At 53.7% G+C, this 57,671-nt stretch carries 41 protein-coding genes and 1 pseudogene (1 of these 42 running past the window's edge); 15 read left to right on the top strand and 27 right to left on the bottom strand.

Going from position 1 to position 57,671, the window contains the following annotated elements:
• Positions 1 to 3,022: the 5' portion of an outer membrane beta-barrel protein gene (locus EII14_RS04880; RefSeq protein ID WP_124931440.1), read on the bottom strand. The gene continues 179 nt to the left of window position 1, outside the view; only the first 3,022 of its 3,201 coding nucleotides appear in the window; it begins with the start codon at positions 3,020 to 3,022; its stop codon lies off the left edge, out of view.
• Positions 3,023 to 3,324: 302 nt separating this feature from the next.
• On the opposite strand from EII14_RS04880, the gene EII14_RS04875 reads away from it, so the two are divergent.
• The 6 genes from EII14_RS04875 (at position 3,325) to EII14_RS09315 (ending at position 9,412) form a co-directional block, all read left to right on the top strand.
• Positions 3,325 to 4,152, top strand: a complete 828-nt coding sequence (locus EII14_RS04875) for an AAA family ATPase (RefSeq protein WP_124931439.1) — start codon at positions 3,325 to 3,327, stop codon at positions 4,150 to 4,152.
• Positions 4,153 to 4,253: 101 nt separating this feature from the next.
• Positions 4,254 to 5,249: a DUF4435 domain-containing protein gene (locus tag EII14_RS04870; protein WP_124931438.1), complete on the top strand. Its 996-nt coding sequence runs from the start codon at positions 4,254 to 4,256 to the stop codon at positions 5,247 to 5,249.
• A 57-nt stretch (positions 5,250 to 5,306) separates the two neighbouring features.
• Entirely contained in the window at positions 5,307 to 6,770 is a 1,464-nt protein-coding gene (locus EII14_RS04865) for a sodium:solute symporter (protein ID WP_124931437.1), read from the top strand.
• Positions 6,771 to 6,902: 132 nt separating this feature from the next.
• Complete coding sequence (locus tag EII14_RS04860) at positions 6,903 to 7,805, top strand: diaminopimelate dehydrogenase (RefSeq protein WP_124931436.1); 903 nt, start codon at positions 6,903 to 6,905, stop codon at positions 7,803 to 7,805.
• Between the two features lie 303 nt (positions 7,806 to 8,108).
• Entirely contained in the window at positions 8,109 to 9,092 is a 984-nt protein-coding gene (locus tag EII14_RS04855; protein ID WP_124931435.1) for a type I phosphomannose isomerase catalytic subunit, read from the top strand.
• Positions 9,093 to 9,241: 149 nt separating this feature from the next.
• Positions 9,242 to 9,412 carry a hypothetical protein gene (locus tag EII14_RS09315; protein ID WP_158608328.1) on the top strand — a complete coding sequence of 57 codons (171 nt, stop codon included), beginning with the start codon at positions 9,242 to 9,244 and terminating at the stop codon, positions 9,410 to 9,412.
• Between the two features lie 174 nt (positions 9,413 to 9,586).
• Here EII14_RS09315 and EII14_RS04850 read toward each other — a convergent pair whose 3' ends face one another.
• From EII14_RS04850 to porQ, 14 genes are all read right to left on the bottom strand, one after another.
• Positions 9,587 to 10,834: a DUF1015 domain-containing protein gene (locus tag EII14_RS04850; RefSeq protein ID WP_124931434.1), complete on the bottom strand. Its 1,248-nt coding sequence runs from the start codon at positions 10,832 to 10,834 to the stop codon at positions 9,587 to 9,589.
• Between the two features lie 90 nt (positions 10,835 to 10,924).
• Entirely contained in the window at positions 10,925 to 11,845 is a 921-nt protein-coding gene (locus tag EII14_RS04845) for an NAD(P)-dependent oxidoreductase (protein ID WP_124931433.1), read from the bottom strand.
• Positions 11,846 to 11,862: 17 nt separating this feature from the next.
• Entirely contained in the window at positions 11,863 to 12,057 is a 195-nt protein-coding gene (locus EII14_RS04840; RefSeq protein ID WP_124931432.1) for a hypothetical protein, read from the bottom strand.
• A complete protein-coding gene (gene serC / locus EII14_RS04835; protein ID WP_124931431.1) occupies positions 12,038 to 13,111 on the bottom strand; it encodes a 3-phosphoserine/phosphohydroxythreonine transaminase in 1,074 nt (357 codons plus the stop codon). The genes EII14_RS04840 and serC overlap by 20 nt, the downstream gene beginning before the upstream one ends.
• A gap of 196 nt (positions 13,112 to 13,307) precedes the next feature.
• Positions 13,308 to 16,697: a preprotein translocase subunit SecA gene (secA, locus tag EII14_RS04830; RefSeq protein ID WP_124931430.1), complete on the bottom strand. Its 3,390-nt coding sequence runs from the start codon at positions 16,695 to 16,697 to the stop codon at positions 13,308 to 13,310.
• Between the two features lie 86 nt (positions 16,698 to 16,783).
• A complete protein-coding gene (locus EII14_RS04825; protein ID WP_199733876.1) occupies positions 16,784 to 18,385 on the bottom strand; it encodes an alkaline phosphatase family protein in 1,602 nt (533 codons plus the stop codon).
• Positions 18,386 to 18,454: 69 nt separating this feature from the next.
• On the bottom strand, positions 18,455 to 19,798 hold the full coding sequence (locus EII14_RS04820; RefSeq protein WP_124931429.1) for a DUF4105 domain-containing protein: 1,344 nt from the start codon (positions 19,796 to 19,798) through the stop codon (positions 18,455 to 18,457).
• A gap of 576 nt (positions 19,799 to 20,374) precedes the next feature.
• Positions 20,375 to 21,706 (bottom strand): serine dehydratase subunit alpha family protein, encoded by a 1,332-nt coding sequence (locus tag EII14_RS04815; RefSeq protein ID WP_124931428.1) that lies wholly within the window; start codon positions 21,704 to 21,706, stop codon positions 20,375 to 20,377.
• On the bottom strand, positions 21,696 to 22,070 hold the full coding sequence (locus EII14_RS04810; RefSeq protein WP_124931427.1) for an AraC family transcriptional regulator: 375 nt from the start codon (positions 22,068 to 22,070) through the stop codon (positions 21,696 to 21,698). The genes EII14_RS04815 and EII14_RS04810 overlap by 11 nt, the downstream gene beginning before the upstream one ends.
• A 3-nt stretch (positions 22,071 to 22,073) precedes the next feature.
• Positions 22,074 to 22,850, bottom strand: a complete 777-nt coding sequence (locus EII14_RS04805; protein WP_124931442.1) for a TatD family hydrolase — start codon at positions 22,848 to 22,850, stop codon at positions 22,074 to 22,076.
• 5 nt (positions 22,851 to 22,855) lie between these two features.
• Positions 22,856 to 23,803, bottom strand: coding sequence for a polyprenyl synthetase family protein (locus EII14_RS04800; RefSeq protein WP_124931426.1), 948 nt, complete (start codon positions 23,801 to 23,803; stop codon positions 22,856 to 22,858).
• Positions 23,804 to 23,838: 35 nt separating this feature from the next.
• A complete protein-coding gene (gene mnmA / locus EII14_RS04795; RefSeq protein ID WP_124931425.1) occupies positions 23,839 to 24,951 on the bottom strand; it encodes a tRNA 2-thiouridine(34) synthase MnmA in 1,113 nt (370 codons plus the stop codon).
• 104 nt (positions 24,952 to 25,055) lie between these two features.
• A complete protein-coding gene (locus EII14_RS04790; protein WP_124931424.1) occupies positions 25,056 to 25,928 on the bottom strand; it encodes a 4-hydroxy-3-methylbut-2-enyl diphosphate reductase in 873 nt (290 codons plus the stop codon).
• Between the two features lie 54 nt (positions 25,929 to 25,982).
• The gene (gene porQ, locus EII14_RS04785) at positions 25,983 to 26,960 is read right to left on the bottom strand and encodes a type IX secretion system protein PorQ (RefSeq protein ID WP_124931423.1); all 978 of its coding nucleotides are present in this window, start codon (positions 26,958 to 26,960) and stop codon (positions 25,983 to 25,985) included.
• A gap of 186 nt (positions 26,961 to 27,146) precedes the next feature.
• Here porQ and EII14_RS04780 point away from each other — a divergent pair, with 186 nt between their 5' ends.
• The gene (locus tag EII14_RS04780; RefSeq protein WP_124931422.1) at positions 27,147 to 27,944 is read left to right on the top strand and encodes an energy transducer TonB; all 798 of its coding nucleotides are present in this window, start codon (positions 27,147 to 27,149) and stop codon (positions 27,942 to 27,944) included.
• Here EII14_RS04780 and EII14_RS09310 read toward each other — a convergent pair.
• From EII14_RS09310 to EII14_RS04745, 8 genes are all read right to left on the bottom strand, one after another.
• Positions 27,932 to 28,096, bottom strand: coding sequence for a hypothetical protein (locus tag EII14_RS09310; protein WP_158608327.1), 165 nt, complete (start codon positions 28,094 to 28,096; stop codon positions 27,932 to 27,934). The two genes, EII14_RS04780 and EII14_RS09310, sit on opposite strands and share 13 nt — an antisense overlap.
• 236 nt (positions 28,097 to 28,332) lie before the next feature.
• Entirely contained in the window at positions 28,333 to 28,668 is a 336-nt protein-coding gene (locus EII14_RS04775) for a DUF2149 domain-containing protein (protein WP_124931421.1), read from the bottom strand.
• The gene (locus EII14_RS04770; RefSeq protein ID WP_124931420.1) at positions 28,665 to 29,264 is read right to left on the bottom strand and encodes a MotA/TolQ/ExbB proton channel family protein; all 600 of its coding nucleotides are present in this window, start codon (positions 29,262 to 29,264) and stop codon (positions 28,665 to 28,667) included. The genes EII14_RS04775 and EII14_RS04770 overlap by 4 nt, the downstream gene beginning before the upstream one ends.
• A gap of 24 nt (positions 29,265 to 29,288) precedes the next feature.
• Entirely contained in the window at positions 29,289 to 29,984 is a 696-nt protein-coding gene (locus tag EII14_RS04765) for a hypothetical protein (RefSeq protein ID WP_124931419.1), read from the bottom strand.
• Positions 29,985 to 29,987: 3 nt separating this feature from the next.
• Entirely contained in the window at positions 29,988 to 34,370 is a 4,383-nt protein-coding gene (locus EII14_RS04760; protein ID WP_124931418.1) for a cobaltochelatase subunit CobN, read from the bottom strand.
• A gap of 51 nt (positions 34,371 to 34,421) precedes the next feature.
• Positions 34,422 to 36,713 carry a TonB-dependent receptor gene (locus tag EII14_RS04755; protein ID WP_124931417.1) on the bottom strand — a complete coding sequence of 764 codons (2,292 nt, stop codon included), beginning with the start codon at positions 36,711 to 36,713 and terminating at the stop codon, positions 34,422 to 34,424.
• 127 nt (positions 36,714 to 36,840) lie between these two features.
• The gene (locus EII14_RS04750) at positions 36,841 to 37,506 is read right to left on the bottom strand and encodes an HmuY family protein (RefSeq protein ID WP_158608326.1); all 666 of its coding nucleotides are present in this window, start codon (positions 37,504 to 37,506) and stop codon (positions 36,841 to 36,843) included.
• Between the two features lie 1,122 nt (positions 37,507 to 38,628).
• Entirely contained in the window at positions 38,629 to 40,887 is a 2,259-nt protein-coding gene (locus EII14_RS04745; protein ID WP_124931415.1) for a beta-N-acetylglucosaminidase domain-containing protein, read from the bottom strand.
• Positions 40,888 to 41,008: 121 nt separating this feature from the next.
• Here EII14_RS04745 and EII14_RS04740 point away from each other — a divergent pair, with 121 nt between their 5' ends.
• Positions 41,009 to 44,770, top strand: a complete 3,762-nt coding sequence (locus tag EII14_RS04740) for a glycoside hydrolase family 2 TIM barrel-domain containing protein (RefSeq protein WP_233569372.1) — start codon at positions 41,009 to 41,011, stop codon at positions 44,768 to 44,770.
• A gap of 95 nt (positions 44,771 to 44,865) precedes the next feature.
• Positions 44,866 to 46,089, top strand: coding sequence for a peptidase T (pepT, locus tag EII14_RS04735; RefSeq protein WP_124931414.1), 1,224 nt, complete (start codon positions 44,866 to 44,868; stop codon positions 46,087 to 46,089).
• A 91-nt stretch (positions 46,090 to 46,180) separates the two neighbouring features.
• Here the strand turns inward: pepT and EII14_RS09305 are convergent, their stop codons facing one another.
• Genes EII14_RS09305 through EII14_RS04725 form a run of 3 tightly spaced genes read right to left on the bottom strand, consistent with a single transcriptional unit; the run spans position 46,181 to position 48,980 of the window.
• Entirely contained in the window at positions 46,181 to 46,345 is a 165-nt protein-coding gene (locus tag EII14_RS09305; RefSeq protein ID WP_158608325.1) for a hypothetical protein, read from the bottom strand.
• Positions 46,342 to 47,595: an NAD(P)/FAD-dependent oxidoreductase gene (locus EII14_RS04730; protein ID WP_124931413.1), complete on the bottom strand. Its 1,254-nt coding sequence runs from the start codon at positions 47,593 to 47,595 to the stop codon at positions 46,342 to 46,344. Before EII14_RS04730 ends, EII14_RS09305 begins: the two co-directional genes overlap by 4 nt.
• Positions 47,596 to 47,630: 35 nt before the next feature.
• Entirely contained in the window at positions 47,631 to 48,980 is a 1,350-nt protein-coding gene (locus EII14_RS04725) for a DUF389 domain-containing protein (RefSeq protein WP_124931412.1), read from the bottom strand.
• A gap of 1,221 nt (positions 48,981 to 50,201) precedes the next feature.
• On the opposite strand from EII14_RS04725, the gene EII14_RS04720 reads away from it, so the two are divergent.
• From EII14_RS04720 to EII14_RS04690, 6 genes are all read left to right on the top strand, one after another.
• Complete coding sequence (locus EII14_RS04720) at positions 50,202 to 51,395, top strand: site-specific integrase (RefSeq protein ID WP_233569371.1); 1,194 nt, start codon at positions 50,202 to 50,204, stop codon at positions 51,393 to 51,395.
• 344 nt (positions 51,396 to 51,739) lie between these two features.
• On the top strand, positions 51,740 to 51,952 hold the full coding sequence (locus EII14_RS04710; protein WP_199733875.1) for a helix-turn-helix transcriptional regulator: 213 nt from the start codon (positions 51,740 to 51,742) through the stop codon (positions 51,950 to 51,952).
• Positions 51,953 to 51,990: 38 nt separating this feature from the next.
• The gene (locus EII14_RS04705) at positions 51,991 to 53,250 is read left to right on the top strand and encodes a dsDNA nuclease domain-containing protein (protein WP_124931410.1); all 1,260 of its coding nucleotides are present in this window, start codon (positions 51,991 to 51,993) and stop codon (positions 53,248 to 53,250) included.
• A 2-nt stretch (positions 53,251 to 53,252) separates the two neighbouring features.
• Positions 53,253 to 53,681, top strand: a complete 429-nt coding sequence (locus EII14_RS04700) for a three component ABC system middle component (protein ID WP_124931409.1) — start codon at positions 53,253 to 53,255, stop codon at positions 53,679 to 53,681.
• The gene (locus EII14_RS04695; protein ID WP_124931408.1) at positions 53,678 to 55,543 is read left to right on the top strand and encodes a DUF3732 domain-containing protein; all 1,866 of its coding nucleotides are present in this window, start codon (positions 53,678 to 53,680) and stop codon (positions 55,541 to 55,543) included. Before EII14_RS04700 ends, EII14_RS04695 begins: the two co-directional genes overlap by 4 nt.
• On the top strand, positions 55,543 to 56,571 hold the full coding sequence (locus EII14_RS04690; protein WP_124931407.1) for a nucleoid-associated protein: 1,029 nt from the start codon (positions 55,543 to 55,545) through the stop codon (positions 56,569 to 56,571). The genes EII14_RS04695 and EII14_RS04690 overlap by 1 nt, the downstream gene beginning before the upstream one ends.
• A 739-nt stretch (positions 56,572 to 57,310) precedes the next feature.
• Here the strand turns inward: EII14_RS04690 and EII14_RS04680 are convergent.
• Positions 57,311 to 57,586: pseudogene (locus EII14_RS04680) on the bottom strand (DUF3408 domain-containing protein); the annotation flags it as partial.
• Positions 57,587 to 57,671 lie beyond the last annotated feature (85 nt).

The following is a 57,671-nucleotide window of genomic DNA, read 5'->3' as shown; positions in this document are numbered from 1 at the left end:
CATAGGCATGGATGCCGTTGTGCCAAGCGTCGGTGCGCATGGTGGCGTCGATGTTGCGCGAGATGTTGCTTTGTTGGCGCAGCAGGTCGTAGAATCGCAGACTCATCGTGAGCGATCGGTCGGCCAAAAAAGATTTGGAGAGTTGTGCGTTCCAGAGCAGTTCGTCGGTGTTCATGGCCGAGGAGGCGAAACCGCGGCGCGAGTTCATGCGCAAATCGGTGGAAAGGCTCAGGCCGTTGTCGAGATTGATGTTGGCCGCTGCGCCGTAGGAGAAGCTCCATGTGTCGAGATTGTTGAGCGGTTGCAGCGATGAGCGGGCGTGTTGATAGTTTACCGCTCCGTTGAGCGAAACGTCCCACAGCGGTTGCCGATAAGACAGATCGATACGTTCGGAGAGGGTGGTGGCTCGGCTGATGTTGCGCTCGGCGGCGATGTTGGCAAAGAGCCGATTGATTTCCGTCAAATCGGGCGTCTGTCCTGAGGCTATGGGGGTGGCGGCGGTCGAAACGTAGGCCACGGAACGATGATGGGAGGCGTTGGACGAAGTGGAGAGATTGAAGATTTTTTCGCGGTCGAGAGGTGTGTTGAAAGTCAGTCCGGCCGAGGCATTGTGTTGTCCGGAGATGTTTTCGGGTCGGGTGAAGCGGCGTCCGGTGGCGGTGTCGTAAACGAGGAGCGTGGTGATGGCGTTTCGAGTTTGGTTGAAGGTGAGGTGTGCCATGATGCCGCGTTGCGTTTCGGGGTCGTAGTCGTTGTAGTTGGCGCGCAAAGCATCGTTCCAAGAGGGTTTCAAACCGGGATTGCCCACCGAAATGTTGAGTGGGTCGGAGCTGTCCACGATGTTGAGCAGGTTGGTCATCGACGGTTCGCTCGACGAACCGCGGTAGTTGAGGACGAATCGGCGCGTCTTCGAGAAATTGTAGCGCAGTCTGACTTGTGGCGAGAGGTTGGACACGGTGCGCACGGTGTCGATCGCTCCGACGAGCGGCCGTTCGTATTGAAGGCGTGTGCGTTCGGGCTGAAAGTTCAAACCGACATTGAGGTTGAGCTTTTGGTTGTTGAAGCGCAGACGGATTTGTGCGTTGTGGGTGTGGTAGTGATAGGTGGCGTATTGCGAGTTTTGGTCGTCGCGCAAAGCGGCTTGCAGGTCGTCGGCATTGAGCAGGGAGAGCAGTTGAGCCGGATCCATCCAAGAGATGAGGCTTCCGGCTCCGGGGCGATACAGGTGGCCGATGCCGGCATACTGGGGGTGGTCGGCCAAGAAGTCGGCAAGGGTGTTGTAGCCGCGCAGACTGTGGAGATTGTAGAGCGAGAGGTTGGAGTCGTTGAAGCGGTGTTCGTAGTTGTAGCGAAACTCGGCAAGGAGTTTTCCGGCAATCGGCTCGACGTAGCTTCCTCCCACGCGGTAATTCCACGTGGTGGCATCGTTTAGTGTGAATTGGTGTGTGCTGTTGGTTTTCAGCACGGAGAGGCCGGGGGCTGAGGGAGGGAGCGTGGTGTTACGAGTGTGGATGTCGGCTTCCGAGTAGGCAAACGATTCGTTTTCACTATATCCTCCCTGTGCCTGTAACGAAATGTTGCGTCCGCCTTTGCTGCCATGTCGGCGTGTGATTTCGAGGCGTCCGTTGATGTTGTGCGAAGAGCTTTGTCTGAGGCGGTGGCGTCGGTTCAGATTGACCAAGAAATCGTCTTCCGTCTCAATGTGTCCGTTGATGGGAGCGTGTCGAAATGCACGGTCGAGAATTTCATCCGTTTCGTCGAGCCCATATCGCTCGAAGGGGTTTTGGTCGAAAGTGGCCGTTCGAGAGAGTGTGCTCGTGTTGGAGCGTTTCCAGTTGAAGCCCGGGCGGAACGACAGGCTCGTCAGCGTGTCGGGATTCCATTTCAAGCGCAGGCGCGTGTCAATGGATCGGTTGAGCGTACCGCTCCATCGGTGGGAGTTGGCGAAGCTTCGCTTTCGCGCCGACGAGGTGAGAAATGTTTCGCTCGTCGAGATGGTTTCGGTGTCGTTGTCGGAGCGGTGAAAAAGAAAGTGTCCGCCCACTTCAAAAAAGTTGCGAGTGTTTTTCTTTCGGCCGTTGTCCCACGAGAAGTCCGTGCCGACCATGGTGGAAGCGGTGATGCCGTTGCCGCTGCCGCCGAAACGCATGCCGCGCGGTGCCCCGAAACTGTTGTCGCCCACGTTGTTGTGAGAGGCCAGGAAGCTGATGCGGCTGTTGTCGGTGAAGTGCGACCCGAAGGCCTTGCCCGAATACACCCCCGTTTGGCGATAATCCCGGCCTCCGCCGAGATCGATGTTCGACACGAAGCTCTGATTGAGTTCGCGCTTGGTGGCGATGTCGATCACGAAGGATTCCTCGCCGTCGTCAATGCCCGTTTGCTCGGCATAATCGCTCTTTTTGTCGTAGGTCTTCACCTTTGAAACAAGGCGTGTGGGCAGATTTTTCATCACCACTTTCGTGTCGCCTTTGAAGAAGTCTTTGCCGTTTACGAGAAACTCTTTGACCGTCTTCCCGTTCACCTTGATCGTTCCGTCCTCACTCACTTCCGCGCCGGGCAGTTGTTTGACCAATGCCTCCAAGGTGCTGCCTTCGGGCGTGCGGAAGGCGGCCGCATTGAACACGGTGGTGTCTTCTCGTTGTTCGACACGTGCAACGGTGGCCGTGACCACGGCCGTGCCGAGGGCAATGTCGTTGCCCGAGAGTCTGATCTCTCCCACGCGCGTCGTGTCGGTGTCGGCAGAAAGGCGGAGTACTTTTTCAACCGGTTCGAAGCCCACGTAGTTGATCTTCAACAAGTGGCGGCCGCCTTGTTTGCCCGTCAGAAAAAAACGGCCGAGGCTGTCGGTCGAAGTGCCGTCTGCAAGCGTACTGTCGGGCAGGAGCAGCAGACGAACGGTGGCCATTTCGATGGGACGCCCGTTTTGGGCATCGGCAACCGATCCGGCAATCGTGAGGCTTTGGGCGTCCAACCCCAAAGCGGCAAGAAAAAAAGAGAGTAAGAAGAAGAGTTTGATGTTCATGGGTCTATGCTGTGTGGAGAGGGTGGGAGAGCAAACTGTCTCCTGCGGAAAGTCGCGAGGGCAAAGATACGCATTTGTCGGAGCATACGGCTTTTTGAAATCCAAAGAAAGCGTAAAACGCAGTTTTCGGGTGCTTCGCTCTCGCTGCCGTCCGTCGTGCGGAGAGGCACTCTCCCCAAAGGGCAGGCGGCCGTCGGAGGCATTCGGACGTTAAAAACGATGCTTTTCGGCTTTTTCGCGACAAAAAAGAGCCGTTCTCCTCTTTTTTATTTAACTTTGTGGCAAACAAAACTCTTTGCGCCATGCCTAAGTATGCCGACTACATTTCTAAAATCGAGATCAAAAGCCTTTGGAGCGGTCACAAGCACATCGTGTGGCACTTGCAGCCGGGCGTGAACGTGTTGAGCGGAAAAAACGGTGCCGGCAAGAGCACCATACTCGACCGCATGGTGCAGCACATCAGCGGACTGGCACCGACCGGAGCCATTCGCGCCGGTGCGCGCTTGGGAGTGGAGGTCGATTTCTCGCCCTCCGATGCCGACTGCATCCGCTACGACATCATTCGCTCTTTCGACAGCCGCACCATCGTCGCCGAGCGGCTCGGTTCCTTGGGAGATGCAGCCGTCGCCACCGAGCTTGATTGGCAGCTCTACCAACTCCAACGACGCTATCTCGACTATCAAGTCAATGTGGGCAACCGCATGATAGCCTTGCTTACCAACGGAGATCCTGCCGTCAGGGAGCGTGCTGCCGAAGCCTCCGAAGCCAAAAATCTCTTTTGGGACTTGGTGGACGATCTCTTCTCGGAAACCGGAAAGCACATTGATCGCGAGAGCAACGAATTGCGCTTCTATCAATATGACGAGCCGCTCTCGCCCTACGTCCTCTCGTCGGGCGAAAAGCAGATGCTCATCATTCTGCTCACCGCTCTGACCCAAGACCATCTGCCCTACGTCTTGTTTATGGACGAACCGGAGGTGAGTTTGCATTTCGATTGGCAAAAACGGCTCATCTCCATGGTGCGCCGCCTGAACCCCAATGCCCAAATCATTCTCACCACCCACTCGCCGGCCGTCATCATGGACGGATGGGAAGATGCCGTGACGGAGGTTTCCGAAATCACGATCTGAGACACCGCCCCTCCGCCTCGTGAAAAAACTGCCCGCCGTCGCGCATCGCTCGGCATATTTCATGCAACGTCCTTGCACTTCCATACAAAGCCCCTTGACTTATGCAAAAACTCTCCACACGTCTGAATTCGGCCTACATCTCTGCCGCCAACCGGTTGCAGGGGCGTCGCGCACGGCGCAAGATCGTGGTCTATGTGGAGAGCTACGACGACATTTTTTTTTGGAACGATTTGCTTTCAGAAGTCGAAACCGACGAGGTGGGCTTTGAGGTCATTCTCCCTTCGCGCGACTCCCTCGGCCGGGGCAAAAAGATAGCCCTCTCCAATCGGCTCGGCCCCGACATGATCGCCTGTGTCGATGCCGATTACGACTATCTCATGCAAGGTGCGACGCCCACGAGCCACACCGTCTGCACTTCCCCCTACGTTTTGCACACGGGGGTGTATTCCATCGAAAACTTGCAATGCTACGCCCCCACGCTTCAACAAGTCTGCGTCATGGCCGTGCTCAACGACAAACAACTTTTCGACTTCGAGAGCTTTTTGGCACAATTTTCCGAAATTGTTTTTCCGCTGCTCGTGTGGAATGTGTGGGCTTATAAATATGGTGTGTTTTCGCAGTTCTCCCTTTCCGATTTTGCACACCTTGTCGAATTGCGGCGCATCAACTTCGCGCACCCCGAGATCACGCTCGATCAGCTCCGCCATCGGGTCAATAAAAAAATCAACTGGCTGCAACACCATTTCCCCCAAGGGCGCGCCACCTACAAGCCGCTGCGCGACGACATTCTTTCGCTCGGCGTGACGCCCTCAACGGCCTATCTTTACATGCGCGGTCATGATCTGTTCGACCTTGTGGTCAGTCCGCTCCTCTCCACCGTTTGCGATGCCTTGCGGCGCGACCGCGAGCGCGAAATCTCTCGTCTTGCCCGCCACGGTGTGCAGAAGCAAAACGAGCTGGCGGCCTATCAAAACTCCATCGCCCCCTACGACGAAATGATACGCAAACACACGGCCTACCACCGCGCTCCGCAGTTTAAGGCCATTGTCGAGCGTGCGCGCGCCCTTGTTGCGCCGGCTTCCTCTTCGGAGGACTGATCGGTTGTTGCGCATGGTGTGTTTGCGATCTTGGGGCGGCTCTATTTTTCTTTGCTCATGAACATTCCCCTCTTGCTGTCGGCCGGTCTTGCGGCCTACTTTTTTTTGCTGCTTTTTGTGGCGCGTCTGGTGGCGTGCCGTCGCCATTCCACAAACAACGACGCCTTCTATCGTGCCCACCGTCGCGCCCCATGGCCGTTGGTGGCGGTGGGCATGGTGGCAGGGAGCATTTCGGGCGTGTCGTTTGTCAGCGTGCCCGGTTGGGTCGCCACGACGGGCATGACCTATCTGCAAATGTGCCTCGGCTTCTTTTTCGGATATTTGGCGGTGGCTTTTGTGCTCTTGCCTGTTTACTATCGGTTGCGGCTGACGAGTATTTACACCTATCTCCGTCTGCGTTTCGGCCGCATCTCCCACCGCACCGGCGCCCTCTTCTTTCTGATCAGCAAACTTTCCGGCGCCACGGTGCGCCTCTATTTGGCCACGCTCGTGCTCCATGCCTTCATCGCCGCTCCGCTCGGCATTCCCTTTTGGCTCACCATCGGGCTCAACCTGCTGTTCATCTGGCTCTACACGCGCCGCACGGGGCAGGCCGGCCTGCTCTACACCGATGTCATTCAGACCCTCGCCCTCGTCTTGGCCTTGTTGGGCATCATCGCCGTGGTGTTGGTGCGGCTCGACGTGTCGGTCGGCGAGGCGTGGGGCATGGTGGCGGCCGACCCCATGTGTCGCCTTTTTGAGTGGGACATGGCGAGCCCGCAGGCTTTTTGGCGACAGTTTTTGAGCGGCATATTCATCGTGGTGGTCATGACGGGTTTGGATCAGGATATGATGCAGAAAAACCTCACCTGTCGGGATCTGCGCTCGGCACAAAAAGACATGTGTGCCTATGGCGCGGCCTTTTTGCCGATCAACGCCTTGTTTCTCGGTCTCGGCATTTTGCTGCACCACGTTTGTCGGCTCGACGGCATCGCCCCTCCTCTCAAAGGCGACGAGCTGCTACCGATGCTCGTTGCCGAAGGGCATTTGGGAGCATGGGCGGTGTTGCCTTTCGGCGTCGGCATCATTGCCGCCGCCTTCTCGGCCGCCGACGGCGCGGTAACGGCCTTGACCACGAGCACGTGTATTGACCTTTTCGGGCGCGAAGACGACACGCATCTTCGCCGCCGCGTACACCTTGCCGTCGTGGTCGTTTGCTATGTGTGCATCCTCGCCTTTGATGCCATCGGAAGCGGCAACGTCATCCACGCCATCTACGTTCTTGCCTCCTACACCTATGGCCCCTTGCTCGGCCTCTATGCCTACGGACTTTTCTCCTCGTCGGCCGTGCGCGATCGTTTTGTGCCGGCGGTCTGCATGGCCGCTCCGCTCCTTTGCTTCCTGCTCGACCGCTTCGCCCCCGTGTGGTGGGGCTACCGCTTCGGCTACGAACTCCTCTTGTTCAACGGCGCACTGACGGCCTTGGGATTGTGGCTTTTGCGAACCGAAAGAAGAAAAACATCGCCTCTCGAAAAAAAATAAAAGGAAAAAGCGCAAGACGATACCGAAGTTTTGCGACGTTTTTCTACATTTGTTTCCGAAACTCGACGTCACACTGCGGATCGTGAGGCATCGACCCCGTTTCTCTATCCTCATTCAACACTTCCCAAACTTATGGAAAAGAAAATTCGTGTCGCCATCGTGGGTTATGGCAATATCGGAAAATTTGCACTCGAAGCCATCGAAGCCGCTCCCGACATGGAGTGTGCCGGTATCGTGCGCCGCAGCGTTTCGGCCGCTCGTCCTGCCGAGCTTGCCCCCTATGCCGTGGTGAGCGACATCGCCGAGCTGAACGATGTGGACGTGGCCGTTCTCGCCACCCCCACCCGCTCCGTCGAGACCTATGCCAAACGCTGTTTGTCGTTGGGCATCAACACGGTCGATTCTTTCGACATCCATTCGCAAATCGTAGCCCTCCGCCGCAGCCTCGACGCCGAGGCCAAACGCCACGGTGCGGTCAGCGTGATTGCCGCAGGCTGGGATCCCGGTTCGGACTCCGTCGTGCGCACCCTCGTCGAGAGTCTTGCGCCGCAGGGCGTGACCTACACCAACTTCGGCCCCGGCCGCTCCATGGGGCACTCCGTGGCGGTGCGCGCCATCGAAGGAGTGCGCGACGCGCTCTCCATGACCATTCCCCTCGGCACAAGCATTCATCGTCGCATGGTCTATGTGGAGCTGGAAGAAGGTGCCGATTTCAAAACCGTGGAAGCCGCCATCAAGGCCGACCCCTATTTCGTGAACGACGAAACCCACGTCAGGCAAGTCGCATCGGTCGATGAACTCAACGACGTAGGACACGGTGTGAACCTCACGCGCAAGGGCGTGTCGGGCAAAACGCACAACCAACTCTTCGAGTTCAATATGCGCATCAACAACCCCGCCCTCACCGCGCAGGTGCTCATCAACGTGGCACGCGCCTCGATGAAGCAGCAGCCCGGTGCCTACACCATGATCGAAATTCCCGTCATCGACTATCTCCCCGGCGATCGGGAGCAACACATCGACCGCCTCGTGTAAATCCGTGCCCCGCGGCCGCTCCGTGCAAAAGGGGCGGCCGCGGCGGAAACACCGGCTCGGAAACACCGCCCGTGTGGCGAAAAAAACAAGAAAGGAGGAAAACGAAAAAAGGTAACGAGTAGAAATTTCTACTCGTTAGGTAGAAAATCCTACTCGTTAGGTAGTTTTTTTTTACTCCTTGTCTGCAAAATCCCGTCCGAAATATCGATTTTTTGACAAAAGCAACTAAAAATCATACCATTGTCGTCGGAAAAACGTATCTTTGTCCTCGCAGGCCGCCCTAAGATCGGCTTGTCCTAAACTATGAACCCACTCAAATTCACTCCCGTCCTCAAAACTCCGCTTTGGGGCGGTCGCGACATCGTCGCACTCAAACAACTCTCTCAACCTCAATATGTCGGCGAAAGCTGGGAGGTGTCGGGAGTGCCGGGCGACGAAACGCCCGTGGCCGAGGGCGACGACGCCGGAAAAACACTCCGGCAACTCATCGAACAGTATGGAGCGGACTTTGTCGGCACCGAAAACCTGCGCCGCTACGGAAAGGAATTTCCGCTCCTCGTCAAATTCATCAGTGCCGATCGTGCGCTCTCCATACAAGTGCATCCCGACGACGAAATGGCACAGCGTGTGGCCGGAAAACCCTACGGAAAGACCGAAATGTGGTATGTCGTCCAAACCCACCCCGGTGCAGACCTCTACTGCGGTTTCAACCGCGCCCTCACACCGCAAGACTACGACAACCTCATGGCCGAAGGGCGCATCACCGAGGCCTTGGCACACTACGAAACCCGGCCGGGCGATTGCTTCTTCATACCGGCAGGACAAATTCACAGCATCGGGCGAGGAAATTTCATCATCGAAATTCAGCAGTCGAGCGATCTGACCTATCGCGTCTACGACTTCGATCGCATCGATGCCGACGGGCGAAAGCGCGAATTGCACGTCGAACAAGCCCGTGAAGCACTGAACTTTTCGACCCGAAGCGATCATCGCACCGCTTATGAGCCGACAGAAAACAAGCGGATCGAGTTGGAACGGCATCCGCAGTTTACCACCTCGCTCTACCACCTCACGCGCCCCCTTCGCGCCGACTATGGCGAGATCGACTCGTTTGTCATTCTCGTGGCTTTCGAGGGAACGGCACAAGTCATCGACGATCGCGGCAACGAAACGACTTTGCGCGCCGGTGAAACCGTGATGCTTCCGGCACTCACAAAATTTGCCGACATCCGCCCCTGCGGCAACGACCGCTTCTCTTGCATCGAAACCTACGTTGTGCCCGTTTGATAAGGCCTGTCACCGACCGGAAAGGGGCAACGACGCCGCACGACGGCGTGGTTTTCGGACGGAACGAAACAACAACCGGGAAACGATTCGAACCGCGGCGGAGAAAAGAATACCGATACAAAAAGAATAAACAACATACTTCAAACTCAATGAAAAAAACGTATTTCGCCCCACAGGTACAAGTGATTTTCTTTCAAGCCGAAGGACTGATGAATGGCAGTCTTACGATGGACGGCCGTTCATCGCAAAAAGTAGACCGCGAGGAAGAAATCTATACCAACAAGTTGGAAGATTTCGGAGATAAATGGAGCAACGAATAGTCCTCTGACGAGTCGAAACCGGGCGGCATTCCCTCCCCGCCTCCCTTGTTGAGCGTCGCGGCTTCGGCCGCCCGCGGTGTTTCTCCGCCGACGAGAAAGGCCATGATTCACGGCAATCAGCGTGGATCATGGCCTTTTTGTGCAATCGCGTTTGGGAGAAGACTGCGGCGCGGCTCACTCAATGGCGTGAATGACGATGCCGGAGCGGAGTTTCGGCTCAAACCACGTGGCCTTGGGCGGCATGATGTTGTCGGTGTCGGCAATGCGCATCACCTGCTCCATCGAAACGGGATAGAGGGCAAGGGCGGCTTTCATCTCGCCGCTGTCCACGCGGCGTTTCAACTCTTCAAGACCGCGCAGACCTCCCACGAAATCAATGCGGTCGGAGGTGCGGAGATCGCCGATGCCGAGGATTTCGTCGAGAATGAGGCGCGAAGAAATGTCTACGTCCAAGTCGCCGATGGGATCGGTCGGGTCGTAGGTGCCGGGACGGGCGTCGAGGCTGTACCAAAGGCCTTCGAGATAGAGCGAAAACTGATGCGGACGAGAGGGGCGGAAGGGTGTCGTGCCGCGCTCCTCGACGAGGAAGTTGTCGTTGAGCATGTCGAGAAACTCCTTCGGCGTGAGTCCGTTGAGGTCGGCGATGACGCGGTTGTAGTCGAGAATGGTGAGTTGCTCGGCCGGGAAGCAGACGGCCATGTAGTAGTTGTATTCTTCGCGGCCGGTGTTGTGGGGATTGGCGGCGGCACGCTCCAAACCCACGCGTGCGGCGGCGGCACTGCGGTGGTGTCCGTCGGCGATGTAGAGGCAGGGCATGGCGGCAAATTCGTGGGTGACGGTGTCGATGTCTTCGGGGCTGTCGATGAGCCAAAGTTTGTGGCCGAAACCGTCGGGCGCGGCGATGAAGTCGTATTCGGGCACACCGGCGGCTATGCGCTCGATGAGGGCGAGCAGGGTGGGGTTGTGGCGATAGGCCAGAAAGGCCGGACCGATGTGGGCGTCGGTGGCGTTGATGTGGCGCATGCGGTCGTCTTCTTTGGCGCGGCGGGTGAGTTCGTGCTTTTTGATGAGGCCGTCTTTGTAGTCGTCCACGTGCGCGCAGACGATGATGCCGTATTGCGTCTTGCGGTTCATGGTTTGCGCGTAGAGATAGTATCGCTCGGTGTCGTCTTGCACGAGCCAGCCCTCTTTGAGGAAATGTTGCAGCTGCTCGCGCGCGGAGGCATAGACGCGTTCGTCGTATTCGGAAGTGCCGGGGGGAAAATTGATTTCGGGCTTGATGATGTGATAGAGCGACTTCTCGTTGTCGCCGGCTTCGAGGCGGGCTTCTTCGGAGTTGAGCACGTCGTAGGGTTGAGAGGCGATGGCGGCAACGAGGTGCCGGGGCGGCCGAATGCCGCGGAAGGGTTTGATGCGGGGCATGGTCGTAGATTTAAGGTGTGTGTGAAAGCATACGGCCGAGCCGGTCGTTCTCCTTCGCAGAGAAAGAGAACGCGACAATGGCTCGGCAAACTATTTGTTTACTTGAAAGGTGGTGCAACCCGTGGCAAAGAATGCCGTGATTTGTCGGGCTGCGGCAAGGCCGGCATTGATGTTGGCTTCGGCCGTTTGGGCACCCATCTTTTTGGGCGGTGCGAAGTAGCGGTCGCCGAGTGCTTCGACAAATTGATCGTGCAGGTCGGGACGAATGTCGGTGATGTAGGTCAGATCGGTGCGCTCTTTGAAGAGGGCGAGCAGCTCCGGCTCGTCGATGATTTCCTTACGGGCGGTGTTGACGAGAATGGCACCGGGTTTCATGAGTTCGAGCATCTCCCGGTTTACGCTTTTCACCGTTTCGGGGGTGGCGGGTATGTGCAGGCTCACAATGTCGCATTTGGCCACGAGGTCGTAGCGATTGTGGTGGGCATAAACGCCGTCGGCTTCGATAAGCTCAATGCGGTTGAAAAAATCGTAGGCCGACACTTCCATGCCCATGCCTTTGGCGATGCGTGCCACGTTTTTGCCCACGTTGCCGTAGGCGAGGATGCCGATGTGTTTGCCTTTCAGTTCATAGCCCGACTTGCCGTCGAAATGCTTTCGGGCGTTGTAGAGCAGCAGGCCGAAAACGAGTTCGGCCACGGCATTGGCATTCTGTCCGGGGGTGTTCATCACCACCACGTTGCGGGCGGTGGCCGTTGCGAGGTCGATGTTGTCATAGCCGGCACCGGCGCGCACGACGATTTGCAGGTGGGGCGCGGCGGCGAAAACTTCGGCGTCGATGATGTCGCTGCGGACGATGAGGGCATGGACATCGGCCACGGCTTGGAGAAGTTGGGATTTTTCGGTGTAGTGTTCGAGAAGGGCGAATTCGTGGCCGGCTTCTTCGATGATTTTTCTGATGCCGTTCACGGCAACTTTGGCAAAGGGTTTCTCGGTGGCAATGAGTATTTTCATGGCGTGAGGTGACGATGTTAGGAGAGGAAATGTCGGCTCCGTCGGTCGCGCCGTGGGGCGGAATGGGGAGCGCGGCAACCGAAATGTGGGTGGAAAGACGAGGGCGTGGGGCGAAACGTCTCAATGAAGGCGGCGGTCGGCCGTTGCCCCTCCCCGACAACCGCAAGCGGCGCGGAGAAGGGCAGTGTGGCGTTAGGAGTGGAGGCGTTCAAACTCCTGCATCGTTGCGACGAGTGCCTCGACGCCCTCAACGGGCATGGCGTTGTAGGTCGAAGCGCGGAAACCGCCCACGCTGCGGTGTCCCTTGATGCCGTGCATGCCGCGCGAGGTGGCAAATTCGAGAAATTCGGTTTCGAGTTCTTGTTTGTCGTCGGCCATGACGAAGCAGATGTTCATGTAGCTGCGGTCGGCCTTGTCGGTGACGGTGCCGCGGAAGAAGGGGTTGCGGTCGATTTCGTCGTAAAGCAGCCGGGCACGCTCGCGAGCCAATTTTTCCATCGCCGGAACACCGCCGTTTTCCTTAATCCAGCGGAGAGTTTGCAGGCAGGTGTAGATGGGCACGACGGGAGGTGTGTTGAACATGCTGCCCTTGTCGATGTGTGTGCGGTAGTCGATCATCGTAGGGAGCGGACGGCTCACTTTGCCGAGAATGTCGTTGCGGACGATAACGAAAGTGACACCGGCCATCGACAGATTTTTCTGCGCACCGCCGTAGATGAGGGCATATTTCTTTACATCGATGACGCGCGAAAATATATCGCTCGACATGTCGGCCACGACGGGCACGGGGCTGTCGATGTCGGTATGCAGTTCGGTGCCGTAGATGGTGTTGTTGGTCGTGATGTGGAAGTAGTCGGCATCGGTCGGGATGTCGTAGCCTTTGGGTATGTAGGAGTAGTTGGCGTCCGCACTCGAAGCCACTTCCACCGCTTCGCCGAAGAGTTTGGCTTCTTTCAGGGCTTTTTTCGCCCAGACGCCGGTGTTGAGATAGGCCGCCTTTTTCTCCATGAGATTGAAGGGGACGTAGCAGAATTGGGTCGAAGCACCGCCGCCCAAGAAGAGAACGCTGTAACCTTCGGGCACGTTGAGCAGCTCTTTGACAAGAGCGACGGCTTCGTCGATGACGGCTTGGAAATTCTTGGTGCGGTGACTGATTTCCATGAGCGAAAGGCCGAGGCCGTCGAAGTCGGTGCAGGCTTCGACGGTGGCTTTAATGACTTGTTGGGGAAGAATGGAGGGGCCTGCGCCAAAATTGTACTTTTTCATGGTGGCGTGTGTTTTTTGAGTGATAGAAAAAAGGATAACGTATGAAACGGAGAAGTCCGGCCGAAAATGCCAAAAAGGTCTCGGCCTGCGTGTGGAACGCAAACCAAGACCTTTTCGGATGTGGTGTGTGTCGGATTCTCATGAGAGGCAATGTTTACTCAATGAGACTTGAATGGCCGCGGGCGGAGGCTTCGGATCAGACGATGCCTTTGCCGTGACATTGCTTGAACTTCTTGCCCGAACCACACGGACAAGGGTCGTTGCGATTGGGAAGTTTGTTTTTCACAATGGGCTGTTGGGGCTGTCGGCTGTGCGTGTCTTGTTGCGCTGCCGCCGCCATGTCGCTGTCGCCGCCGTCGATGCTGTTGCCCGCGCTGTCGAGTTCTTGTTTCGACTCGGTGTAGCGCGTTTGTTGGTCGGGTTCGGGCGCGGCCTGTTGCACCTCTTCGGGTGCGGCCACGGGAATGCGAGCGCGCATCAGCGTGGCCACGGAGTTGTTGTTGATGTCGTTCACCATGTCGTCGAAGAGCTTCACGCTTTCGATCTTGAAGACCACGAGCGGATCTTTCTGTTCGTACGACACGTTGCGCACGGAGTGTTTCAACTCGTCGAGCAGGCGGAGATTTTCTTTCCAAGAGTCGTCGATGTTGTGGAGGAGAATGGTTTTCTCAAACTCTCGCACCACGTTGCGGCATTCCGTTTCGTAAGCCTCTTTCAGACTGACGCGGATGTTGAACACGAGTTTGCCGTCGGTGATGGGCACGAGAATGTTGTCAAACTGTTCGCTTTGCGTCTCGTACACCTGTTTGATCACGGGCACGGCCACTTCGCGCATCGCTTCCGTTTTGCGGCGGAAGGTGGTGATGGCGGCGTCGAAAGCCTGTTCGTAAAGGTCTTCACGCTTGGCGGAGTTGTATTCCTCCTCGGTGAAGGGCACCTGCATGGCAAAGATTTCGATAAATCTGTCTACACAGCCGGGATAGTCGCAATGGTCGATGATGTCGATGACACGATCCCAGATCATGTTGGAAATGTCCATGCCGATGCGTTCTCCCATGAGGGCGTGACGTCGCTTTTCGTAGATGACGGTGCGCTGTTTGTTCATCACGTCGTCATACTCCAAGAGATGTTTGCGTGTGCCGAAGTTGTTTTCTTCCACCTTCTTCTGTGCGCGTTCGATGCTCTTGTTGATCATGCCCGACTCGATCATTTCGCCGTCTTTGAAGCCGAGTTTGTCCATCATGGAGGCGATGCGTTCGGAGGCAAAGAGACGCATGAGTTTGTCTTCGAGCGAAACGTAGAACACGGAGCTGCCCACATCGCCCTGACGGCCGGCACGACCGCGGAGCTGACGATCGACGCGGCGACTGTCGTGGCGTTCGGTGCCGATGATGGCCAAACCGCCGGCGGCACGCACCTCTTCGGAGAGCTTGATGTCTGTTCCGCGTCCGGCCATGTTGGTGGCAATGGTCACGGCTCCCAAGAGGCCTTCGCGTTCGATCTTTTCGCCGTATTCGTCGGTTTCGACGATTTTGCCCGGTGTGCTCTGTCCGGCCATGGCCACGATGTCGGCCTCCTTTTGGTGGAGTTTGGCGTTGAGCACTTGGTGGGGGATGCGACGCAGGTCGAGCAGTCGGCTGAGCAACTCGGAGATTTCCACCGAGCTGGTTCCCACGAGGGTGGGGCGTCCGGCGTTGCGCATCTTTACGATCTCCTCGATGACGGCGTTATATTTTTCGCGTTGCGTCTTGTAGACGCGGTCGTTCATGTCGTTGCGCTGGATGGGGCGGTTGGTGGGTATTTCCACCACGTCGAGCTTGTAGATATTCCAAAACTCTCCGGCTTCGGTGATGGCCGTACCGGTCATGCCGGCCAGCTTGTGGTACATGCGGAAGTAGTTTTGGAGCGTGATGGTGGCAAAGGTTTGCGTGGCGGCTTCGACCTTGACGTGTTCTTTGGCTTCCACGGCTTGGTGCAGCCCGTCGCTCCAACGGCGGCCTTCCATGATGCGTCCCGTGGATTCGTCTACGATTTTCACCTGTCCGTCTTGTATGACGTAGTCGTCGTTGAGGGTGAACATGGAGTAGGCTTTGAGCAGCTGTTGCAAGGTATGCACGCGATCGGCCTTGATGGCATATTCGGAGAGCAGTTCGTCTTTTTTCGCCACTCGCTCTTCGTCGGGCAGTTTTTGTGCTTCGAGTGCCGAGAGCTGTCCGGCAATGTCGGGCAACACGAAGAGTTCGTCGTTTTTCACCTCGTTGGCCAACCACGCCGTTCCTTTGTCGGTGAGGTCGCACGAACGCTGCTTTTCGTCCACTACGAAATAGAGCGGTTCGACGGCTTCGGGCATGCGTCGGTTGTTGTTCTCCATGTAGATCTCTTCCGTTTTGAGCATGCCGGCTTTGATGCCGGGTTCGGAGAGAAACTTGATGAGCGGGCCGTTTTTGGGCAAGGCTTTGTGGGAGCGGTAGAGGGCGAGATAGCCTTTCTCCTGATCTTCCTTGTTGTTGCTTGCGATGAGGCGTTTGGCTTCGGTGAGTTGCTCGGTGGCATATTTTCTTTGAACGGCCACGAGTCTTTCCACAAGCGGTTGGTATTGCTCATACATTTGGTCTTCGCCCTTTTCCACGGGACCCGATATGATGAGCGGCGTTCTGGCATCGTCGATCAATACGGAGTCCACCTCGTCGACGATGGCGTAGTAGTGTTTTCGCTGCACGAGGTCGGCGGGCTTCATGGCCATGTTGTCGCGCAGGTAGTCGAATCCGAACTCGTTGTTCGTTCCGAAGGTGATGTCGGCGTTGTATGCCCGTCGGCGCGCTTCGCTGTTGGGCTGATGTTTGTCGATGCAGTCCACGCTCAGACCGTGGAATTGGTAGAGCGGTCCCATCCATTCGGAGTCGCGTTTGGCGAGGTAGTCATTGACGGTGACGACGTGTACGCCGCGTCCGGCGAGGGCGCGCAGAAACACGGGGCAGGTGGCGACAAGGGTTTTTCCCTCACCGGTGGCCATTTCGGCGATTTTGCCTTGTGTGAGCACCACGCCGCCAAACAACTGCACGTCGTAGTGGATCATTTCCCATTTCAGGTCGTTTCCGCCTGCCGTCCAGTGGTTGTGGTAGATGGCATGCTCGCCGTCTTCCGATATTTCGACAAAGTCTTTCGTCACGGCCAGTTCGCGGTCGTAGTCGGTGGCATCGACGAGGAGCGTTTCGTTTTCGGTAAATCGGCGGGCCGTTTCCTTGACAATGGCGAAGGCTTCGGGCAATGCCTCTTCGAGTGCCACGTCCATGCGTTCGAGCACTTCTTTTTCGAGTTTGTCGATTTGGTTGAAGATGATTGCGCGATCTTCGATGGGCGTCTCCTCGATCTTGTTTTTCAGCTCGGCGATTTTCTCGTTCAGTTCTGCGGCCGAATTTTGAATATTTTGTTGCAGTTCGCGTGTTTTGGCACGCAGGGCGTTGTTGTCGAGCGTTTGAATGTCGAGATGTGCGGCTTTGATCTTTTCCACCCACGGCTGAATTTCTTTCATGTCGCGGTTGGCTTTGCTGCCGAAGATTTTGGAGAGAAATTTATTGATATCCATTTGGTTGTTTTGTTTCTAAGGTGGTGAATGCTTGTTGGCTGTCGCGTGAGTGGTGCGACGTGGAAATGCACCGTTGGAGGGTGCGGTCAGATGAGTGGGGCTTTTCCGCAAGCATTCGGTGCCCTGATGCGCATGGCTTTCGAGAGGGTCGGAGCAATGCAGTCTACGGTGACGGGCGTGGTGATGACGCTGCGTTCGATGCCGGCACCATAGAGAATGATGGGGAACGCCATAAACGACTCGCCGGCCGTTTTCGTCTGTTGGTGGTCGGTGTCGACGATGCGCCAGCCCGGCATGATTTGCAGGGTGATGTCGCCCGATCGTTGTTGGTGGAAGCCTCCTCTGATGCGTGATATGCCCGGCGTCCACGCCCCTTGCAGCAGTCGGTGGGCGGTGTAAACGTCTTTCACGCCGGCGAGTTGGAGCAGGAAGTCTTGTGCGCGGGCTTGCAGTTCCGACACGTTGATTTGTCGTTCTTCGAGCAGGCGGTGGTTGAAATAGATTTGGTTGCCGTAGGTGGCTTCGATGTAGTCGCCTTGTCCGTAGACGGCCACGAGATACATGCCCAGCAATCCGGTGGCGCGGCGCATGTCGAACGTGCCGGTGGGGATGCGGTATCGGGAGAGATCGGGCGTTTCCTCGTCGGTGTAACCGGTGGAGGTCACGGCAAACAAGGCATTGCCGCGTCCCACTTTTTGCTCCGTCATCGCCACGATTTGGGCTATGGCGCGGTCGAGGCGGGCGTAGGTGTCTTGCAGTTCGAGTGCACATTCGGAGGCCGGCCGGTGTCGGTGCGTGCCGGCATAGAGGGTGACGGAGAGGTAGTCGGTGGTGAGGTCTTGTCCGATCGAAGTGCCGTGGAGGGCGGCTATGGCGGCGGCCGTCACTTCGTCGTTGACCAGTGCCGATGTTTTGAACGAGCGGAAGCGGTCGTTGCCGCGAAAGTCATGGGAGAAAGATTTGTGGTGTTTTCCCGTGAGAAAATAGGAGAAGCTGCCCACCTGTTCGTTGAGCGGTTGCCAAACTTTGGTTTTCAGCCGCACCTCAATGTTCTGATACACGTTGCGATGCTCCGCCCATTTTGGGAAGTCGCCGTAGTAGGAGGACGAAGCCCAGTTGCCGGTGTTGTCGTCGAGCCAGATGACTTGGTCGGCGGCATGTCCGGCCGAGAAAATGGCGGCGTCGGCGTCGGGAGCAATTGCCACGACCTGTGCCTTGCCCGAAGTGGCCACTTTGAGTTCGTCGCCGATGGTACTGACGTTGAGCCAGCGTGGTGAAAACCGCTCCACCGTGTAGCGGCCTCTGACGTTGAAGTCCTGCACGCTCACCATGGGGCGGAGCGTTTCGCGGTTCATCCATCTCCACGCCACGATGCCGTGGTCGGCCGCCGAAGTGCCGGTGGCGACGGTGGCTGCTGCCGACGCCCGATCGGGGTGGGCAAGCGGATATTCGGCCTGTGTGTAGACGCGCCCTTCGTTGAGCAGCCGTTGCAGGCCGTCGACGCCGTAGAGCGGTGCGAAGGCTTCGAGATAGTCCGTTCGGAGCTGGTCGATCAGAATGTTTACCACCAATCTCGGCACGCCGCCCTCTCGTTCGCTCTCCGACGTGCGCGCCCCTTTGGCCTCTGTCGAAGCCAAAATGCTCATCACGGTGATGAGGGAGAGAAGAAGGTTGTGTTTATGCGTCATGCGTGCTTAAAACTTTGTGTGCCAAAAACTTGTTGCGGTGGTAGCTGTGGGGAGTGTCGGCGCGGTCGTTCAGGCGCGTGCTTCGCGGCCGGTGGTGAAAAACGATGCCAAACTCCGTATGAGCAAAATCAATGCCAAAGCGGTGGCAGAACTCGGAAAATGCTGCCAGCCGCCGAAGAGTGCCATAAAATACAGTGCCGCTCCCGCCGCCATGAGCAATGCGCCCGGATCGCGCTGCCACCGCCGGCGAATGAGGGGGCGGAGAGCCGCGTGGAGGAGCAGGAGGGGGTGACAAATGGTGAGCAACCAGTTGGTACCCACGGCGGGATGTTGGCTCCAAATGACCATGAACGACAGCAGCATTCCCACCAGTCCCATGCCGATAAAGAAAACCGTGTCGAAAGCATTTGTCCAAATCCGCCATGCCCGCCGGGTGATCGGGCTTTTCTTTCTCGAACGCAAGTCGCCGAGGGTGAGCAGCACGACCAAGCCCGACAGCGTCCAAAACACGACCGATGGCGACAGCGACCGACTTTCCGCACGGTTCTTGCCCACGAAAGGCAACAGCGGTTCGGTTTCGCTCACAAGGGATCTCGTCCGTCCGTCACGCCCTTTGATGAGCGCGCCGGCAAAGAAATTTTGTGCGTAGACGGGCAGGAAGTTGAGCGTCGTCATCTGCCGTATCGAGTGTCGCCGGTCTACTTCGGGGCCGAGCAGAAAGTCTTGCCCCAGTTCGTTCCAAGGGCTGCCGGCCGTAAACTCGTGTATCATCTCGCGCTGCGTGACGGTCTGCCTGCTTATTTCGAGCGAGGGGTAGATGATCTTTTCTCCCGTGCTCTCCACGGCTCTCACAATGGCTTCCACGGCTCTTGTCGTGCAGTTGTCGTAGAGAAAATTGTAGCGGTAGTGCCAATGCGGAACATCGGCCACGAGCGTGTCGGGCGTTCCGTCGAGTCTTTCCGTCACAATGGTCTTGCGTTCAAACCCATTGTCGTTCAACACGGCGTCCAGCTCCCCTTGCAGGTGTTCGGCTTGTTGGCGCGTGAGGTTCAACACTTGTTGGGTGACGGGCATGTCGTCGTTCAGATAGGTCGAGAGGAAGAGCGCGGTGCTCTCTCTGCCCATGCTGTAATCGGTGAGTCCGAAAATGAATTTCACCAAGAAGTCGGGCTTGCCGAAAGAGAACAGCCCATAGTTGTAGACCCGGTCGTTTTTGTGTTCCTTCGGGTTGTCGATACGCACGGCGGTGTGTCCGTAGAGCCGCCATATCTTGTGGCCGGGTGCACAGGTGAGCAGGCTCACACGCATCGAGTCGGCCGTTTCATCCGCTCCGATCAGGGTATACGAACGTTGGGCTGTTGCCAAAGCAGGCAGCAGCAACCATAACCAAAGCAGGCGAAACACGAATTTCATGGTCTACAATATTGCTTGGCAAAGATACTGACTATTGGGCGAAACCCCAAATTTTCACCCCGGTTTTGTTGTTTTACCGTTTTGCCTTCGCAAAAGCTCTTTTTCCATTGATTTTCAATGCGTTTCTTGCGAAGGCAAGTGAAGGCAAACTTTTTGGGAATATCGCAACTTGTTGAAAATCATAACTTCTACGGTGAAGGCAAAAGCCCCCTCTTGCCTTCACCTCCTTTCACCTCTTCCGCGCGAAAACAGCCCCTTTCGAGGGCGGTGAAAGCAAAAATGAGCCGCAACTCCGTGATTTTCATTCGATTGCAAACTGGATTTTCGTTTTGCCTTCACTTGCCTTCGCTAATATTGTTTTGACTTACAGTCGGTTATCTCTTTTTGCGGAGGCAGTGAAGGCAAAATGCAATAACAAGGTACACGCGCGTGCGCGCGAGAAAGCCCATTTTCTCCCGCTCCGACGGTCGCCGCGCTCACGGCCTCTGAGGTAGAAACGCCTACCTCAGAGGCCGAATTTTCTACCTAAGGCGTAGCAATTTCTTCTTCCCATGTAGTTTCAGCTCGGCGGCGGGTTTATTTGCTTGTCATGATGTCGAGTACTTTTCGGTCAGTTTCGTTCATGGCGTTTTTGCCGATTTCGGCAAGGTTGCGTATGCTCTTGTCCACGCAGTCATCGATGATGCCTTCCACCGACGATACGCACTCGCCCTGCATGGCCAGCATGGCCGAGAGGACGGCCGTCGAAACGCCCGATGTCAGTTTGAGCGCGCAAGAGGGCTTTGCGCCGTCGCAAATCATGCCGGTGAGGTTGGCGATCATGTTTTTCACCGCCGCCGCCACATGGTCGTAGTTGCCGCCCATAAGCAGAGTGATGCCGCAGGCACTGCCTGTGGAGGCCACGACGCAGCCGCAAAGGGCGGAGAGAGTGCCGAGGTGCTGCTTGATGTAGATGGCGGTGAGGTGCGAAAGCATGAGGGCGCGCGTCAGTTCTTCGTCTGTGTTGTGGTTTTCGCCGGCGAAGACCATGACGGGATTGGTGGCGCAGATGCCCTGATTGCCGCTGCCCGAATTGGACATCACGGGGATCATTGCGCCGGCCATGCGCGCATCGCAGGCCGAGGAGGTGGCCGAGAGGATGTGTGAGAAGATGTTGTCGCCCATGATGCCGCGCCCCAAGGGGCGGGTCAGCACTTTGCCGAGGCTGTGGCCGTAGTTGCCTTTGAGGGAGAGGGCTGAGGCCTGCATGTTGATCGTGCCGGCCTCGTTGATGAATGCCAATTCTTCGATGGGCGAGGTGGTGGCAAAGTCGTAGACCATGCGGAGGTTGAGCCGTGCGCCGATGTCGCTGTCGTGGCTCTGTTGCTCGTTGCCGCCGCTGCCGGCGTCGGAAACGTGGGGGGTGAGGGGGCAGTTTTCCGAGGGTGGCTCCGTGCCGAAAGACGAGTCGCAGTCCACGAATTTGGTGTGTTCGCGAGCAATGGTGGCGCGTTCTTCACGCCCCGTTTCGTCGCTGACGGTGACTTCGACGTATAGTTTTTCGGTCGTGTCGTGGGCAAGGGCGATGGCGATGCGTCCTTCGTCGATGAAGCGTTTTCCGGCCTCGACGTCGGCGGGTGTGGAGTCGCGCAACACTTCGAGTCCGTAGGCCGAGCGTCCGACCAATGCGCCGAGGGCAATGGCGATGGGCAGGCCGACCATGCCGGTGCCGGGGATGCCGACGCCCATAGCATTTTTGAGAATGTTGGGGCTGAGGCGGGCTTTGATTCGGGCAGGGAGTGTGCCGAGGCGTTCGGTGGCGCGCGCCGTGGCCAGTGCCACACAGATGGGTTCGGTGCAGCCTATGGCCGGCACCACTTGTTGCCGAACGAGGGCGAGAATGTCTTGGCGAAGGTGGTCAGGAAGCATGGCGTTGTCGATATTGTCGGGGTGTGCCGCCCATGATTTTTGAAAATGCGTTGTAGAAGGATTGGCGCGACGAAAAGCCGCAGAGCAGACCGATTTCTTCGAGGTTGTGAGAGGCGTACTTCTCGTCGCGCAAAAGACGGCAGGCCTCTTGTATGCGTATTTTGGCAAGCAGCGTGGAGAAGTTGCCGCCCGTCGAGAGCGACACGGCGGCACTGATGGCACGGTGGTCGCAACCGATGATTTCGGCCAAGCGGCGCGCGGTGGTGTCGGCGTCGCGATAGAGGCGTTCGACCTGCAAGAGGCGGAGCACTTCGATGTGGATGCGCGCTACGCGGTCGGGGCTGAAATGGTCGAGATAGGACATGGGTCAGAGGCGAAAGAGACGTCGGGCGTTGTCGGTGGTGACGGCGGCGATGTGTTCGGGCGAGGTTTGGTAGATTTCTGCCAGTTTGGCGATGACGAGAGGCAGATGTGCCGGTTCGTTGCGCTTGCCCCGATGAGGGTGTGGCGTGAGATAGGGGGCGTCGGTTTCGAGCACAATGCGCGAGAGCGGAACGGTGGTTTCGAGCACGGCCGGAAGCGTACTTTTCTTAAACGTGACCACGCCGCCGATGCCGAGCATGAAACCCTCGAAATCCAGCAGTTCCGCGGCCTCGCGCGCACTGCCGCCGAAGCAGTGGAAAATGCCGCCTTTCAGTTGGCTTTTCAGAGGGGTGAGCACCTCTATGATTTCGGCGTGTGCCGACCGGTTGTGTATCACGAGCGGCTTGTCGAAGCGGATGCTCCACCCGGCCTGCCGTTTGAACGCGGCCATTTGCTCTTCGCGGCGCGATGCGTCCCAATAGAGATCCACTCCCACTTCGCCCACCGCCACATAGGGATTGCCCTTGACGGAGAGCATCATCTCCATTTGGTCGAGCAGGGGCGTGGGGTCGGGCGGCAGTTCGGTGGGGTGCAGTCCGAGCATGGGGCGACAGAGCTGCGGCCACTCGTCGCACATGGCCAACATCGGCCCCACGCTGTTGGCGTCGATGTTGGGCAGGAGCAGGATTTCCGCTCCGGCGGCCGTGGCGCGCGCAAGCATCTCGGCGCGGTCTTCGTCGAACTCCTCGGCGTAGAGGTGTGTGTGGGTGTCGATGAAAATCATGCCTATTTCTCTCGTTTCATCAGTGTTTCGGCATATTTCCACAAGGGAGCGGCATCGACGCTGAGGGCGGACAGTGTTTTTTCGGCTTCTTCAAAGAGAGCGGCGATGCGCGCCTCGCAGGCGGCCGGCACTTGGTGTTGGCGATAGATGGCCGTGACGCGTGCTATCTTCTCTTCGGCCGGCAGGTCGGTGCGGTTGAGAAGAGTGAGCAACTCATCTCTTTCCGACACATTCATGCGTGCGACGGCGGCATGAACGAGAAACGTTTTCTTGCCGCAAAGGATGTCGCCGCCGATCTTCTTTCCAAACACGGCCGGGTCGCCGAAGGTGTCGAGGTAGTCGTCTTGGAGTTGGAAGGCAAGCCCCACTTTTTCGGCGAAGGCATAGAGCGTTTCGCAGTCGGCGGCGGGAGCGTCGGCCAGCAGACCGCCCATTTTGGCGGCACAGCCGAGGAGAACAGAGGTTTTGAGGCGGATCATCTCGATGTATTCCGCTTCGCTCACGTCGCTTCGGGTTTCAAAGTTCACGTCGTATTGCTGTCCTTCGCAAATCTTGATGGCACTTTCGGTGAAGAGCTCCAAGGCTTCGCCCGTTCGTGGGGCGGCGACGGAGTTGATGAGGCGATAGGCGATCAGCAGCATGGTGTCGCCGGAGAGAATGGCGGTGTTGTCGTTCCATTTTTTGTGTACCGTCGCCATGCCTCTGCGCACGTCGGCATTGTCCATCAGGTCGTCGTGCAGGAGGGTGTGGTTGTGATAGGTCTCAATGCCGATGGCGGCGTTCATCACCCGTTCGCAGTCGGGGCGATAGAGCGAGTAGGCCGTGAGCAGCAGCATGGGGCGCAACCGCTTTCCGCCCATTGAGAGCACATATTCTATCGGTTCGTAAAGTCCTTCGGGTTGCGAGGGCAGATTTAGTCGGCGAATGGCGGTTTCTATTTTTGAGAGCATGGGGTGGAGTTTTGAGGGGATAAAAGAAGTGGAGCTTACAGACTGATTTCGCCCGATCCGATGCAGACGCGGCCGTCGGGAGAGTAGACCACGCCGAACTGGCCGGGGGCGATGCCTTGAATGGGGTCGCGGCCGTCGATGTGAAAGGTGTTGTCGGCGGTGCGAGTGAGGGTGCCCACGCGCCGGCGGTCGGTGTGGCGCACCTTGAAGGTGATGTCGAACGTGCCTTCCTTCGGCCACGGATCGCCCGTGATGAAGTGGAAACCGGCGAGGTTGAAGGAGCGGCCGTATTGCAGGAGGTTGTCGTAGCCGTGGGAGACGTAGAGGATGTTTTCGTTCAAGTCTTTTTTGACCACGAACCACGGGCCGCCGCCCAGTCCGAGCCCTTTGCGCTGACCGATGGTGTGGAACCAGTAGCCGTTGTGCTCGCCGATTTTTTTGCCTGTTTCGATTTCGAGGACATCGCCTTTGCGCTCGCCCAAAAAGCGGCGCACGAAGTCGTTGTAGTTGATTTTTCCCAAAAAGCAGATGCCCTGAGAGTCTTTGCGGCGTGCCGGTGCGAGGCGGTTGTCGAGGGCGATTTGGCGAACTTCGTCCTTTTTCAGTCCGCCCAAGGGGAGCATAATTTTCTCCACCTGCCGGCTGTCGAGCTGTGCGAGAAAATCGGTTTGGTCTTTCACCGGATCGGGGGCGGTGCCGAGCCATACGTGGTGGGAGGAGAGGTCGAAAGTTTCGGACGCACGACTGTCGCAAAACACCTCGTTGTCGCGAATGCAGCGGGCGTAGTGGCCGGTGCAGATGCGGTCGTATTGATGTCCGACTTTCTCTTCGAACGCTCCAAACTTGACGAGGCGGTTGCACATCACGTCGGGGTTGGGCGTGAGTCCGCGGCGCACGTGCTCCATCGTGTAGCTGACGACGCGATCCCAGTATTCTTTTTGCAAATCTATGGTTTGGAGCGGCAGACCGTAGCGGTGTGCCACGGCCTGACAGATTTCGAGATCTTCCTCTGCGGTGCAGGTGAGGTCTTCGTCGCCGTCCATGCCGATTTTGATGTAGAAAAGATCGGGGCGCAGACCTCGCTCCATGAGCAGGTGTGTGGCTACGGCACTGTCTACGCCGCCGGAGAGAAGGAGGGCTATGTTCATGAGAAAAGGGGCTTGGTGGGGTGAGAAAAGGAGGGGCGGGCGTTTTGCCGTTTCCGAGGCGGATGCTTGCCGTTTGGGAGGGAGGGGAGCGGAGAGTGCGATGTTCAGCCCTTGCCGGAAAGTTCAAAGGCGCGCACCTGCTCTGCGCATCGCTCCATGAGCCATTTGGGAGTGGAAGTGGCGCCGCAGATGCCGACGCTCTCGGCCGTTGCGAACCATTCGGGGCGGAGCATTGCCGGGTCGTCCACGAGATGGGTGTTGGGATTGACTTGCTGACAGGCTTCAAAGAGTACGCGACCGTTGCTGCTCTTCAAACCGCAGACGAACAGCACCACGTCGTGGCGGCGTGCAAACGCTTGCACACCGGGCAGGCGGTTGGACACGCTGCGACAGATGGTGTCGAAATAGTGAAACTCGGCCGGTGGTTGGATGTGGGTTCGGAGGTAGTCGATGAGGGCTTGAAAGCCTTCGAGCGGCTTGGTGGTTTGCGAAAACAGATAGGTGTTTCGCGTGAGGTCGATTTTGTCTATCTCTTCGATGTCGGAAACGACGATTGCCTCGCCGTTGGTCTGCCCGACGAGGCCGAGCACCTCGGCGTGTCCGTGTTTGCCGTAGATGACGATTTGCGGATTTTCTTTTTCGTCATATACCTTTTTGATGCGCCGTTGCAGGTTGAGCACCACGGGGCAGGTGGCGTCGATGAGGGTGATGTTGTTGCGTTTGGCGAGGGCATAGGTGGAGGGTGGCTCGCCGTGGGCACGGAGCAGCACTCTGGTGTTTTTGAGGTGTCGGAAGGTTTCGTGGTCTATCGTTTTCAGACCGCGTTCGCGCAGGCGGTCGCATTCGCGGCCGTTGTGGACGATGTCGCCCAAACAGGCCAAAGGTTCGCGCGAGGCCAACTCCTCTTCGGCTTTGCGTATGGCGGTGGTCACGCCGAAGCAGAAGCCCGATCCTTCGTCGATTTCTATGTTGAGCATGGGGAGAGTTGTGGAAAATGAATGAGGGGGCGGCTCGTGTAGGAGTGTCGGGGGCTAAAAGGTGTAGGCCAACGTGCCGATCAGAGCCGATTGCGATTTGTGGTATTGTGCCCAAGCGAGGTTGAACTTCATTTTCGAGAGCGTCAATCCCGCTCCCAACGACAACCCGGCGGCATGCGACAGTCCGGCGGCTTTCAGTTCGTAGCCCCGGCGGAAATTGTAGCCTGCCGAGAGGGTCACGGCGTTCGACAGCAACCAATCGGCTCCCACGACCAAGTGGTTGAGCGCGAGGCGGCCGAAGCCCATTGGCCGATCGCCGGACAGGTAGTAGTGCCGCTTGTTCCAACGTGTGAGGTCGGTCAGGGTGAGGTGGATGCGCAGGGGCATGTGTTCGAGCCCTTTGCTGTATCCGATCTGTAAGGAGTGTGCCACGGTTTCGGTGCGTCCGGCGTAGCTTTTGATTTGCGCGCCGAGATTTCGTGCGGCAAACGAGAGGCTGATGTCGTTGTCTTCGTCGTAGTAGTTCAAACCCAGATCAATGACCAGTGCCGCCGCGTCATACATGCCTATCGAGGAGTAGGCCGCTTTGAGATTGGCACCTCCCGACCAGCGATCGGTGAGCAAATAGCCGTAGCCCACTCCGGCGACGATGTCTTTGGGCGAAAACATGCCGAGCGTGTGCCCTTCGGCGTCGGTTTCAATCATGTCGCCATAGCCCATGTATTGGGCAAAGACGGCTCCGGTGTGGCGTTCGCCGAAAGCACGCACATATTGCGCTCCCATCCATTTCCCCTCGTCGGCATAAGACATGAACGACAGCCCCAGCGTGTTGTGGGTCACGTTGCCCAACAGCGCGGGGTTGTGGAGCACGGTGCCCGGATCGGCATCAAGTCCCGATAGGTTTTCGCCGCCCAAGGCGGTGGCATGAGCCGAAACGGGAAGTTTCAGAATGCCGTAGGCCGAGGTGCTCTCTTGTCCCCAAAGGGTGGAAAGGGTCATGAAAAAGAGGAGGGTAATTAGCGTTTTTTTCATTATACGGATAAAATAGTGGGACAAAGGTACTACTTATTTTATATTTTGGGCGTAATTTTGCCCCGAAAATCAACGTATAAACGCAGAGCTTTCGGGCATTTTGTCTTGCCCTTTTCGACGTGTGCTTCCCTTTGTGGGGCGAAGCCTCGTTTCTGTTCCGAAACCGGACTACCATTCAACAACAACGTGAGTCGTTTTCCTTTATTATCGAAAGAATGGTGCGAACTCGTTTTCGAGGGTCGCAACAAAGCCTACGGCGCCTACGTCCTCCGCAAAGAGGCCGGGCGTCGCTATCGTTTGGTGGCGATCATTCTCGGCACGATGTTTTTGGGATTGGTCGGCATCTTGGTCACTTTGGGCTATTTCTATCATCGTGCGGTCAAGGAAGTGGTGGTGGAATTGGAAAACGTGGTGAAACTCAAACCCATGCCCACCGAAAAAGGCTTTGAGATCAAACGTATTTCGGCCGGTCGGCGCGCCGCGAGAGTGGAAACCACGCCCGGAGCATCCATGGCCGCGCCCGAAGTGGTGAATCGAAAAACGATCGCCGTGCCGATGGGCATCGACGGTCCCGACGATCTTCGAGCCATCGAACGAGAGCACCTTGTGGATGCCGACCCTCATCACAATGCCGACCAACTTGATTTGCCCGTAGAGGGAGTGCAGCTCACGGCCACGGAGGTGGTGGAGGAAATGCCCATGTTTCCCGGAGGCATACAGGCGCTGATGCGGTTTCTCGACGAGAATGTTTATTATTCGGGCAGTGCGCAGCGGCGCAAAGTGGAGGGCTATGCCGAAGTGGCCTTTGTAGTGGGCATCGACGGTACGATTTCGGACATCGAAATGATTAAGCCGATCGACACTTCGCTCGACAGATCGGTGGTCAATGCCGTGAGGCGCATGCCGAAGTGGAAGCCGGGACGAAAAGGGGGATTGCCCACACCGGTGAAAGTCACCATTCCCGTTTCCTTTCACCTGCAATGAGCCGAGAGGCTGTGTCGCCGAACGGCGGTGGCGACTGTCGCCCCTCGTGCTTTGAGCCATTGACGAGCCGCACTCGAAGGGCGGCATAGCCGCGTGGACGATGAAACCGCCGTTTGAGCCGTTTTTTCGTGCGGATAGGAGATGGATTTCATTACCTCAGAGGTAGAAATTTTTAGTTCAGAGGCAGAAATTTTTAGCTCCAATGTAGTTTTCTCCGGCTTCGAGGTGGTGTGGCGCACTGTCGTTTCTCGATCTTCCGCCTGCCGTTGGCTAAAAAATACGATCCCCTCCTTTTGTTGCGGTTGTGACAAAAGGAGGGGATTGCCATGAGCAGAAAGCGCGGGAATGGGTCGGTTCTCCCTCGGGGCAAGGGAGCGGAACGGAGCATTTATTCGGGAACGTAGATGATTTCGCCGTTTTCAAGCTCGTAGGCGATGCCCACTTTTTTTCCTTTCGTTCCGTCGCTTTTCGATTGGTCTTCGCTGGGGGTGTAGCGATTGATTTTTTCACCCTCTTTGGTGATGATCTCCATGTTTTCCTTTCCGGGATTTTTGACCATCGTGAAGTTTTCGGTGCTCAACATTTCGGTCATGTTGTAGCGGCTCACCAATGCCACCATGAGTGCCACGGCGAAGACCATGGCCACGTCGAAGAGATTGGCTACGGTGCCCATGATGTCGGCATTGTCGGAGGAGGTATTCAACAATCGGCGTCGGCGTTTCATCGGTCGGAGTTTTTGGCGGTGAGCAATGCGGCAATATATTCCAAATTGGAGAGATCTTGGGTATACCAGCGTTTTTTGAATTGTAAGCCCAACGTGCCCACCGATCCGACAACGAGGCCGACGACGGTGGTGGCAAAAGCCACCTGCATGTTGTAGGCCATGGTGGCGATGTCGCCCGTGGAGAGTCCGACAAGGGCGGGCCCCATGGGGATGAGTGTGCCCATCAATCCCAACACAGGCCCCATTTTGGCCAAGGTGCGTGGCGTGGCGAGATCGGCGTCGGCAGCGATTTCAAATTGCGAGATGATGCGTTCGCAGCGTATCTCGTCGTTTTGGGCGGCCAACAGGTCGGCATAATAGGGGGTGGCGAGTCCCATGTTGCGCGGCAGGCGTTCGGCGAGCGTGGAGATCGATTCGGCGGTGAGCGTGTTGAGCGAGTCGCGGAGTTGAACCTCTGCCTTGCGATAAGTGAGATATTGCCCGAAACTGCCGCCGACCAAAAGCAGGGCGCGCAGGAAGAGCAGAATGAGCAAAACGATGACAGGCACCAAAAGGCCGGTGCTGATCCAAAAGAGGATGTCGGAAATATAAGTCATGGGGAAAAATTAAAGGAAAAGGGTTTAGTGTCGAGGGGTGAAACGCTTGTTCTTACGGTTGAGAATGCGCCAATGCACATAGCCGATGAGGGCAAAGAGGAGGGTGAGTGCGACGACGCCGGCCAAGGCCATGTGGTTTACACTGCTTTCGGCCTCTACGGCGGTGCGTCCATTGACCGTGCCTACAATGCCGAGAAGGGCTGTCATCACGTTGAGGATGAAGAGCACTTCCAACCGCAGCTCTCGTTCGGGCAGCAGGCGAACGAACAGCCATGCCGCTCCCGGAATGGCAACGCCCAATGTGGCGGCAAGCCCCCATGCGGTCAGGGCGAAATCCATGCCGGGGAGGGAGAAAATGAGGGTGACGAGAAGGCTGAACAACACGGGGAAAATGAGCAGTCCGGGGTAGCATTCGAGCACCTGCCGCAGTCTGCGCGCACGGGGCGATCGGGCTTTGTGGGCAACGGAAAGCCGGCAAAACAGCAACAAGGTCGCCACGTCGAAACTGAGGATGACACTCAGGTCAGTCATTAGCGATGCGTCTGAGAGCCATGCCGAGATTTGCGTTTTCGACTGTTCCGCAGCCCATGGCCATGCCAAGCCCGTGAAGAGCACGGCGAGAAGGACGGTGACCGCTCCGACGAGCGGCCGTGCAAGGGTGAGTTTGAACACGAAGCTCAAACTCACCACCAACATTAGGCAAGAAACGATGATTTCCATGGATCAATCGTTGAGGTTGCGACGGCGGCGACGCACGAAAATCACCAAGGCGACGAGCAACACGATCACGGCAATACCGACGGCGATGCCGCTGACGAGGTTGGTGCGTGTTTCGGCCGACATGGACGACTGCTCTTCTTTTTTGAGCACGGTGCCGTTTTTGTCCCGACTTTCGATGGCGGCGTCAATTTGTTTTTGGTAAGTCTGCGCCGTGGCGGCATCCACCTTTTGGCTGATGAACTTGCGCAAAGCGGCATTGTTGCACACAAATCCGGTGCAGGCGGCTTTGTGGTCGGCAATCAGTTCGGTGTGGAGTTTGGCCAGTTCGGCCACTTGCGTGGCATTGGCTTTCCACATGCCTTTGCGAACGCTTTCGAGCATGATGGCGGTGATGCCTTGCAGGGCGGCGGGATTTTTTTGTTCAAAATATTTCCTCATGCCGAGGTCGAACTTGTCGGCCACGTAGACGTTGTAGATCTCGTCCCAAAGTTCGTTGTCAATGGCATTGGGTTTCATCACCTCCCACCCGAAGGTGTTGCGCACAAACTCTTCAAATCCTCCTGCCGCACCGGCTTCGCCCTTCATCTGTTCGCGGATGTAGGTGGGGTTGAAGATTGTGGTGCGGCTTTCCACGCCGATCGCCTCTTTCACCTCCTGCATGCGCACCCTGTTGCGGTTGCGATAGTCGCTGAGGTAGGCGTCGGGGTCTTTGCCCGTGATGTTTCGCACGCTCAGGTTCATGCCGCCCATGAACTCAAAGACGTGGTCGAGGCTCAAAGCTCCCCATGTGTTGTTTTGGCGCGGTTGTATCACGACGTCGGTGCGCGTGAGAGCGGCGGCAAAGGCATGTTGCTGCACCTCTTCCCACTTCTTTTGGTCGCCGTAGTAGGCGTTCATGTTGTTGAGATAGACCTCGGCAATTTCCTGCTCGGTGCTCCATTTGTCGGAGGCCATGACCATGCCTTGAATGCCGGTGCCGTAGTTGCCGTTTACTCCGCCAAACACACGGCGTGCGGCGATCTCTCGTGCCACCTTGGGCGACACTCCGCGGTCGATGAGCGCGCGTTCGCTTTCGACAACGCCTTCGGCCACCTCGTTGGTGAAGTCGTCGCCTTTGGCAGCTGCGGCCATTTCTACGGCGCGTTGAAGAAGGAAGAGTCGGGAAGCGGCCAAATCGCGCAGCTGTCCGGAGGTTTGCACCACAACGTCGATGCGCGGACGCCCCAGTTCTTTGGAGGGGATGAGGCGCAAATCGTTCACCCGTCCGAATGCATCGCGAATCGGCTCTACGCCGAGCATGTAGAGGGCTTGGGCGATGGTGGCACCCTCGGTTTCGATGAACTCGCTGCTCCAAAACGTGTAGCTCACTTTGCGGGGGAGGCTGTCGTTGTGGCGGCGGCGATAGAGGTCGAGGGTGTTTTTGGCCAACTGTTTGCCTTTTTCCCAAGCGGCCTCCGAGGGAGTGGCCTCGGCGTTGATGGCATACATGTTGCGACCCGAGGGGAGGCTGTTGGGATTGGCCACGGGGTCGCCGCCGGGCGAGGGCGAAGTGTAGCCTCCGCGAAGCGAATTGAGAACGGCTTGGATTTCCAATGTCGGACTTTGCTTCAAGTCGTTGGCGTAGCGGTTCACGTTTTTAATGGTGCGTTCCACTTCCATTACGGCATAGGCAAAGGTCTTTTCTTCGCGAGTGAATGTTCGGGGCTTGGGCATGCTCATCTGCGGCATGCCGTTTTTCTTTTTGTCGGCCTGCATGCCTTTGGGGTGGCCTTTGGGTGCAGACTGTTTGTCGGTCGGTTTTTGAGCGGCGGCTTCGGCATCGCCATGTCCGTGAGGAGGCTTCATACCGAGGGCTTTTGCCGTTTTCATCATCGCCATCATGGCCGCCGAGGGCTTTTTGTCGTTCGCTTTTTGTTGCCCCTTGCCCGATTGGGCTTTGGAGGCCGCGGCTTGTGCCATCATGGCGGCCATCATGCCTCCGGCAGGTCGCGTCATTTCTTCATAGGTGTCGCGAGCGCGTTGCAGTTCGGCCGGTGTGAGGTGGGCGGTGGCGCAGATGAGTTCGTCGGTGGCCAGTGCGGGATTAGCCAAGAGCCTTCCTACCAAGGCTTTGGCCGGATTGAGATAGCGTGTGGTGAAGACCGAACTGTGTTTCTCGGAATCCACGGTGGCACGCTTGCGCAGTTTGTCGAGTGCCAAGAGGCTGTAAGCTATGGGGTCGGCCGCCATGGCGTGGACACTGCCGGAAATGTGGTGTGCATCGTAGGCCACTCCGAGTACATAGGGCTGTCCCGTGATTTTTTCGTTGGCGATTTCTTCGGCGAAAGTTTCCAAGCGTGCAATGTCGTCTTCCGAATAAGGGCGCGAGAGCACGCTGTCGAGTCCCAAGTCGCGATGAACGCCCATTTTCACGGCCGCTCGTTTTATGTCGAGAGCGGCTTTGCGGAGTGCGGCCTCGTTGCGGGCGGCTTGCTTTTTACCCTTCGGGTCGTCGGAGGGAGTGATGCTGAGCTGCAATGCGTTGTATTGATGAATGCTCTTGTCGAGCTCGCGATAGGCATTGCGAAGATTGCTTTCGAGGAAAGGCGGCGTGAGGTAGCTTTGCAGGGCGGCATAGGAGCGACGCTTGGCGATGATGCCCTCGCCGACGTTGGCGATGCTGTACAGATAGAAGTGGGGCAGCGTGCCGACCAAACGGTCGCTCCAATCGAGCGAGCTGAGGGCGACTTGTTTGCGAGGGGTGAACTCCAAACTGCCGTGTGTGCCGAAGTGAATGAGGGCGTCTGCGCCAAATCCGAATTGCGTCCACAGGTACGAAGCGATGTAGACGTGGGGCGGTGCGGCGTCGGTGCCGTGTACGATCTTGAAATGATCGCTGCCCGATCCGGACATCATCTGCGGCAGCAACACGACGTTGCCGAATTGCAAGCGGGGCACGCCCAAACGACCGTCGGCCGTGGCCAGATATTCTCCGGGAAACTCTCCCGATGCGGCCACCACTTCTTTGTATTTTTCGGGACGGAGCGAGCGGCTCACCCATTCTTCATATTGCGCGCGGGTGATGAGTTCGGGTTTGCCCTTTTTCATAAACTCGTCGAAAGCCCCTTTGGCATAAGTGCCGAGCACGGCTCCCTGCGTTTGGATCATGCGTTCCAGCTCTTTGTGGGAGGCCGGCAGATTGTCCACCTTGTAGCCGTCGGCTTTGAGGGCTTTGAGCAGATTGTAGAGCGAGGGCACAACTTCCATGCCTTGTGCCACGAGCGAGCTTTGTCCGGGGCCTTTGAGGTAGAAAATGGCAATGCGTTTGTCTTTGTTGGGTTTGGATTTCAGACCGACATATTGATTGATGGTCTTGACGAAATCTCTCACTCTTTGAGGCATGGCGAAGACTTGCAGTAATCCCTCTTTGTCCTTTTGGTGGCCGAATACGGCATAGGGCAGCAATGCGCCGTCCAGTTCGGGCATGGCCACCGTTTGCGAGAGATAGCCTCCGGAGAGTCCCATCGGATTTTTTTCCCAATTTTCCACTTGCGATTGGGTGTTGATGGGCGAGAAGAGCGGAATGTTTTGCCGTTCCAAGTAGGCCACGATGCCGTCGCCCATGCGCCCGTGTGCCATATTGACGATGGCCGAGGGGCGAATGCTGTCGATGTGTCCGCCTTTGATGAACAAGTGGAGATTGTCTACGTGGTAGACGTTGTTTTGTTTCTCCAATTCGGCCACCAATTCGGCCGGCTGTCCCATCATGCCCGTCACGACGATGCGTGCCGCTTTGTCTTTCCACAAACCGACGCGCCGCAAAAAGGCCTCATAGTCCTTGACGGAGTTGAAGCCCAACTCCTCATCGTCCGGCTTTTGAGGGTCGATGTGATAGAGCAAGCTGTTGATGCGTTCTACGGCAGGCGACGGTTCGGTGGCTTTGATCCATTTGCCGTCGATGTATTTGCGCACGTAGCGCAACAGGTTGCGATAGTTCTCGCGGCCTCCGTTGGAGAGATAGGCACCGAGTTTATTGACATGTGCCGTGTCGATCGAAACGATGCCGTTGGCCGGATTGGTCACCATGACGGCCATGATGGGCAGTCCGTTGTCGGCCAAATCTTGCACCTTGGCGCGTTGGGCTTCGGTGATGCGCAGCCCCATGGCGTTGATGAAGACCATGTCGTACTTGCCGATGTCTTCGATGTTGTCGGCATTGACGCCTTCGACGCTGATAAATCCGTTGTCGTTGGCTTTGGCTATGTGTCCGAGGGTGAGCGTCTGAAAGTTTACGAACGCCACTCGTGTCGTACCCATCCATGTTCGCCAAACGAAGGTGGCGGCCACGGCCACGAAGAGAACCGACAGGCCGATGGCTATGATTTTTTTGATTTTGTTCTTGTCCATATTATGATTCGAAAAATGTAGATGCAATGAAACGTGACGGATCCGGCTGCACTACCAGTCGAGCAGTTCGGCAATGCCGATTTTTAGTGTCAGCACAAAGGAGCGGCCGGCGTCGGGCAACTGCACCAGAGCCGTGGTGGCCTTGTCGCGATAGTCGAAGAGGTTGTCGATCATGAAGCCGAGCGTGAGGCCGCGTCGCGGCATCTGTGCACTGCACTGCAAGGAGCAGTGCGTGCGTCCGTCGTAGGTGGATTTTTCGTAGATCTTTTTGCTGCTGTCGTAGTAGTAGGTGGCAAACCGCGCTCCCCAATGTCCGTTGAAGGCCACGTTGCCAACGATGTCTTTGTTGATCTTCCGACGATAAGAGGCGCAAAAGGTGACGGCATGGGGGCGAATGGTGGAGACGTTGCGACCGTTGCGCTCGTTGTAGTCATTGACGAAATTGTAGGTCGCCATCAGGAGCATCTCTTTCACCGGGCGATGACGCAACGAGATTTCCACTCCCGTGGTCTTGCGGTCGTCGGTGTTGATGTATTGCAGGGCATCGCTGCCTTTGTAGGCATAGCCGATGTAGTTGTGGTAGCGGTTGTGGTAGGCCGAGAGGGTGAAATGAGTTCTGCCGTGTTCGAGTTCGAGCGAACCGGAGAGCTGCCGGCTCGTTTCGGGACGGAGGTCGGGATTGCCGAGGATATACATGATGTTGGCCATGTTGAACTCTTGAAACCTCTCTTTCAACGTGGGCGGTCGATAGCCGTGAGAGTAGTTGGTGCGGAGTGTGACGCCTTGCACCGGCCGATAGAGCAGCGATACTTTCGGCGTGAGATGCGGCGCATAGTCCTGCGCTTTGTCGGCTCGCACGCCGGCCACTAATTGAAGGAAGGGGCACACTTTCCAATCCTCCTGCACGTAGACCGAACCGATGTAGGCCGTTTCCGAACCGCCGTCTTTGAGCATGTAGTGTTTGAGGTGTTCGTGTCTGATCTCTCCTCCCAAGCTGAGGGTGTGCGTGCCGAAGGTGCCGGTGTAGTTCAGGCGTGCCGTCTGCTGTCTGTTGCGATAGGGTGTTTCGGTGAGCGGAATGGCCGGATAGATGTCGCGTTTCGCGTAGCTGTCGGCAATGAACGAGAAGTCGAGCAGGCGGTCGGAGCGAAAGAGATATTTCACCCGTCCGCTCAGCGTGAGATCTTCGTATCGCTCATAGTTTTTTCGTCCCGGCCGCTGCGGGCGCACGTTGTTGTAGTAGCCGGCTTTCAGTTCGGCCGAGAGGCGGTCGTTGAAGTGATAGGTGAATCGTTGCGACGCGTCCCACACGTTGTAGCCGTAGAGCGGCACGACCATCAGCGCGGAGTCCGTTTCATAGGTGACGGTTCCGTCTTCGGCAATTTTCTCGTAGCTGTACGGGCGATCGTCTCGGGCATAGAATGTTTTGCGATGGCGATGCCCTATTGTGGTGCGCGTGTCCCAACGATCTCTCTTCATGCCGAAGGAAATGCCATATTTCTCGCCATTGCTTCCGGCATATCTGGTGTTGATGTTGAGAGTGATGGGGCGCGTGGCTTTTTTGGTGATGATGTTGATCACACCGCCCTGCGCATTGCTGTCATAGAGGGTCGATGCCGCTCCGCGCACCACTTCGATGCGTTCAATCTCGTCGATGTTGATTCGGTTGTAGTCGATGTTGTGGTCGCTGCTTTCTCCGCTGATGCGCTCGCCGTCGATGAGAAACACCACCATTTTGCTGTTCATGCCCTGATAGGTCATGGTCGAGGTCTGGCTCATCGAATTGTAGCGAAACTGTATGCCCGGCAGGGTATATTGCAACAAACCCTGCATGTCGAGCGGATTGACGCGGTCGATTTCCGCACGCGAGATGACGCGGGTGATGACGGGCATGTCTTTGAGCGGTCGCTCGGTGCGTGCCCCCGTCACGACGGCCTCTCCAATCTCCTGCAAAGAGGGAATAAGGCCGACGGAAATCTCCTTTCCGGATCCGACGTTGATGTCGATCGTTTGCGGAGTGTAGCCGACGTAGCTCACTTTGAGCCGACGTTTGCCGCTTTCTCTCAGACTCAATCTGAACTCCCCGCGATGGTCGGTTTCGGCCACGGCATGGGTGCCGACAATGGCCACCAGTGCACCAATCATGGGTTGGTTGCGCTCGTCGTGCACCACACCGCGCACCACGTAGCGGTCGGGCTCTGCTTCATCGGCGGCACGCACCTCTGCCGGAAACCACGCCATGAGAAAGGCCAGCAGGCACGACGAAAGCAACAGATCGAACCGGCGCAACTGAAAATGCGATGAAAAGAAGCATCCGTTCTCTTCGTAAGAAGCTGTGTACATATATCGAGAAAATTGGGGAAGGGGCAAATTTCAAAACCCATTCCAAGAAACGATTAGCAACAGACAGATTGCACCCGGTTGGGAGCAATCTGTCTGAATGCCGTTTTCACGAATTGCATCGTATCATTTATTTGACCCTCACGGCCTTTAAGGTGATATATCCCTTGTCGCCCTTGGCGTTGGTGAAGTCTGTGATTTGCAGTTTGAACAGTTGGTTGTCTTTCGTGCGAAGCACGTAAACGAGGTTTGTGGGCGTGTAAGTCAGATCGACCATGGGGCGTCCTTTTTTCACGATCCAGCCCGTGAGCACGGGGTTGCGCATGTCTTCTTGCGAGAACATCACGATGCCTTTCATCATTTGCGTCATGTCGATCATGAGCGGCTTTTTGGTTTCCACGGCGTCGGCCATGAAGTTGCCCTGCACTTTCTTCACGTCCACCTCATCAAGCGAAGTAGACTGAGTGGCAATGGCCGATCCGCCGTTGGTCTTGACAAGTTCGCGACGGAAAGCCACATGCCATTTGATTTTCACATCGGCCGGCGAACCTTGGGCGGCAATTTCCTTGCGTTCTTTCGTAGTGGGATCGATGTAGAACCAAGGCGTGAAGTCGCGATGCGTTTCTTGTTCTCCCGTTTCGAGATTGACATACACCCAGTTGCTGTAATTGGAAGCATCAATGCTTTTGAGTTCTACCGTTTTTTCGGTGAACACCGGTTCTGCATTGTCAGAATTGTCGCAAGCCGTGAAACCGAGTGTCAAAAGACCGACGAGGAGATAAGAATAAAATTTCATAAGAAGATGATTTGATTTGAAAAATGAAACATATGCTTTCCGCCTGTTTTTGCCCATGTGCAGACAAGTCGAAAACCGAGTGCAAAATTATTGGTTTCGTTCAAACTGCACAATCGCCTGATAAGATGATTTTTCTCCCCGGAAAGCGACGTGACACTTCTTTTTGCTCACCCCCTTTGAGTGAAAATACCCAAAAATAGTTACTCGTTTTTTCGTCCATACCATTTCTCCGCGTTCCGATTATCGCAGAGAACGGCGAGTCTCACGGCGATTTCGGAGTTTCCCTTGTTCCTCTTCACCGTCTGTCGCGCTCTTTCTCTCCGTTTTGCAAGTTTGTTGGCCGTTTTGAGTGGGAGATGATGAAAAACTGTCGCTCCGTTTTTCAAAGAAAACATGAAAGGCAGCGTAGTCCGCCCCCGTCGGCAAAAGCTGACGACGGGAGCGAACGAGAGGAATGCGTCACGGCATGGGAGCTAAAAAAAACGGCCTCTGAGGTAGAAATGCCTACCTCTGAGCCCGTGAGCGCGGCGACCGTCGGAGTGGGAAAGACCATGCTTCTTCGCGCGCACGCGCGCATACCTTGTTATTGCATTTTGCTTTCACTGCCTTCGCAAGAAGAGACAATGATCTGTAAATCAAAACGATATTGGCGAAGGCAAGTGAAGGCAAAACGAAAATGGGTTTTGCAATCGGCTGAAATTCACGTCATTGCGGCGATTTTTTGCCTTCACCGCCCCCGAAAGGGGCAGTTTTCGAGCGGAAGAGGCGGAAGGAGGTGAAGGCAAACGGGATTTTTGCCTTCACCGTAGTAGCTGTGATTTTCAACAAGTTGCAAAACCCATTTTCGTTTTGCCTTCACTTGCCTTCGCAAGAAACGCGCTGACAATCAAAGAGAAAAGTCCTTTTGCGAAGGCAAAACGGCAAAAACAAAAAAAACGGGTGGGGAAACGCCCGAAAAGGGCGGTTTCATCGAGGAGGGGCGACGGCTCGACGGCCGGAAGAACGAATGGGGAGAGCTGCGTGGCGTTTGCGGTGAAGGAGAAAACATAAACCGACAGACACGGCAAAGTGCGGAGAAGGCTCCGACTTTGCCGTGTCTGTTGTTGAAATGCAAGGCGTGGTTTATTGTTTCGAGAACTTGAAGTGGCGCAGGTAGCACTGCACTTCCTCGCCGGCAATGTTGGTCAGGCGGAAGGCGGTGGCTTTCAGACCGCCCAATTCGTTGCCGGTGTGAACGACGAGGTCGTCTTTTTTCTTGTGGAGCAGAGAGATCTCTTTCCACGTGCCGTCTTCGAGTTGGCATTCGAGCTTGAACTTGTTGGCAATGCCTTGTACGCCGAAGTTGAAGTCCAATCCGGTGAATACAAAGGGACGGTCGGATTTCACGGACAGTTGTGTGCCGGGTGCCCACTTGATGACTTCGTGTGAGGGAGTGATTTTGATTTGCTTACCGTAGTCGTGCATCGTGAGAGGCTGGTTGGCGAGCTGTTCGACGGTGGCTGTGAGCGTGAAAGGCATATAGGCCGAAATCGGCTCGAAGTTGGTGGCGAAAGCTGCGTTGTGCTGCTCGGTGACTTTGGCAAAAAGGCGGTCGAGAGCCGGCATGAGGCGGAGGGTGGCGAGCTTGGTGCCGGTTTGGTAGACATGTAGTTGTCGTTGATCCACTTCGTTCTCATACATCTGCCGGCGCAGGGCGCGTGCCTGTCGGTGGGCGCGCTCGAAACGCAGGCGTTGGGCGTCGCGGTCTTCATCGGCAGAGGGGGCTTGGACGGCAAGAGGCTGTGCGGCGTTGCAAACCAGTCGGCCGTATTGTGCAATCAGTTTGCCTTGCACGAGCCATGGGCGTATTTCGTTGATGAGCCACGGGTTTTCGTTGTTCACCAAGAGCAGGTCGCAGGCTTCTTCCAAACGGTCGCACTCTTCGCCCAAGGCGGCAAGGGCTTTGGCGTCGGGTTGTCCGGCAATGAGCTTGTCGATGCGTTCGAGGAGGGGTTTGAGGTGTCGGCTTTCGTCGCGACGGAATCGGTGGCCGTTCGGGCCGAGGTCTTCGTTGTAGGCGGCAAAGGTTTTGAGCGCAACGGAGTCGGAGGGGAGCAGGTCGGCAATGGCTCGGTGCCACGAACGCTCCCAGTCGTAGCGTTTCATGTTCCAAGTGTAGTCGGCGATGCTGTAAAGTGCGATTTTGGAGCTTTCGGCATATTGCATCGGGTTGGACACGAAGCCGCTCAGATCGCCGGCGATGTCGAGGTCGTTGCCGTAGGTGGGGCCGAGGAGGAGGTGGTCGCGCACGAAGTCGTTTACGGGGAAGTTAAACCAAATGTAGCCTTTGCGCTTGATGCGTCGGTTGATCCATTCCATGCCCTCTTTGTTGATGGTGTGTACGACGGTGTTGCCTGTCCACATCACTTCGATGCCGGGGTTGAGGCCGTTGCCCAAAGCGGCGAGATAGGGGCTGTCGTCTTTGCTCCACGAGCGGTTGTATTCGGTGGGGCAGAGGAGAAGGGGAGCGATGTCGCCGTGTTTTTTGACAAACACCTCGTCGATGTGATTGAGCAATGCGGCTTGGTTTTCGCCTTTGGCTCCTTCCCCCCAAATGTCGTCGAAGAAGACGGCAAAGGAGCGAATGCCGAGGGCATACATCTTTTCGAGTTTATTGACGAGATTGACGCGGTCTTCCTCGTTCCACTTAATGTCGACTCCGGGGTGGATCGCCCAATAGAAATTGACGCTGCGCAGTTTGGCACGTTCGTTGAGCTCTTGGATTTGGCGAGCTTCCTTTTCGGGATAAGGCTGCCGCCATCGGTCGCGGTGATAGGGATCGTCTTTGGGGCCGTAGATGTAGACGTTCATCTTGTTGCGACCGTAGAAGTCGAGTTGACGAAGCCGGTGCTCGTGGCTCCACGGCTGTCCGTAGAAACCCTCAATGGCACCGCGAAAGGGCACGTCCGGCCAGTCTTGGAGCGTGCAGGTTTCGAGTTTGCCGTCGGTCATCATTCCGCGGAGTGTTTGGAGGCCGTAGTAAAGGCCGCGTTCGTCGCGTCCGGCCACCACGGCTCCCTTCGGGCCGACGGCCAGATAGTAGGCTTCTTTGCGATTGGGGATGAGTTTACGGTATTTGGAAATGTTTTTGTCGCCCGACACGCCTATGGTGAGGTGGAAATCGGCTTTCGGATCGGTCTTTGGAGACATTTCGGCCAGTACCGATTCGATGGAGGGCGAGAGCAAACGGCGTGCAAAACCAACACGCCAGCGGAGAGGTGCATCAAAAAAAGTGCCCGCAGAAGAGACGGATTGAGGGGTGGGATTGACGTTTGAAACCTGACCCGAAACTCCCAAGGTCATGAGCGCGAAAAGGCTCGAAGCAAAAAACATTTTTTTCATGTGATCTTCCGTTTTGTAGAGATGAGCGCAAAAATACGCCAATACGCTTGAAAAACCAAAAAAAAAGACTATTTTTGTAGGCAGAATATCTGCAAAAACTAACTTTTAATCTTATTATTCTATGAAGCATCGATTGTTGGAGGCGCTTCTCTTCCTGTTGTTTTTCCCGCTGTTTGCAACGGCCGAAGGTGTTGCCGATCTCGTGGGAAAAACTTTTGTGCTTTTCCATACGCAAAGTGGCAAAGTGTTGAGCAATAGGCAAAACTTCCAAAACAATGCACCGATTTACGTGGAGTCTTATAAGTTCGGAGATTTTGGACAAGTATGGAAACTCAATGCCAAAAATATTGAAGAACAGGTTTTCACGATCGAAAACCAAGCGGTGGGAAAGTCGGTGGACTTGGTATTGCAGAATGTTGCATTGCATCCCGTGCAGTGGACGACCGATAACAATAACGACAACCAATGGGTGCAATTCACGGAAAAGACGCTGAATGGGAAAAAGGGGTATGTCCTCTCTTCCGCATCGAACAAATACACTCGAAAGTTTCTCAAAATCGACGCTTACTCGCGCCTCGTGCTGACCGATCGCGAAAGCGACGCCGCACACTGGACGCTGACGGCGGCCAACCAGCCGTCTATTCCGTCTGTTGCTTGGCAGGATGAAAAGGTGTTTGCCGTCAATGTCGAACCGGGGCATGCTTGGCAAATCCCCTATGGATCGACCGAGGAGATGCGCGCCGACAAACAGCGGTATGAGCATCCGTGGCAGACACCAAATTCCAGCAGAATATTATCGCTCAACGGCTTGTGGAAACTGCAATGGACAAAAGACGTGGCGCAACTCGACTCGGCCTTTTCCGCAGACCAATACGATACTTCGGCGATGGACACCATCACCGTGCCTTCGTGTCTGGAAATGAAAGGCTACGGCGTGCCACACTACATCAACGTCGATTATGCCTTTGCCGATGCACCGCCCTATATTCAGATGAAAAGCGGACTTTGGAACTCCGTAGCCAACTATCGTCGCAATTTCACTTTATCCTCAGCGTGGTGTAACGAACGCACGCTGCTCCATTTCGATGGACTCTCGGCAGGAGCTTACGTGTGGGTCAATGGTCGGAGCGTGGGATATACCGAGCCGGGCAACAACGATGTGGAATTTGACATCACCCCCTATGTGAGAGAAGGCGAAAACAATGTCAGCGTGCAAGTCATCCGTTGGACGGATGCTTCCTACATCGAAGGGCAGGATATGTGGCATTTCAGCGGTATTCACCGCGATGTGTATTTGGTCAGCGTACCTCGCACTTTCGTGCGCGATCACTATATCACCGCCGAACTCAATCGTGCGACCGGATATCGTTCCGGAGAGCTGAAAGTGGAGTTCGACATCGACAACCGCGACGCAAAAGCGGTCGACGGAGTTTATGGCATACGTGTGCTTTCGCCGGAGGGAGAAGAACTGCAAAAAGCCGAATTGAGCAAGAGTTTTGCCGAAGGAGAAAAGGAGGGAAAACTGAATTTCTCTTTCCCCATGACCGATCTTCGTCTGTGGAGTGCCGAGTCGCCGGTGTTGTACACGATCGAAGTGTTTCAGCGTCCGTCGGCCGATGCTCCCGAAACTTTGGCGTTCAGCACCAAATACGGTTTCCGAAACATCGAGCAACGCGGCAATGTTTACTACATCAACGGGCAGCGCGTGTTTTTCCGCGGTGTCAATACGCAAGACATTCACCCCGTACACGGTCGCTCCATCGATGTGTCCACCATGCTCAAAGACATTGTCATGATGAAACAGGCCAACGTCAATACGGTGCGCACCTCACACTATCCGCGACAGGCTAAAATGAACGCCATGTTCGACTACTACGGACTGTATGTGATGGATGAGGCCGACGTCGAATGCCACAAAAACTGGGAGGATCACCGAAACGGCGGCGGCATTTCCGACAAAGAGAGTTGGGGTGCCCCTATCGTCTACCGCAACCGAACCATGGTTTTGCGCGATCGCAACTTCCCCTCCGTTATCTTTTGGAGCTTGGGCAACGAGAGCCACGCCGGACGCAATTTCACCGAAGCCTACCATGCCGTGCGAGGACTCGATCCCCGACCCATTCACTACGAAGGCGCATCGCGACACAATGTGGCCGCCTCGTCGGACATGCACTCCGACATGTACCCCACGCTCGAAGAAGTGAAGGAGCGTTGCCGGTACAACAATTATGGCCCCTATTTCATTTGCGAATATGCCCATGCCATGGGCAATGCCATTGGTAACCTCCAAGAATACTGGGACATCATCGAGGGAAAACCCAATGCCTCCGGCACGTGGACGAGCGAATCCTCTCGCGGCATCGGTGGCTGCATTTGGGACTGGGTCGATCAGGGTATTTACGACGCACAAGACATCAAAAACAAAAATCTTGTCGATCCCTCTACCGGTTTCCATCGTTTCCGTTCGGGCTACGATTATCCGGGTCCTCACCAAGGCAACTTCATGAGCAACGGCATCATCACCGCCTCGCGTTCGTGGAGTGCAAAGCTCAATGAGGTGAAGCAGGTGTATCAGAGTGTCAAGTTCACCCGATACGATGCCGAAAAGCGTCAGCTCAAACTGATGAATCGCTACAATTTTACCACCCTCGATGCTTTCGCGCTCAACTGGCGCGTGCTGATAGACGGCCGTGTGGCCGAGCGCGGCACGATTGCTCTTCCCGCCACTCCCACTCGGCAGTATGCCACGCTCACCATACCTTTCACCACGCCTTTGGCGGGAGACAAGGAAATCACGCTGCAAGCCGATGTCGTGCTCACCGCACCCACCGCTTGGGCGGAAGCCGGACATGCCGTTGCCGCGTTTGAAACGATCTTGCACGAGCGTGCCGAACTTTCGCCCGTGACCGTCGCGGCAGGAACGGTCAAGGTGGAAACCGACGGCAACGATTTCTCCGTCATCACTCCCCGGCAGGTTTTGATGTTCAATAAGATGCAGGGCATGCAGTTTTGGCAACTCGACGGCACCGCCGTGTGCAAAGGAATGGGCGTACCGACCTACGACAATTTCCGCTGGATCGAAAACGATGTCAATCTCAGACCCGAAATCGGATCGCTCTTCCACAATGTGACCTACTCGCTTGCCGACGACGGAAAAAGCGCACAAGTCATCGACATTATCTACGGCTCGGTCGTACAGACAAAACTTATCTACACCATTTATGCCGACGAAACCGTAGACCTCAAAGCCGAGTTTTCCCCTACGGCCAAAAATCTGCTTCGTTTGGGTATCGGCATGTATTTCGCGCAACCGCTGACCAACCTACACTACTATGCCAGAGGCCCTTGGGAGAACTATGTGGATCGCAAGACCGGCAGCCGTCTCGGACGCTACGAAACGACCGTTGCCGAAATGTTCACGCCCTATGCCCACCCCCAAACCTGTGGCGGACGTGAGGATTTGAGAGAGCTGACCCTCTTCGATGCCAACGGCAACGGTTGGAAGGTGGAAACCCAAGGGCAGGTGTCTTTCTCCGCCCTCCACTACGCCGACCGACAATTCAAAAAGACGGTGCTTCACCCCTACGATCTCACCCCCTCGGCCGGTGTTCACGTTCATTTCGACTACTATCAGAGAGGCGTCGGCAACGGTTCGTGTGGCAACGTCCGCACCATAGAGCAGTATCGCTGTCCCTCCGAAGGCGAGTACTCCTACATTTTGCGCTTCTCTCCCGTGAAAGATGTCGCCACGTCGGCTCCTCGTCTTCCGCAGTCTTCCGCACCCTCGTCTTCCGTCGTCTTCGATCTCACCGGCCGTCGTGTCGATACTCCTCGCCACAGCGGAATTTATGTGATCGATGGGCGCAAAACGTGGGTGAAGTAGAGCATTTTCTAATCTAAACGGTCGGCGCGTTGTCCTCATCCTTGCGCCGATCGTTTCTCTATCTCTCTAATTTTTCAGAAAATCTTTTTTCCTTTATGACCATTGTAGAACGTTTTCTTAAATATGTCAGTTTCGACACCCAAAGCGACGACAGCACCGGCACGACCCCCAGTACCGAAAAGCAGTTTCGTTTGGCCGAATATCTTGTCGAAGAACTCCGATCCATCGGCATGAGCGAAGTCGAAATGGATGCTCATGGCTACGTCTATGCCACCTTGCCCGCCAATGTCGATAACCCCGTGCCCACGATTGGTTTCATAGCCCACATCGACACCAGCCCCGACGCATCGGGTGCCGGTGTGAAACCCCGCATCGTGCGCAATTACGACGGCACCGACATCGTGCTCGACGCCCAAACCGGCATCGTGAGCACAGTGGCCAAGTTTCCCGAACTCCTCGACCATGTCGGCGAAGACATCATCGTCACCGACGGACACACCTTGCTCGGTGCCGACGACAAGGCCGGCATCGCCGAGATCGTCACGGCCATGGAATATCTCATCGCGCATCCCGAAATACCTCACGGAAAGGTGCGTGTCGGCTTCAATCCCGACGAAGAGATCGGCCTTGGGGCACACAAGTTTGATGTCGAAAAATTCGGCTGCGAATGGGCATACACCATGGACGGCAGCGAGCGTGGAGAACTCGAATACGAGAATTTCAACGCCGCCTCCGCCAAAATCGAAATCACCGGTGTGAGTGTTCATCCCGGCTATGCCAAAGATAAAATGATCAATGCCGCCCGCGTGGCCACCGAATTGGTGCAAAAGATGCCGCAGCAGGAAGTGCCCGAAGAAACCGAGGGCTACGAAGGCTTCTTCCACCTCACCGGCATTGAGGGCGGGGTGGAGCGTGCCACCGTCAGCTACATCATTCGCGACCACGACCGCCAACGTTTTGAAGACCGAAAGGCCATGCTCAGAGGTTTGGTGCAGGGCATGAACATCAAATATGGTGCCGAAACGCTTCGGCTGACCCTCACCGATCAATACCGCAACATGCGCGAAAAGGTGGAGCCGATGATGCACATCGTCGATATTGCCCGTCAGGCCATGGAGGAGGTCGGCATCCGTCCGATTGTCAAACCCATTCGCGGCGGCACCGACGGCGCACAGCTCTCTTTCATGGGGTTGCCTTGCCCCAATATCTTTGCCGGCGGCCTCAACTTCCACGGTGCTCACGAATTTCTCCCTATCCCCAATTTGGAGAAAGCCTCCGAAGTCATCGTACACATCGTGCGGCTCACCGCCCGGCGTTGATGCCTTCGGTGTCGAGCCCTCTCGCGCGTTGCGTCGGCGGTTTTGCGCACTGCGTCAAATCGTCAAATCGCGACAAAACCCACATTCGCAGTCAAGCTGTCGGATGTGGGTTTTGTCGTTCGCAAAATGTGGGGCGGCCGGTTGTGTCGCGTCGGCCGATACGGATAGCCGTCTCTTCACATTCGGTGTTGGGGCAGATGTGTGGGTTTACGGTCGCTTCCAAACCGTTTGGGCGGTCAATAAGTTCGGCTGTCATCGGCCGTCGTTCGGGGCGGAAAGGCGTCGGGCGATGCCCTCGGCGGCGGTATGTGCGGTTGTCCAAGCCGCCGTGAGATTGAAGCCTCCCGTGACGCCGTCGATGTCCAATATCTCGCCGGCAAAGAACAATCCCGGCACCGAACGGCTTTCCAACGTCGAGGCATCGACCGACGAAAGGCTCACGCCGCCGCAGGTGACAAATTCGTCCTTATACGTGCCGCGCCCGACCATGGCATAGGTGTCGGCCGTGAGCACGTTGGCCAGTCGGTTGAGGCTCTTGCGCCCCACTTCGCTCCATCGCTTTTCGGGCGAGAGTTCGGCGCGCGAGAGCAGGTAGTGCCACAGGCGCGTTTGCAGATATTCCGGGCGCACGTTCCCCACAAGGCGGCTGCCGGCCGACCGTTGCAGGGCGGCCAGTTCGGCGGCAACGTTTTCGGCGTTGTTCGTGCCGCTCCACGAAATCAGCAGCGGTGCGCGATAGTTGTGTTCGCAAAGGTAGCGCGCGGCGTGTGCGGAGAGTTTGAGCACGGCCGGTCCGCTCACGCCCCAATGGGTGATGAGCAGTGCCCCATCGGTGCGAAATTTGGTGCCTGCAAATGCCGTCTGTGCCTTTTCCGCGACGATGCCTGTCAGCGCGGTGAGCGGCTTGTGGTCAATGTTGAACGTGAAGAGAGAGGGGCAGGGCGGTTCGATCTCATGGCCGAGACGGGCGAGAAAGTCGTGTCCTTCGCCCCGTGGAGCTCCGCCCGTGGTGAGGGCGACGGCGTCGAAAGTCTCCGATGCCGCGGGGCAGTCGGCCGACAAGGTGTCGAGGCGGAAACCGTTTCCGCTGCGAAACACCTCCTTCACCTTCACCCCCGTACACACCTCCACGCCCAGCATTCGGGCATGGTGCGTGAGGCAAAAGATGACGCTCTCCGAGCTTTGCGATCGGGGAAAAACGCACCCGTCCTCTTGCGTGACGAGCGGCACCCCATGAGCTTCAAACCACGCATAGGCCGCGCGGTGGTCAAAACTGCGAAAAAGGCGTTTGAGCAGGCGCGCACCGCGCGGATAGACCTGCGAGAGGTCGCTGACGTGGGCAAACGAGTGGGTCAGGTTGCACCGTCCGCCGCCGCTGATGCGCACTTTCGACAAAACGCCGCCGCTTCGTTCGAAGACGATGACGCGCGCCGAGGGCAAAAGCTCTTTGACGCGAATGGCAAGAAAGAAACCGGCGGCACCGCCGCCGACAATGGCAATGTTCATGTCGTGTGTCGGAGCGAGAAGAACGAAGTGGTTTTTTATTGTAAAATGAGACGTATGTCTTTGCCTTTTGTGCGCGTGGCGAGCCATTTTTTCAAGCGTTCGCGCTCCGTCGTTGAGAGCGTTTGGTTTGGAGCGAGGCGCACGATGGCCACGGTTTGTGTTTTTTGTACGGCCGTGTCGGTGCGTGCTTCGGTCATGGGCATCAAGGCCAGCGAGGCCACGGAAGGGAAGAGCGGTTGCAGTTCCAAAGCCACTTCGCCCGAGAGGTTCTGGTGGCGTTCAAAGGGTTCGAGGCGCGCTTCGAGCTGTCGGATTCGCGCGGCCTGTTCGGCAATGTGTTTTTTGTCGGTCGAGAGGGTGGGCGTTCCGATTTGTGTCTTTTGCGTCAGCAAACTGTCCGACTGCGTTCCCTGAATGAGGAGCAGTCGATAGCCTTTGAGGTTGTAGCGTTCGAGCCGCTCTTCGGCCGCGCGCTGTGCCGCCGAGGTGATTTCGCGCCCCACGGCCACGACGTTGAGCACACGTTCGCGCGTGTCGAGAGAGGTCGAAAGAATGTGTGTGCCCGTTCCCGCCAGTTCGGCATTGACGAATTTGCGCACGTTGTTGTTGCGGAAGCTGTCGCGCACGATGCCGGAGGTGAAATAAACCGCCGGCACCATCGTCACGATGACAATGGCAATAATGTATTTACGCACCTTTTTGAACCGCTCCGTGTCGATGGCCTGCCGATAGCTGAAATTCATCATTCTCACCCCCACGATCGTGGCCAGACAAATGAACACGGTGTTGATAAAAAAGAGGTAGAACGCTCCCAGAAAATACGCCCAGTTGCCCATGGCCAGACCGTAGCCCGCGGTGCAGAGCGGCGGCATCAGTGCCGTGGCGATTGCCACGCCGGGAATGACGTTGCTCCCTTTGGCCTTGGTGGCCATGGCCAAAAAGCCGGCCGCCCCGCCACACAGTGCAATCAGCACGTCGTAGATCGTGGGCGAGGTGCGGGCGAGGAGTTCGGATTGCGCCTCGTCGAGCGGAGTGATCAGGAAGTAGAGCGTGGCCGTGAGCACACTGATGATCGTGGCCGCGCCGAGGTTGCGATAGGAGTGTTTGAGCAGTTCGAGGTCGTTGATCCCCACCGATAGCCCGATGCCGATGATCGGCCCCATTAGCGGAGAAATCAGCATCGCACCGATGATCACCGCCGTGGAATTGACGTTCAGACCGAGCGAAGCGATAAAAATGGCAAAAATAAGCACCCACGAGTTGGCACCGCGAAAATTGATGCCGGCGCGGATATTGTCGATGATGGCTTGCTCGTCTTCTTTTTCGTGCATGACGTTGAAGTAGCCTTTGACGATGCGAAAAATGGCACTGAAATTTTGAGACATGATGCGTGTTTTTGGAATTGATGTGAGGTGGCGAGACGAAAAAACGCCGTTTTCGCCTCCAAAGATACGAAAAACCGCGAAGCCCTCCTCGTTTCTTCGCCCTAAAAAACAGACCTCCCCCTTGTTTTGTCGCGCTGCGGGCAGCAACCTCCGAAAGCGTGGTCGGTTCGCGCAGCCCTCCTGCCGCTCCGGGCTTTCGACACGTGCCCTTCGTTTCGCGTCGCCGTCGCCCTTGTGTGTCGCTCCCTCCTCTGCCGCTCTCTCCCCCTCTCCGATGAAACCGCCTCTTTCGGGCGTTTTTCCACCCTGTTTTTTTGTTTTTGCCGTTTTGCCTTCGCAAAAGGCCTTTTCTCTTTGATTGTCAGCGCGTTTCTTGCGAAGGCAAGTGAAGGCAAACGTTCTTCGGAGATTTCAACTTATTGAAAATCAATACTTCTACGGTGAAGGCAAAAATCCCTTTTGCCTTCACCTCCTTCCGCCTCTTCCGCGCGAAAACTGCCCCTTTCGGGGGCGGTGAAGGCAAAAATGCGCCACAACAGCGTGTATTTCAGTCGATTGCAAAACCCATTTTCGTTTTGCCTTCACTTGCCTTCGCCAATATCATTTTGACTTACAGATCGTTATCTCTTTTTGCGAAGGCAGTGAAGGCAAAATGCAATAACAAGGTATACGCGCGTGCGCGCGAGGAGGCATGGCTTTTCCCGCTCCGACGGTCGCCGCGTTCACGGCCTCAGAGGTAGAAATGCCTACCTCAGAGCCCGTTTTTTTTAGCTCCCATGCCGTGAAGCTTTCTTCCCATTCGCTCCCGTCATCTCCTTTTGTCGATAGAACGAAGGTTACACTTTTTATTTTTTTATTGAAAAATCTATCCCCAAGGTTCAAGAAAAGGCGAAATAGCGTGAATGATTTGTGAGTCAGTCGGTTCTGTTTTTTGAGCCTTTCGACGCAAAACCTCGAAAAGACGGGGTTATACCAACTTCGGACAGAGCAACGTTACCAAAACATTACCAGCTCCTTTGCAAGTGAGGATTGGGAAAAGCGGTAACGAACAGTGCAAAATCCGACCTGAACTTCGGGGATTACCTCCTGCAAAGGTACGTCGATGAAAAGAAATAGGCAAATAAATTGCGAATTGTTTCTTTACCATTGCACGACAATGTTTTGCATAGCAACAAATAACCTGACAATGAATAGTTTTGTAAACCGTAAAAAGTCAGAGTTATGCGTAGTACGTTTAAGGTTCTGTTCTACCTCAAAAAGAACGCCCCCAAGAAGAACGGTTCCGTTCCCGTGATGTGCCGTATCACCATTGACGGTACGATAGCCCAGTTCAGTTGCAAATGCGACATTCATCCCGACTTGTGGGACATCAAGAGCAACCGCGCTTCGGGCAAAAGTACCGTGGCCTTGGAAACCAACCGTTTCTTGGACAAGATACGTGTCGGCATCAATGCCAAATACAAGGAGATAGCCGAGCGGGATAACTATGTCACTGCCGAGAAAGTGAAGAACGCTTTCTTGGGTTTGGAGATGCGGCACGAAACCCTGCTGAAAGTCTTTGCCCAGCACAATGAGGACTTTTTCAAACAGGTCGATGCAGGCTTGCGATGCCCATCCACCTACCACAAGTATTGCACGGTCTATAAGCATTTGGAGGAGTTCATCAAGAACCGTTACCGTGTCAGTGACATTGCTTTGAAAGAACTCACTCCGGCTTTCATTACCGACTTTGACATCTTCCTGCGCACCGAAAAGAAATGCTGTAACAATACGGTATGGATTTACATGATGCCCCTGCGCCGTATGATTACCATTGCCCAGAATCACGGCTGGATAGTCCGTGACCCGTTCGTAGATTACAGTATATCCGCCGAGAGTACCGACAGGGACTATCTGACCAAGGATGAAATCCGCAGGCTGTTGGATTTGAAGTTCAGGCGTAAATCAATGGAGTTAGTTCGGGATTTGTACGTTTTCTGCTGTTTTACGGGGTTGTCCTTTACCGATATGAAGAACCTGACCAAAGACAACCTTCAGACTTCCTTTGACGGTAAACTCTGGATTATGACCAAGCGACAAAAGACGGGCGTGGAATCCAACATCATGCTTTTGGATATTCCGAAGCAGATTATCGAGAAATACGATGGTATGGCAAATGACAACCTGCTTCTGCCCGTTCCGACGTATATGACCGCTTGCAAAAACATCAAGAAAATCATCGGATTCTGCGGTATCGAAAAAGAGATTACGTGGCACGTTGGAAAGCATAGAGAATTTTATAAAAAACAAATAATCAACAGATTATATTGTTTGTCAATAAAGGGAGGTAACGATAAGGAAACCAGTGAGCTTCTATACTCTACCTTGTTTTGCCATTTCAATTTCAAAGAACCACTTTGTTTGTTGCAAAGATAAGAGTATATCGTGAGAAAAAAGAATTTTCTCCGAGTTATTTTCGTAAAGCCGTCCGTTGGGGCGGCTTTTTCTTTTCCGTGTATTCTATTCTTTTGATGAAATGCAGCCTCCGAAGACTGCGTTTTTGTTCTCGCCCTGTTTCTCTCCCGGCACATCCTTCATTAGATAGAAATTAGGTGTTGTTCACTTCAGAAAAGAAAGTTTCGGAGCCGGGCGAACGAAAATCATTGGGACAATAAATGCTATACTGTATTTTTCTGGGAATCAATGCGGTATTTTCATATATTATCACTAACTTTGCAAAATAAGTCAAGTTGTTATAATTGAAAGACGAATCAAAGCGTATGGAATTTCAAAAAATAAATAGGCTAAAAGTTGTGTTAGTTGAGAATGGTAAAACAGGAAAATGGCTAGCGGAACAAGTTGGTAAAAATGAAGCAACCGTTTCGCGATGGTGCTCCAACAAGATGCAACCCTCGCTTGATATGCTTGTTAGAATTGCAGAACTTTTGAACATAGACCCTCGCCAACTTATTAACGGTGGCAACAAAGATTAAAAACTGATAGTAATTGATATTATTGTAATTGAATTCATATGAGCGTAATAACACCATCTAAAGAACAAAGCAAACGTTCGGCTGCAGATATTTTTGTAGCCTTTGAATATCAATGGGATTACTTTGTGCTAATGCTATTAAAAGAAAACGATGATGATGCAACTATTAGCTTTGAATTACGTGATGATGTTGATGCACAAACGAAGGAGGGTATAACCCTATATCAAATAAAACATAGTATCTGTAAAAATCCAAAAGGAGAAACGATTAATTTAAGCAATCGGGATACTGATTTGTGGAAAACTATTTCCATTTGGATGAAATTTATTGAAGAACAACCAGACATTTTAGAAAATACAAAGTTTCAATTGATAACAAACAAAGCAATCTCCAAAAATAAATTTGTTGAAGCAATTGAGGCTTTTCATAATACTCATTCGGTCGAGGATTTAAAATCAGCCTTTGTTACTATAAAAGAATCTGAAAGAACAGAAAAGAGCAAAATAAAATCTGATAAATCGGTAAATAATCACTTAAATGTTTCACAAATAATCAGTGATCTGCTCAATAAGGATTATCTGAAGGAGTTTTGTTCTCGGATCTCTATTTCGAAAACTTCTGATGTCTTGAAAGAAGATATAAAACGAATCATGAGTAATCGCTTTGGTTTAAACCACAATCGTATTGATTGGGTATATAATCATCTTATGAGATCATTAAGAGATGATTCTATAGTTAATATTATTAATAGAACCCCAGTATCATATAACGGCTCTATTTTCACAGAACGATATCAAAGCATACTTGATATTGGTCGTAAGGCAATTCATTTTAGAGACTGTTCTATCGATGAATTTAATGGCGATTTTCGTGAATTATTGTTTATGAAGCAACTTTTTTCAGTATGTTACGTTAAGGAAAATGAGCTAGACAGAATATCTCGTTTAACATTAAGCTGGTTACGTTTTAATAATAATTTTCATGAACTTTGTAATGATAATACTTTGATAAGTGAAGATGTGAAGAATTTGACCAATGATGTTCTGTCTGCTTGGGATAATTGTTATAATAAAAAGCATCGCAATATTACACAAATGTCTACAGATGATGAATTATGTCAGGCAGGATGTTGTACTGTTGATGATATGAGAGATAAGCTGTTTTTTGTATCTGACACTCCTTTAGGAAATCAATTAAGTGAAGGATGTATTTATTATTATTCAAATTCAGCAACTGAAATAATTTCTGATTTACCATTGATAGGTTGGCATCGTGATTGGAAAAATAAATTCAAGTAATAATGAACAGAGTTTACAATAATGAAGCATTAATTATGGCATGTATAGTTCATCTTCTCAGAAGAAGGGAAATGGATATGCCTATATCTTATCTTATGATTACTTTACTGATTGATAATAAGTTGGGTGCGATTATCCGTAAGTCTCAGAATTTTGAAGAACTTTCTAGTTTGATAAGTAACCAAGGATTAATTTCTCGTAAATTAGCTTCTTTTGGACCATATTTCATAAATGCTATGGTAATTCTCAAGCAAAGTAAGGTTATCGATATCTCAGACGATATTGTGCAATTAATTGATTATTCCTTTCCTGATGAGAATTTACATTCTAAGCGATTAGACAGAATCATTAAAGATGCTCATGTTTTATTGGATATGTGTTGTAACTTATCTTCCAAAGAAATTTATAACAAATTGAATGTACAATTATGAATCTATATATTGCTAGCATAAAGTTGTGGTTCAAGGGGTTTAGAGAAAATACAGAAAGATCGATAACCTACTCGTTCGAACCAAATAGAATTAATGTTATTACAGGAGATTCTTCCACAGGTAAGTCTTCTATACTTGATATTATTGATTACCTCCTATTGTCAGATAATCCCACCATAGTTGAGAATATTATCAATGAAAATGTTGAATACTATGGAATGAATATATTTCTTGAAGAAAGAAGCTACATCCTAATGAGGAAGGCACCTCATTCAGGACAAGGTACGCAAGATGTGTATTGGAAGGAGCAAGAGGAATATCCTATGCCATACATACAGACTCACTCTGTGGGTGAGATGAGAACAATTCTGACAAGGATGTTTTATGTTCCTCAGCATGAAACTAAAGTTGGTAATCGAAAGTACAATATGTCCTTCAGGCATTTTTTGCCATTTAATTATTTAACTGAAGATATTATATCATCAGCTAACACTTATTTTGACACGGCATTTTTTATTAATCGTAGTTATGATACTTTACTTGATTATGCTTTAGAGCTTGTTAATGGTATTCAACATCATGATGCAAAGGCGATAACAGCAAAAATTGAAAAAGCTGTAAAGGATTTAGAGCAATATCAGATGAAGCATCGAAAAGCTCAAGACGATGAAGAATATTACAAGGCTAGTCTCACTAAAATTTATGATGATGCGTTGAGTCTTAATCTGGTTGCTGCAGATAGTTTTTTTGATCGTGACTTTGCAGATAAAATGTTACATTACATCAATAATGCTTTAAGTGCCTATAATAAGCTGATAAAGAATGATGAAGATACAAAGAAGTTGGAATCGCTTAAAAAGAAGCGGGATGAATTGATTAACAAGTTAAGTATCTATAACTCTTTATTTGCAGAAATGCAGAAGCAAAAATCCATAGGGAAAAATATTCAAGATAGTTTACGTCCTATTATTTACATAAAGAAGCATATCGATGAAGTCATAACATCTCCTGAAACCATCGAACTTCTTAATTTGTTAGAGAAGCAATTAGTACAAATCAAGGATACTGGAAAGGTAAAGCCTAATTTACCGCATGATTTTGCTAAAAGGCACGAAGAATTAAAGGAAAAACTCAAGGCATGTGAGTATGAACTGAAACAATTAACGAATCTTCGTAAAACCATAGCAAATCCCAAATGGCTCGAACGGGCTATAGGTCTTAAATACCAATTAAAAAATTTGAAAAAGCCGAAAGTTGATACGTATCAGGCAAGTACAGAACAAAATATGGTCTCTGATATAGAATCTTTGAAGATAGTGCAGAAGAACATTTCTTTATTGCCCCATGATGTAAAAGAGGAAATGAATCACTTTATAAATAAATATTTTCACTCAAGCAATGGCATCGTGGATTCTTATCCAGATTCTACTATGCGTTATGATGATGATGAAAGAAGAATCTCTTTGTTAAAAAATGGAGAAGAATATCCTGTTCGAAATATCGGCAGTAAATCAAACTATATGTTCCTGCATTTGTGTTTCTTTTTGGGGTTGCATGAGTCTATAATGTACCATAAGTCCAAACAGGTTGGTTCGTTTCTTTTTATTGATCAGCCAAGTATGCCTTATTATGCAGATAAGAGTATGCTAAATAATGACGATAAGAAACAACTTATGAAAGCTTTCCGTCTGCTCAACGAATTTATGGAAGAGATTATTGGAAACCAAAACAGGAGTTTTCAGATGATATTAATTGAGCATGCGGATGAATCATATTGGAAGGATTTAGAGTATTTCCATACTACAGCAAAGTTCTCTAAAATTGATCAAGGAGGCTTAATTCCTAAATATATCTACGAATAATGGTAAACTTAAAATTAGGAGTCCCTACAATAGCCACTGTACAAAAAGTAGGCAATAAGTTAAAAGAAGAAGGTGTAGCATTTGCTTCTAAAGCAGATGATATGTCATTTGCTTCTGATTTTATTTCAACATTGGTAAAAAACACATTCAAATTTGATGTTTTTAGACAATTCGATTCAATAGAGTCTTTAGACATAAATCTGTCTTATAGATTTGTACACAAGATATTTGAAAATAAAGATGATATAGTTAAGCAATCTAACAATCTTGCTATACACCTTTATAACCAAAGCATACACCCTAATATAGCCAATGGTGAGTTTTATGTAATCTACATTGACGGTTGTATCCTTAATAATGAAACTGTTGATGCGCTCATGCTTCTCAAAACAGAAGCTAAAGATAGTTTCCTAACTGTATCCTATGAGAATGGCGAATATTCAATAAAGCCGCAGTTAGGCTTGAGTACAAAACATTTGGATAAGGGTTGTTTGATTTTTAACACCAAGTCAGATGAAGGTTATTTGATTTCAATCGTGGAAACATCAACTATTCGTCAGGATGGTAGATATTGGTCGAATAACTTCCTATATGTTAAGGATATTATCACCGATTTTCAATATACAGAAAGCATAGCGAACTTTTGCTCTTTTATAGTACAAAAGGTAAGTAAAGAACAGCCTGAAAAATCCTTGAAATTAGCGAAGGTGTCTCGAAGAATTACACAAATGTTGCAAGAGGATGGTGCCGAAATTAATACAAATGAATTGATTTCATCATTAGCAATAGATGACGAAGTAGCATCCTTATTACCAGTGTGTCGAAAGGAATATGAAGATAGAACAGGAAAAATACCAGAAATATTTAAATGCACACAAAATGCGACGAAAAGAAAAGCTATAACAAAGGCAAACATTATAAAGATAGGAGCAGATTTTGAACTTAAGGTGTTAGATGCGTCTGCCTTTATTGAACAAGGATATGATGATGAGAAGAAAAAGAATTTTATTAAACTATACTATGGATAAATATTATAGTATCCAAAGGTGTCGAACATATCCAAGGTATGGACGATAAGGCTATTGCCTCTGAATGCCATGCAAATGTATAACCTTTTTATACATTTCTTCTTTTTAACAAACATCTCATACTATATTCAATTTGATCATATGAACCGTCCGTTGGGGCGGTTTTTGTTTTCTGTGTATTCCATTCTTTTGATGAACTGCAATCTCCGAAGACTGCGTTTTTTGTTTTCGCTCCGCTTCTCCCCTGCACATCCTCCACTTATGCCCGTGTATCATGTCGGGATCGGTTATTCGTTGTCAGCAGCAAAGGTAGTTCCGGGCTTTCACGCACAAAAAAGGTCGGAGCGGCAAGCCGTTTAGACGACAATCTCCACACTTCCATTTCATTGCAGGTAGTATTCTCGCCGTAAAACCTTGTTTGTCCTAAGCCCTACCTTTTTACTCCACTGAAACGAAAACGACCGACCTGACGGAAAAACGCATAAGAAAATGTCGGATATGCGAGAAGCAGGGAAAAAGAAAAAGTTGAAACTCAACTCCCTCTCCTCTGGAATCCGCATAAAATCAAAAATAATCATTCAAGAAGAACAGATGAAGTAAAGCGGTCGGCAGATTTGCCGATCGCTCCTTTTCTTTCTTATGCTTCGGGCGGACAAAGCCCCCCAATGAAAAACAGTTCGTTACTTTTGACAGCGAGTTGATACGGCTCAAAAGTAACAAAAAGCCATTGCTAAATGCCTCACAATAGCTTCTTGAATTTTATCTCTGCCAATCTGTTGATTTCATCTTTGTAGGTTTCAAGATGGTGAAGGATGATGTTCTCCACATAGATACCGATGGTCATATCTCTATTCCTCATAGACATGACTATCTCCGCCAATGTATCCTGCAATTCTTTGGCAATATAGATGGTCTTGCGATTTTTCAAAGTGTTGCGACAGATGAAAAGCGACTCATAATCGCCTTTGTCAGCCTTTCGCCTTTCTCTTCTTGAAACTCTTGAAAAATTCTTGGCTTAATGGTCAAATGTACTCCTGAAAGGGGGCATAATGCTCTCTTTTTCATACCTTTGGAGGTGTTTATAATGCTATAATGGAATA

It is taken from the genome of Alloprevotella sp. OH1205_COT-284, from assembly GCF_003859795.1.
In the GTDB taxonomy this organism is placed as follows: domain Bacteria; phylum Bacteroidota; class Bacteroidia; order Bacteroidales; family Bacteroidaceae; genus Alloprevotella.
Note: the sequence above shows the minus strand (reverse complement) of the source record. Positions and strands in the feature narration are given on the sequence as shown.

Bases quoted from the DNA above. Each gene is read 5' to 3' on its own strand.
- serC (WP_124931431.1), bottom strand. From the start codon at position 13,111: ATGAAAAAGTACAATTTTGGCGCAGGCCCCTCCATTCTTCCCCAACAA.
- EII14_RS04730 (WP_124931413.1), bottom strand. From the start codon at position 47,595: ATGAACATTGCCATTGTCGGCGGCGGTGCCGCCGGTTTCTTTCTTGCC.
- EII14_RS04760 (WP_124931418.1), bottom strand. From the start codon at position 34,370: ATGGACAAGAACAAAATCAAAAAAATCATAGCCATCGGCCTGTCGGTT.
- EII14_RS04750 (WP_158608326.1), bottom strand. From the start codon at position 37,506: ATGAAATTTTATTCTTATCTCCTCGTCGGTCTTTTGACACTCGGTTTC.
- EII14_RS04790 (WP_124931424.1), bottom strand. From the start codon at position 25,928: ATGCTCAACATAGAAATCGACGAAGGATCGGGCTTCTGCTTCGGCGTG.
- EII14_RS04775 (WP_124931421.1), bottom strand. From the start codon at position 28,668: ATGAAACGCCGACGCCGATTGTTGAATACCTCCTCCGACAATGCCGAC.
- mnmA (WP_124931425.1), bottom strand. From the start codon at position 24,951: ATGAACATAGCCCTCCTTCTCTCCGGCGGCGTAGACAGTGCCGTAGCC.
- EII14_RS04860 (WP_124931436.1), top strand. From the start codon at position 6,903: ATGGAAAAGAAAATTCGTGTCGCCATCGTGGGTTATGGCAATATCGGA.
- EII14_RS04770 (WP_124931420.1), bottom strand. From the start codon at position 29,264: ATGACTTATATTTCCGACATCCTCTTTTGGATCAGCACCGGCCTTTTG.
- EII14_RS04845 (WP_124931433.1), bottom strand. From the start codon at position 11,845: ATGAAAATACTCATTGCCACCGAGAAACCCTTTGCCAAAGTTGCCGTG.
- EII14_RS04855 (WP_124931435.1), top strand. From the start codon at position 8,109: ATGAACCCACTCAAATTCACTCCCGTCCTCAAAACTCCGCTTTGGGGC.
- EII14_RS09315 (WP_158608328.1), top strand. From the start codon at position 9,242: ATGAAAAAAACGTATTTCGCCCCACAGGTACAAGTGATTTTCTTTCAA.
- EII14_RS04870 (WP_124931438.1), top strand. From the start codon at position 4,254: ATGCAAAAACTCTCCACACGTCTGAATTCGGCCTACATCTCTGCCGCC.
- EII14_RS04825 (WP_199733876.1), bottom strand. From the start codon at position 18,385: ATGACGCATAAACACAACCTTCTTCTCTCCCTCATCACCGTGATGAGC.
- porQ (WP_124931423.1), bottom strand. From the start codon at position 26,960: ATGAAAAAAACGCTAATTACCCTCCTCTTTTTCATGACCCTTTCCACC.
- EII14_RS04710 (WP_199733875.1), top strand. From the start codon at position 51,740: ATGGAATTTCAAAAAATAAATAGGCTAAAAGTTGTGTTAGTTGAGAAT.
- EII14_RS04755 (WP_124931417.1), bottom strand. From the start codon at position 36,713: ATGTACACAGCTTCTTACGAAGAGAACGGATGCTTCTTTTCATCGCAT.
- secA (WP_124931430.1), bottom strand. From the start codon at position 16,697: ATGGATATCAATAAATTTCTCTCCAAAATCTTCGGCAGCAAAGCCAAC.
- EII14_RS04725 (WP_124931412.1), bottom strand. From the start codon at position 48,980: ATGTCTCAAAATTTCAGTGCCATTTTTCGCATCGTCAAAGGCTACTTC.
- EII14_RS04745 (WP_124931415.1), bottom strand. From the start codon at position 40,887: ATGAAAAAAATGTTTTTTGCTTCGAGCCTTTTCGCGCTCATGACCTTG.
- EII14_RS04765 (WP_124931419.1), bottom strand. From the start codon at position 29,984: ATGGAAATCATCGTTTCTTGCCTAATGTTGGTGGTGAGTTTGAGCTTC.
- EII14_RS04800 (WP_124931426.1), bottom strand. From the start codon at position 23,803: ATGCTCTCAAAAATAGAAACCGCCATTCGCCGACTAAATCTGCCCTCG.
- EII14_RS09310 (WP_158608327.1), bottom strand. From the start codon at position 28,096: ATGAAATCCATCTCCTATCCGCACGAAAAAACGGCTCAAACGGCGGTT.
- EII14_RS04740 (WP_233569372.1), top strand. From the start codon at position 41,009: ATGAAGCATCGATTGTTGGAGGCGCTTCTCTTCCTGTTGTTTTTCCCG.
- EII14_RS04705 (WP_124931410.1), top strand. From the start codon at position 51,991: ATGAGCGTAATAACACCATCTAAAGAACAAAGCAAACGTTCGGCTGCA.
- pepT (WP_124931414.1), top strand. From the start codon at position 44,866: ATGACCATTGTAGAACGTTTTCTTAAATATGTCAGTTTCGACACCCAA.
- EII14_RS04820 (WP_124931429.1), bottom strand. From the start codon at position 19,798: ATGAAATTCGTGTTTCGCCTGCTTTGGTTATGGTTGCTGCTGCCTGCT.
- EII14_RS04695 (WP_124931408.1), top strand. From the start codon at position 53,678: ATGAATCTATATATTGCTAGCATAAAGTTGTGGTTCAAGGGGTTTAGA.
- EII14_RS04815 (WP_124931428.1), bottom strand. From the start codon at position 21,706: ATGCTTCCTGACCACCTTCGCCAAGACATTCTCGCCCTCGTTCGGCAA.
- EII14_RS04690 (WP_124931407.1), top strand. From the start codon at position 55,543: ATGGTAAACTTAAAATTAGGAGTCCCTACAATAGCCACTGTACAAAAA.
- EII14_RS04865 (WP_124931437.1), top strand. From the start codon at position 5,307: ATGAACATTCCCCTCTTGCTGTCGGCCGGTCTTGCGGCCTACTTTTTT.
- EII14_RS09305 (WP_158608325.1), bottom strand. From the start codon at position 46,345: ATGACAGCCGAACTTATTGACCGCCCAAACGGTTTGGAAGCGACCGTA.
- EII14_RS04850 (WP_124931434.1), bottom strand. From the start codon at position 10,834: ATGCCCCGCATCAAACCCTTCCGCGGCATTCGGCCGCCCCGGCACCTC.
- EII14_RS04810 (WP_124931427.1), bottom strand. From the start codon at position 22,070: ATGTCCTATCTCGACCATTTCAGCCCCGACCGCGTAGCGCGCATCCAC.
- EII14_RS04700 (WP_124931409.1), top strand. From the start codon at position 53,253: ATGAACAGAGTTTACAATAATGAAGCATTAATTATGGCATGTATAGTT.
- EII14_RS04875 (WP_124931439.1), top strand. From the start codon at position 3,325: ATGCCTAAGTATGCCGACTACATTTCTAAAATCGAGATCAAAAGCCTT.
- EII14_RS04720 (WP_233569371.1), top strand. From the start codon at position 50,202: ATGCGTAGTACGTTTAAGGTTCTGTTCTACCTCAAAAAGAACGCCCCC.